Raw genomic sequence first — 56,635 nt, forward strand, 5'->3', positions numbered from 1 at the left:
AGAAGCCCTGATCATCGCCTCGATCGACGGCACCACGCTCACGAGCGTGCTGCAGGATGCCGCTGACGCGGACATCCCCGTCATCGCCTACGACCGCCTCATCCGCGACACCGAGAACGTCAACTACTACGCGTCGTTCGACAACTTCGTCGTCGGCCAGCAGCAGGCATGGTCAGTGCTCAACGGCCTCGGCCTCGCTGAGCTCGACGGCACCCCGATCGAGGGCGCGCCCGCAGGGCCGTTCAACATCGAGCTGTTCGCCGGCTCGCTCGACGACAACAACGCGTTCTTCTTCTTCGACGGTGCGATGGACGTGCTCCAGCCGCTCATCGACGACGGAACGCTCGTCGTGAAGTCGGGTCAGACCGACATCGAACAGGTCGCGACGCTCCGCTGGGACGGCGAGACCGCTCAGAGCCGCATGGAGGACATCCTCACGGCCGACTACTCCGACGGCTCGACCGTCAACGCGGTGCTCTCGCCGTACGACGGCATCTCGCGCGGCATCATCTCGGCCCTCACCGACGCCGGCTACACGGTCGGCGAAGGCTGGCCGGTCATCTCCGGCCAGGACGCCGAGCTCGACTCGGTCAAGGCGATCAACTCGGGCGAGCAGTTCGCGACCATCTTCAAGGACACTCGTGAACTCGCGTCCGTCGCGGTCGACATGGCTGCCGCCATCCTGAACGGCGAAGAGCCCGAGGTGAACAACACCGAGGACTACGACAACGGCGTGAAGGTCGTGCCGTCGTTCCTGCTCGAGTCGCAGATCGTCGTCAAGGACAACATCACCGAGGTTCTCGTCGACAGTGGCTACTGGACCGAAGAGGAAATCAAGGGTTAGTCAGCACCGGTACACGTCGACCGGATTCGGTTGCCCCGCGTGTCGGGGCCTGAGCGGGAGTACTCTCGCCTCAGGTCCCGACCGCGGCGGTATCCAAATCCGGTCGCCCCACCCGGCAATGAAGCAGGAGCAAGGATGACCACCAACATTCTCGAGATGCGCGGCATCACGAAGACGTTCCCGGGCGTGAAGGCCCTGTCGAACGTCACCCTCGGGGTCGAGCGCGGCGAAGTGCACGCCATCTGCGGCGAGAACGGCGCCGGCAAGTCGACCCTCATGAAGGTGCTGTCGGGCGTCTACCCGCACGGCACCTACGACGGCGACATCGTCTTCGAGAACGAGACGGTGGAATTCCGCGACCTCACCGACAGTGAGGCCAAGGGCATCGTCATCATCCACCAGGAACTGGCGCTCAGCCCGTACCTGTCGATCGCCGAGAACATCTTCCTCAACAACGAGTTGAAGGGCCGCGGCGGCCTCATCGACTGGAACAAGACGAACTTCGAGGCGTCGAAGCTGCTCGCCCGGGTCGGCCTGCGCGAGAACCCGACGACCAAGATCATGGACATCGGCGTCGGCAAGCAGCAGCTCGTCGAGATCGCGAAGGCGCTCTCGAAAGAGGTGAAGCTCCTCATCCTCGACGAGCCCACCGCGGCACTCAACGACGAAGACTCCGATCACCTGCTCGACCTGATCCTGCACCTCAAGGGGCAGGGCATCACGTCGATCATCATCAGCCACAAGCTCAACGAGATCAAGAAGGTCGCCGACTCGGTGACGATCATCCGCGACGGCAAGACGATCGAGACGATCGCGAAGCAGGATGTCACGGAAGACCGCATCATCAAGGACATGGTCGGCCGTGACCTCGAGCACCGCTACCCCGACCACACGCCGAACATCGGCGAAGAGCTGCTTCGGGTCGAAGACTGGACGGCGCACCACCCGCAAGACACCTCGCGCGTCGTCGTCGACAGCGTCAACATCAACGTGCGCGCCGGTGAGATCGTCGGCATCGCCGGCCTCATGGGCGCAGGGCGCACCGAGTTCGCGATGAGCCTCTTCGGGCAGTCGTACGGCTCGAGAATCAGCGGTCGCGTGTTCCTGCGCGGCAAGGAGATCAAGACGCGCACGGTCGCCGAGGCGATCGACCACGGCATCGCCTACGCCACCGAAGACCGCAAGACCTACGGCCTCAACCTCATCGAGGACATCAAGCGCAACATCTCGATGGCGTCGCTCAAGAAGCTCGAGAAGTACGGCCTCGTGCACGACAACGAGGAGTACAAGGTCGCCAACGAGTACCGCAAGTCGATGAACATCAAGGCGCCGAACGTGCTCGTGAAGACCGGCAAGCTCTCGGGCGGCAACCAGCAGAAGGTCGTGCTGTCGAAGTGGATCTACTCCGACCCCGACGTGCTCATCCTCGACGAGCCGACCCGCGGCATCGACGTCGGCGCGAAGTACGAGATCTACTCGATCATCAATCGCCTCGCCGCCGAGGGCAAGGGCATCATCGTGATCTCGTCGGAGCTGCCAGAGCTCCTCGGCATCTCCGATCGCGTCTACGCGCTCTCCGAGGGCCGCATCACGGGTGAGCTCCCGGTTGAAGAAGCCACCCCCGAGGCGATGCTCAAGCTCATGACCATGGAAAAGCCCCGCTAGGGCTCGGCGAACCCCGAGACACGACGAAGACACGGAGACACCATGTCGAACACCCCAACCCAGACCCCGCCCACCGGCGACACGCAGGCGGTCGGCGCGAACATCAACCCGGTCAGGAACTCGTTCACCGAGCGCCTGAGCCACGTGCTCGCCGACCTCGGCAAGAACGGCATCTTCATCGCGCTCATCGCGGTGGTCGTGCTGTTCTCGATCCTCACCAACGGCATCCTGCTGCGGCCGCAGAACATCTCGAACCTCGTGGTGCAGAACGGCTACATCCTCGTGCTCGCGATCGGCATGGTGATGGTCATCATCGCCGGCCACATCGACCTCTCGGTCGGTTCGGTGGCAGCCTTCGTCGGCGCCTGTTCCGGTGTCTTCGCCGTGCAGTGGGGCATGCCGTGGTGGCTCGCGGTCATCCTCTCGCTCGGCATCGGCGCGCTCGTGGGCGTCTGGCAGGGCTTCTGGATCGCCTACGTCGGCATACCGGCGTTCATCGTGACTCTGGCCGGCATGCTCATCTTCCGCGGCCTCGCACTCGTCGTGCTCGGCAACGCGAACATCGGCTCGTTCCCGGTCGAGTACCGCGCGCTCGGCAACGGCTTCCTCACCGACGTGTTCGGCGAGTTCGAGATCGATCCGCTCACGCTCGGCGTCGGTGCGATCGCCATCATCGCGCTCATCGTGCAGCAGGTGCGCACCCGCCGCGGCCGCCAGAAGTACGGCCAAGAGGTCGAGCCGATGACCTGGTTCATCATCAAGCTCGTGCTCGTCTCGGCCGCGATCGGCTTCTTCGCCTACTCGCTCGCCTCGTACAAAGGCATCCCGATCACGCTCATCATCCTCGCGGTGCTCGTGCTGGTCTACGGCATCGTCATGAACCGCACGGTCTTCGGCCGCCACATCTACGCGATCGGCGGCAACCGCCACGCGGCCGAGCTGTCGGGCATCAAGACGCGTCGCGTCGACTTCTGGCTCTTCGTGAACATGGGCGTGCTCGCGGCGCTCGCCGGTCTCATCTTCACCGCGCGATTGAACCTGGCAGGCCCGAAGGCCGGTGACGGCTTCGAGCTCGAGGCGATCTCGGCGGCCTTCATCGGCGGTGCGGCCGTACAGGGCGGTGTCGGCACCATCGGCGGTGCGATCATCGGTGGTCTCATCATCGGTGTGCTCAACAACGGCATGTCGATCATGGGCATCGGCATCGAGTGGCAGCAGGCCGTCAAGGGCATGGTGCTGCTGCTCGCGGTGGCGTTCGACGTCTACAACAAGCGCCGCTCGGGCGGTCAGTAGCAGCAATCATGAACGGGCGGATGTCGTGTGCAGGTCACGCGGCATCCGCCCCTTCGTCGTTTCAGGGCAGCGGATGCCGCGGCATCCGCTGCTGCAGATCTCGGGTTGAGGCGCTGGGTCGTGAGCGCTAACATGGGAATTCCGTTAGCGCTAACAAAGCTGGCGTGAGAACGCGTCCGACAGAGGAGTCACCATGCCCGATGCCACCGAGCAGCACGCCAGCGGCGTCGACGGCAGGCCCGAGTTCACCCCCGAGATCGAGGCGGCCATCGCGACCGTGCGCGCTGACGTGGCGCGGCTGCACGGCGAGCTGACCCGCAACGGGCTCGTCGTCTGGACGGGCGGCAACGTCTCGGGCCGAGTGCCCGGCGCCGACCTCTTCGTGATCAAGCCGAGCGGCGTGAGCTACGACGACCTCGCCCCCGAGAACATGATCCTCTGCGACCTCGACGGCAACGTGATCCCGGGCACGCCCGGCTCCGACCGCAGCCCGTCGAGCGACACCGCGGCGCACGCCTACGTCTACCGCAACATGCCCGAGGTCGGCGGTGTCGTGCACACGCACTCGACGTTCGCGGTCGCCTGGGCGGCACGCGGCGAGTCGATCCCGTGCGTGATCACCGCGATGGCCGACGAGTTCGGCGGCCCGATCCCCGTCGGCCCGTTCGCGATCATCGGCGACGACTCGATCGGCCGCGGCATCGTCGAGACGCTCAGCGGTCACCGTTCGCCGGCGGTGCTCATGCAGAACCACGGGCCGTTCACGATCGGTGCCGACGCGAAGGCCGCGGTCAAGGCCGCCGTCATGGTCGAAGACGTCGCGCGCAGCGTGCACTACGCCCGCGAGGCGGGCCCCCTGATCCCCATTCCGCAAGACGCGATCGACCGGCTCTACGACCGGTACCAGAACGTCTACGGGCAGAGCGAAGAGGCACGTTCATGACCGAGTCCACCGACCCGCAGGCGCGCGCGCTCGCCGACGCCAAGGCTGCGATTCTCGAGGGGCGCACCTCGCTCGGCATCGAGTTCGGCTCCACCCGCATCAAGGCCTGCCTCGTGGGCGACGACCCCACGGTCGTGCTCGCCGTCGGCAGCCACGAGTGGGAGAACCGCTTCGAGGGCCGCGTGTGGACCTACTCGCTCGACGACGTGTGGACGGGCCTGCAGGCGGCCTACGCCGACCTGGCTGCTGACCTGCGGCGCCGCTACGACGTCACGCCGTCGACCTTCGGCGCGATCGGCGTCTCGGCGATGATGCACGGCTACCTCGCCTTCGACGCGAACGACGAGCTGCTCGTGCCGTTCCGCACCTGGCGCAACACCTCGACCGGGCCGGCTGCGGCCGAGCTCAGCGAGCAGTTCGGCGTGAACATCCCGCTGCGCTGGTCGATCGCCCACCTGCACCAGGCCATCCTCGACGAAGAGCCGCACGTCGGGCAGCTCGACTTCGTCACCACGCTCGCCGGTTACGTGCACTGGCGGCTCACGGGTCGCAAGGTGCTCGGCGTGGGCGACGCCTCGGGCATGTTCCCGATCGATTCGACGACGAACGACTACGACAGCTCGCTGCTGGAGGTCTACGGCCGGCTCGTGGCGCAGCGCGCACCCGGCGTGCATCTCACCGAACTGCTTCCGGCAGTGCTGCCCGCCGGCCGGGCCGCCGGTGAACTCACCCCCGAGGGCGCTGCGCTGCTCGACCCGTCGGGCGCGCTGCAGCCCGGCGCGCCGCTGTGCCCGCCCGAGGGTGACGCCGGCACGGGCATGGTCGCGACCGGCTCGGTCGCCCCGCGCACCGGCAACGTCAGCGCCGGCACGAGCATCTTCGCGATGGTCGTGCTCGAGCGGCCACTCGAGCACGCGCACCACGAGCTCGACCTCGTGACCACGCCGGCGGGCGACCCCGTTGCGATGGTGCACTGCAACAACGGCGCGAGCGAGCTCGCGGCGTGGGCCGGCATGTTCGCCGAGTTCGCCGGTGCCGCCGGCCTCTCGGTCGACAACGACACCGTGTTCGAGGTGCTCCTGCGGCAGGCCCTCGACGGCGAGGCCGATGCCGGCGGGCTGCTCGCCTACAACCACCTCGCCGGCGAACCGATCGCGGGACTCACCGAGGGGCGGCCGCTCTTCGTGCGCACCCCCGACAGCCGCCTCACGCTCGCGAACTTCATGCGCGCCCAGGTCTACGGCGTCTACGGCACGCTCAGCCTCGGCATGCGCGTGCTCGCCTCCGAGGGCGTCGAGCTCGACCGCATGCTCGCCCACGGCGGCATCTTCCGCACCGCCGGTGTCGCCCAGGGGTTCCTGGCCGGGGCGCTCGACGCCCCGGTCGCCGTCGGCGAGACGGCGTCGGAGGGCGGGGCCTGGGGCATCGCCGTGCTCGCGTCGTACCTGTCGTCTGCCGCCGAGATCGACCTGGCGGGCTACCTCGACGAGCGCGTCTTCGCGAGCGCCGAATTCGACACCGTCGACCCCGAACCGGCGGATGTCGCCGGCTTCGCCGCCTTCCTCGACCGCTACCGGTCGGGGCTGGCCGTCGAAGCCGCCGCCGTCGACGCGCTGTGAACGCCGCACCGACCATGAACTTCCCACCACTCACGAACCTCGCACCAGGGAGAACCGCATGACCCGCACCCCGCTCACCACCTCGCTCGACAGCTACGAGGTCTGGTTCCTCACCGGCAGCCAGAACCTCTACGGCGAAGAGACGCTCCGCCAGGTCGCCGCGCAGTCGCAGCAGATCGCCGACACTCTCGGCGACGCCGCGGGCGTGCCCGTGAAGGTCGTCTGGCAGCCCGTGCTGAAGGACTCCGACTCGATCCGCCGCATGACCCTCGAGGCCAACGCCGCCGACAACGTCATCGGCCTCATCGCGTGGATGCACACCTTCAGCCCGGCCAAGATGTGGATCGCCGGCCTCGACGCCCTGCAGAAGCCGCTGCTGCACCTGCACACCCAGGCCAACGTCGAGCTGCCGTGGGGCGAGATCGACTTCGACTTCATGAACCTCAACCAGGCCGCGCACGGCGACCGCGAGTTCGGCTACATCCAGACCCGGCTCGGCGTCGCCCGCAAGACCGTCGTCGGCCACGTCACCGACCCGCGCGTGCAGGGCGAGATCGGCACCTGGCAGCGCGCAGCGGCCGGCCTCGCGGCATCCCGCAGCCTGAAGCTCGCTCGCTTCGGCGACAACATGCGCTACGTCGCCGTCACCGAGGGTGACAAGACCGAGGCCGAACTGCGGTTCGGCGTGCAGGTCAACACGTGGGGCGTCAACGAGCTCGCCGAGGCCGTGCACGCGGCATCCGATGCCGAGATCGACCTGCTCACCGCCGAGTACGAAGACCTCTACGACGTCGTGCCCGAGCTGCGCAAGACCGGCGAGCGGCACGAGAGCCTGCGCTACGGCGCGGCGATCGAGCTGGGACTCCGCTCCTTCCTCGAAGAGGGTGGGTTCGGCGCGTTCACGACGAGCTTCGAAGACCTCGGCGCGCTGCGGCAACTGCCGGGCCTCGCGGTGCAGCGACTCATGGCCGAGGGATACGGCTTCGGTGCAGAGGGCGACTGGAAGACGGCCGTGCTCGTGCGCATCGCGAGCGTCATGGGCGCGGGCCTGCCCGGTGGCGCCTCGCTCATGGAGGACTACACCTACGACATGACGCCCGGCGACGAGCTCATCCTCGGCGCGCACATGCTCGAGGTCTCGCCGTCGCTGACGACCGCGAAGCCGAGCCTCGAGGTGCACCCGCTCGGCATCGGCGGCAAGGAGGACCCCGTGCGTCTCGTCTTCACTGCCGACCCCGGCCCCGCCGTCGTCGTCGCGATGAGCGACATGCGCGACCGGTTCCGCCTCACGGCGAACGTGGTCGAGAACGTGGCGCCGCGGCATCCGCTGCCGAACCTGCCCGTCGGCCGCGCCGTGTGGAAGCCGGCCCCCGACTTCGCCACGAGCGCTGCAGCGTGGCTGACGGCCGGCGCGGCGCACCACACGGTGATGTCGACCGCGGTCGGCGTCGAGGTGTTCCGCGACTTCGCCGAGATGTCGAAGACCGAGCTGCTCGTCATCGACGAGGCGACCACGCTGCCCGGCTTCCAGCACGAAGTACGCTGGAACCAGGCTTACTACCGACTGGCACAGGGCCTCTGATCGGGGCGGTTCATGGCTGCGCGGGCATCGCGGGGGAGTGAGGCGGCGGCTGGTGCCGCCGGTGCTTCCGGTGCGCCGGGCGGGGTCGGCACGGCCGCCTCGGCCGGCGTGACCGCTACGGATGCCGCACCCACCGCGCCCACCGTGCCGACCGCCGAGGCGCCCGGCACCGGCGTGCCGACGATGTTCGACGTCGCGCGACTCGCCGGCGTCTCGCATCAGACGGTGTCGCGAGTGCTCAACGACCTCACGGGCGTCGCGGCGTCGACGAAGGTGCGGGTCGAGCAGGCGATCGCCGAGCTCAACTACACGCCGTCGCCGGCAGCGCGCGCGATGGCGAAGCGCCGCTCGGGCAACCTCGGGCTGATCCAGGCGGGGCGACCTGACTACGGTCCGTCGAACGCCGCGCTCGGCTTCAACGAGGCCGCGCACGAGGCCGGCTACACGGTGAGCCAGGCGAGCATGCGCTCGCTCGATGCCGACGTGCTGCGGCAGGCCGTGCACCGGCTCGCGCTGCAGCGGGTCGAGGCGATCGTGCTCATCTCGGGCGAACGCGAAGGCGTCGGCGTGCTCGGCGGCATCGACGCGGGGGTGCCGCTCGTCGTCGTCGCGTCGGAACCGGCGCCGGGCCTGCACCGCGTCGCGATGGACCAGTACGAGGGCGCGCGCCTCGCGACACGGCACCTCATCGAGCTCGGCCACCGGTCGATCCGACATGTCGCCGGGCCACGCGAATCGATGGATGCCGCGGAGCGCCGCCGCGGTTGGGTCGATGTCATGCGCGAGCACGGGCTCGCGGCGCACGAGCCGATCGAGGGCGACTGGCTCGCGGCATCCGGATACGAGGCCGGCCTTCGCCTCGCCGCCGACCGCGACGCGACCGCCGTCTTCAGCGCCAACGACCAGATGTCGCTCGGCCTGCTGCACGCCTACCGCGAGGCCGGCGTGCGGGTGCCCGACGACGTGAGTGTCATCGGGTTCGACGACATCCCCGAGGCGGCGCACTTCGCCCCGCCCCTCACGACCATGCGGCAGGACTTCGACGTGCTCGGCCGCGACGTCGTCGCCACCGTGCTCGACGTGCTGCGCGGCGAAGCGGAAGCCGCCGACCGCACGTCGCGCGTGCCCGAACTCGTCGTGCGCGCGAGCACGGCACCCCCCGCCCGGCGCTGACCCCGGCGCTGCCCCGGCGCTGACCGACGGGAGCCGCTGCGTGCCGCTCACAACTCCGGAGTGAGACGCCGACACGCCGATGGCACGGCGCGACACGCCGTGGTGAGGCCAGAATCTCCGGAGTTGTGCACGCCGACGCTTGTCGTGCGAGCGTCGGCGCCCGCCGTCGGCTCGCCCGCCTAGCCCTGCTGGCTGTAGTCGGGCAGTTGCTGCAGCGTCCAGCGGTTGCCGTCGGGGTCCTTCAGCGTGACGAAGCGGCCCCAGGCCTGCTCGTCGACGCCCTCGGCCTCGACGCCCTTCGCGCGAAGCTCGGCGAGCGCCGCGTCGGCATCGGCGACGACGACCTGGATCACGTCGAGCGTTCCCGGTTGCACCGCGCTGCCGAGCCCCTTGCCGATCGAGATCGAGCACGCCGATCCAGGTGGCGTGAGCTGCACGAAGCGCAGCTCTTCGTTGACCTGCTGGTCGTGGTCGGCGTTGAAGCCGAGCTTCTCGACGTAGAACTCCTTCGCGCGGTCGACGTCGGTGACGGGCACGAAGATGAGTTCGATCTTCCAGTCCATGGTGACTCCTCACAGTTCGGTACGTGGCGGTACGGTGCGGTTCGGATCGGTGCGATGCGTCTCATCGAATCGTCTGCTTCCACGATCGGCAACGAAGCGGACAGTTTCCGTCCGCATTCGGCGCTGGTCGACGACGAGCGGATGCCGCTGCGGCGCCGTGCTCGTACCGCCCGTGACCTCGGCGCGGCACGGTGAAAGGATGGGCGCATGGCATTGCACATCACCGGAGACCCGGCAGCAGACGAACTGCTCAGCGACGACGCGTTCGCGCTGCTCACGGGAATGCTCCTCGACCAGCAGGTGACCATGGAGTCCGCGTTCGCCGGGCCCGAGAAGATCCGCGCGCGCATCGGCTCGATCGATCCCGCGACGATCGCGGGGTACGAGCCCGAGGCGTTCGTCGAGGTGTTCAAGCAGACCCCCGCCGTGCACCGTTTTCCCGGATCGATGGCCGGTCGCGTGCAAGCGCTCGCCGAGGCCATCGTCGATGACTGGGGCGGCGAGGCATCCGCGATCTGGACGCAGGGCGACCCTTCGGGTGCCGAGGTGCTCGCTCGGCTGAAGAAACTGCCCGGCTTCGGCGACCAGAAGGCGCGCATCTTCCTCGCGCTGCTCGGCAAGCAGCGCGACCTCACCGCGCCCGGCTGGCGCGAGGCCGCCGGCGCCTACGGTGAAGAGGGAGCGTTTCGCTCGGTCGCCGACATCGTCGACGCCGAGTCGCTCACGAAGGTGCGCGCCACGAAGCAGGCGGCGAAAGCCGCGGCCAAGGCCGCGAAGGCCTGAGCCTGCCCGGTGCGGCTCGGTCGCACTCTTCGCCTGTCGCGCTCAGCCGACGAGGAACCCCGCGACCTTCAGCGCCATCGACTTCGGCTCCCAGGCGTGATCGGCGGCGGGCGCGGTGTCGAGCACGGCGTTCGTCAGGTTCTCGATGAGCGAGTCGGCGGCGGGGCGCATCATGTCGAGCGTCTGCTCGCCCACGAGCACGAGGGTCGGTTGCGTGACGCCGGCCCAGAGGGCGGCTCGCGGTGCGCTCTGGGTCCACGCGAGTGCCTCGGCGTCGGGCTCGAGGCTCGGCCCCATCGCCGTCATGATCGGCCAGTCCGGGCTCGCTTTCGCGCCCTCGAGCCACTCGGGCGGCATGTCCTTCATGAAGTACTCGATGGTCGCGTCGGGGTCGCCCGCCGCGAGGTGCTCGCGAAGCCCGGTGAGGAACAGCTCGCCGTTCGTGCCGAGCTCGTCGGTGAGCGGAACCTCCCACAGCACGAGCTTCGAGATGGGGAGCCCGAATGCCGCGGCGGCGAGTGCGATCGCCCCGCCCGAGGAGTTCGCGAACAGCGCGACGGCGTCATCGGCGCCCTCGGTGGCCTCGGCGATGAGCGCGGCCACGTCGTCGAGGGTCTGCGCGAGCGTGATGGGGGAGCTGGCAGGGCTCTCGCCGCGCCCGCGCCGATCGAAGCGCACGACCGAGAAGCCGTGGCTCGCGAGCTCGGTCGCCATCTCACCGCTCGCGGGGTCGAACGCACGAAACTGCATCGCCCCATCGACGAGGATGACGGGCGGGCCCGAGCCCACTCGCTCGTAGGCGATCTTCGTGCCGTCTGCTGAGGTCACGTACTCGGTCATCGTCGACTCCTCACTCCCGTGGGGTCAGGCTACCGAGCACCCGTGACAGCCGCATCCGTCGGCGTGACACCTTGCGCGCCCGTGGACCCGCTTGCCCGGTGGACCCGCGTGCCGCGCGTTCACGAAACGGCCAGCGCTCCTCAGCCGAGACGAGCGGATGCCGCGACCGCGAGCGACTCGGCCGCCGCCAGCGCGGTGTCGACCGACTCGTCGGGCGTCATCACGGCGAAGAGGTAGGCGCTCTCGCCCGTGATCTGCGCGACCGTGCCGCCGGTGGTGCCGACCCGCCCGATGCCGACGAAGTCGGGCAGCGCGGTGCCCTGCTCGAGCGCCGAGACGGGTTCGTGCGCGCCATTCAGGTAGTCGTCGGTGAACTCGCCGGCGGGCAGCACCGAGACGAGCACGGTCGTGCCGGCCGCCTCCCACTCGCACTCGGCGAAGCCCTCGCCGAGGTCGGAGCCCGAGGGCGCCGGCACGGCCGTGCCGAAGAGGGCGGCGAGCTCGTCGTCGGTCACGAGCGCGCAGGTCTCGTTCGCGCCGCCCGCAGCTGCCCCGGCCTCGCCGCCGCACTGCTCGCCGATCGCGGCCGCAATGGTGTCGAGGTGCGCGACCGATTCGGGGGTCGCCTGGGTGTCGAGCACACCGGCCAGGGCCTCCTCCTGTGCGGCACGGTCGTCGCCCGCGGCATCCGCTGCCGTGACCGCCGAGCCGAAGATGCTCGCGACCGCTGCCCATTCCGCGGCCACCGCAGGCGGCGGGTCGAGCGACTCGAGGCCCGCGTCGATCGCGCGCGCGGAGTCGAGCAGCGTGTTCGGATCGAAGTTCGCGTTGAGCTCGGTGAGGGTGCCGGCGAGCTCGGTGAGCTCGCCGCACGATGCATCGACGGATGCCTCGGGCGGCGTGGAGCTCGCGGGCGACTCGTTCTCCCCTGGCGTCGCGGCCGGCGAGCCGTTGCTGCACGCGGTGAGTGCGAGCACGGCGAGGCCGAGCAGTGCTGCGGTGGTGGTGCGCATCAGCGTTCCTCTGTTCGGGCGGCGGCATCGGTGACGGTGCCGACGAAGACACCTCGTCGCAACCGACGCGTGCCGACGAGCGCTGCCCCCGCGAGCAGCAGGGCGAGACCCGCGGATGCCGCGCCGAGGTCGGCACCGCTCTCGGCGAGCCGCTTGCCCGTGGCGGCCGGTACCGGCGCGGTGCCGGCGGGAGCCGCCCCCGGTGCCGGAGCAGGCGGCACCGACGGCTCGACGGGGTCGACCGGGTCGACCGGCTCGCCCGCGAACGTCAGCGTGCGGGTGATGTAGTCGGCGGGGTCTTCGACGGGCGCCCCCGATCCGCAACTCACCGCCATCACGATGACGTCGCCGGGCTCGCTCGCGATCGGGGTCGGCACGACGAACGAGAAGTTGCCGCTCGCGTCGGCCGTCGTGTCATCGAAGTGGGTCACCGGCGGCGGGCCTGGAAAATCGACCGCGATGAAGACGGCCTCGGCCGCGTCGCATCCGCTGCCGTTCACCGTGAACGACTCACCCGGCACGACCCCTGCGGCGGGAGTAAGCACGGCGGTGAGCGGCGCGCCTGCATAGGTCAGCGCGCCGAAGCCGATCACCGTCTGCGCGCCGTCGCACGTGACCGTCACGCCGAACTGGGCGATCGGCGGGGTGATCTCGGGCAGCTCGCCGGGCGCACCGTGCACGGCGACGGTGGCGGTGAAGGCGCCGGTGCCGTCGGCGGTGACGGTCGTCGACTTCGAGCTCGAGGCGCCGCCGATCGCGGGAATCCACGTGCCGACGATGACCTCGCCTCCGGCGGGGCATCCCGCGCCGGTCACGTCGATGGTGCCGCCGGGCACCACGACCGTCGGGGTGAACGATGCGGTCGGCGCCGCCATCGCGGCCTGCGCCGGAAGCAGCACCGCGGCGAGTGCGAGCGCCGAGGCGGCGCCGAGGGTGGCGAGTCGTAGGGGTCGCATGGGTTCCATTCCTCAGGTCGTCGGCGGGCACGGGTGCCCTACGCTTGATGCCACCAGCCCGGCGGGCGGCTGTCATCCGTAGCGACTACGGGAGTGTGAGCGAAGATGCACCTCAGATCGCTCGAGCTCGCCTCGCTCATCGAGACCGTCGGTTCGGTCGAGGCGCCGAGCGTGCTCGTCGCCGGCGAGGCCGGGGCGGGCAAGAGCTGGCTGCTCGCACGCCTGCGCGATCGGCTCAGCGCGGGCGCGGGCGCGGGCGAAGAGGCCGACGCGGCCGACGCAGGCACCGACGCAGCCGCTGCCGCTGCCGCTGCCGCCGCCCGCCCCGCACCTCTCCTGCTCGCCGCGAGCGGCCACGCCGCCGAGGAGCAGCTGCCGTTCGCGGCCCTGCACCAGCTGCTCGAGCCGCTCCTCGACCGGCTCGACACCCTCGTCGAACCGCAGCGACTCGCGCTCGCGGGGGCGCTCGCGCTCGAGGTCGCGACCCCGCACGAGCGGTTCGCCGTCGCCCTGGGCGTGAAGGCGCTGCTCGAGACCGCCGCGCGCGAACGGCCGGTGGCGCTCATCGTCGACGACCTGCACTGGGTCGACGAGTCGACTCGTCAGGTGCTGCTCTTCCTCGCGCGGCGGCTGCGCGGCACGGGGGTGTCGCTCGTGTGCGCCACGCGCCCGCCGGTCGACATCGACGTCGCCGACGCCTTCGACCGGCGCATGTCGCTCACCGCCCTCGACGACGCGCAGAGCCGCGAGCTGCTGCGGCAGCGCTACCCCGAGCTCGGCACGATCGCGGCCGGCCGGGTGCTCTCGCTCGCTCGCGGCCTGCCGCTCGCGCTCGTGCAGCTGCCCGCCGAGCTCGACCCGCCGCAGCGGCGCGACGAGCAGCCGCTGCCCGAGGTGCTGCCGACGGGCGACCGCCTCGCGCAGCTCTACGCCACCCGCCTCGCTGCGCTCGACGAACCGGCGACGGTGGCCGCGCTCGCCGTGTGCCTTGCGCCGCTCGACCGCGACGAGGCGAGCCGGGTGCTGGCGCAGCTCGGGCTCGACGCGACGGCGCTCGACGAGCCGCAGCGGCTCGGGCTCATCGAGGTTCGCGCGGCACGGTTCGAACCGAGTCATCCGACGCTCGCGCCCGTGCTCATCGCCGTCGCAACGCACGAGCAGCGGGCCGCGGCGCACCGCGCGCTCGCGACCGTCTTCGCCGACGACGTCGAGCGAGTGGCGCTGCACGTGTGGGCCGAGCCCGGTGCCGACCCGAGCCGGGTGGCGAGCGCGCTCGATGCAGCGGCGCAGAGCGCGGCTGCCCGGTTCGCCTACCCCGAGGCCGCCGAGTTCTGGGAACGGGCGATCGCCGCGGCATCCGACAGCCCCAAGGTGCCCGAGTGGCAGGCTGCCGCCTTCGCGGCCTATTCGCGCATCGGTGCGCGCGCCCCGGCGCTGCGCCTCGTCGAGGCGATGATGGCGTCGAGCGATGACGCGGTGCAGCTCGCCCGCTGGCAGATCGACAAGCTGCGGCTCGGCTTCTGGACCGACGCCGACCGGTCGCGCGACGACCGCAGCGTCGAGCTCGCGGCAGCGGCGGCCACCCGCGAGCCAGGGGTCGCGGCCGAGCTCGTCGTGACGCACGCGATCGAGCTCGCGGTGTTCGGCGAATTCGCCGCCGCCGCCGAGTTGCTCGAGCGAGCGCACGTCGCAGGGGTGATCGACCGCTCGCGCACCGACGCAGCGCCGAGCCTCGTCGACGAGTTCATTCGTGTGATGCTCGCCGATGACGCCGGCCTCGACCTCGGCAGCTGGCGCGAGCGGATGCTGCGCGCCGACCCCGGCACGGCGAGCGGGGCGTTCCCCTTCATCACCCTGCAGCTCGCGTGGCACGGACGCACCGACGACGCGCTCGCCCTCGTCGCCCACTTCGACGCGGTCGCCGCAGCCACGAACGTCGCCGGGCCGCGCACCACCGCGCTCGCCGTCGAGGCGGTCGTCGACGTCGTCACCGGGCGGTGGGATGCCGCGGCCGACCGGTTCGCGGAGTGCGAGCAGCTCTGCATCGACACCGGAATTCTCGGGCCGCTCAGCTACATCCGGTTGCGGCACGCGTGGCTCCTCGCGGCGCGCGGGGCCACCGACGAGGCGCTCGCGCTGTGCGAGCTCGCGGTGCCCGATGCCGAGCGCACGACGCCCCTCTTCCGGCACATGCTGTGGTGCGCCCAGGGGCTCGCGAAGCTCAGCGCCGGCGAGCTCACCGAGGCGATCGCCGTGCTCGACGCGGCGGCCGAGCTCGAAGAGCGCGTCGGCATCGTGCAGCCGGGCTACAGTTCGCGGTTCGGCGACTGGTTCGAGGCGCGGTGGCGATATCGCGATCCGGATGTCGCGGGCCAGCGCCGCGCGCTCGAGCGCTTCGAGTCGCGCATTCACGCCGTCGGCAACCCGGCGGCCGCGATCGCGCTGCGCTGCCGGGCACTGCTCGCGCCGGCGGCTGACGTCGACGCGGCGTTCGGGGCGGCGCTCGGCGCGCACGATCGAACCGGAGATCCGTATCAGGCGGCGCGCACCAAGCTGCTCTACGGTATGCGGCTGCGGCGGGCACGCCGCAAGGCCGACGCCCGCGCACCGCTGCGTGAGGCGGCCGACGCCTTCGACGCCCTGGGCGCATTCGGCTGGGCGGCGGGGGCGCGCTCAGAGCTCGCGGCGTGCGGTGAGCGCCGACCGGTGACCGCGCCGGGTGACCCGCTCGCCGAGCTGACGCTGCGCGAGAACGAGATCGCGCGCCTTATCGCGGCGGGCCTCTCGTCGGCGGCTGCGGCGGCACGGCTGAGCGTCTCGGTGCGCACGGTGGACTCGCACCTCGCGTCGATCTACCGCAAGCTCGACGTGCACGGGCGGGCCGAGCTCGTGGAGTTCGTCGGGCGTTGAGCTGCGGCATCCGCTGCAGTGTCGGTGGGTGGTGGCAACATGGGGGTCACAACACCATATGTAGGGGTCGGCACCGCGAATCGCCCCCAAGGGTTCCGATTCGCGACACGCCCGGCATCCGTCCACAGGCCAAGAGATTTCGAACTCACGGGGTGTGGATAACCTCAGCGGCTGCCGCAGAAATACGCCGATCGTCGCGACATCCGTTGTTCACAACCGGTGGAGAACCCGGTGGATAACTACACGAATGTAACTACCGCATGTTGTGGCAGTCGAGTTCCGCGACTACTAGATGTAGTATTGAGGTACCAAATAGCAACACCGGGGGACGGGCTCCTCCAGAGCCTGAGAACGAGGGGAAAACAATGACGGTTACGGTCTACACCAAGCCTTCTTGCGTCCAGTGCAACGCGACGTATCGTGCCCTCGACAGCAAAGGCATCGAGTACGAAGTGCTCGACCTGTCTGTCGACGAGAACGCCCTTGCACAGGTCAAAGAGCTGGGGTACCTGCAAGCTCCGGTCGTCATCACCGATGAGGGCCACTGGTCGGGCTTCCGCCCCGACAAGATCGACGAACTCGCCTCCCGTCTGGCCTGATCCCTTCGGCCTAGCAGCAGCCAGTGAGCTCGGGGGAGTGAACCGGTGGGGTTTCGAGATGGCGCTCAAGCGCCTCCTCAACCCGCAGAACGTCGCGAAGGAAGCACCATGACGAATCTGGTCTACTTCTCGAGCGTTTCAGGCAACACGAAGCGCTTCATCGAGAAGCTCGGCCGCCCTGCGGCCCGCATCCCGCTGCATGCCCGCGAGGGTGCATTGCACGCCGACGCGCCCTACGTGCTCGTCGTGCCGACCTACGGCGGTGGCGACGGCAAGGGCGCCGTTCCGAAGCAGGTCATCCGCTTCTTGAACGACCCCGACAACCGCTCGAACATCCGCGGCGTGATCAGCGCCGGCAACACCAACTTCGGGTCGGCCTTCGGTCTGGCCGGCGACATCATCGCCGCAAAGACCGGGGTGCCGCACCTCTACCGGTTTGAAGTATTCGGAACCCCTGACGACGTTCGCGCCGTCGACGATGGATTGGACGCATTTTGGCAAACGCAGCAGCAACTGACGGCGTAGCGCTCATGGACGCACCGCGCGCGGTGAGTGGCATGGATTACCACTCGCTCAACGCGATGCTGAACCTCTACGGCCCGAACGGTGAGATCCAGTTCGACAAAGACCGTGAAGCGGCGCGCGAGTACTTCCTGCAGCACGTCAACCAGAACACCGTCTTCTTCCACTCGCTGAAAGAGCGCCTCGACTACCTCGTCGAGAAGGAGTACTACGAGCAGGCCGTGCTCGACCAGTACTCGTTCGAGTTCATCACCAAGCTCAACGGCCTCGCGTACTCGAAGAAGTTCCGCTTCGAGACGTTCCTCGGCGCGTTCAAGTACTACACGAGCTACACGCTCAAGACGTTCGACGGCAAGCGCTACCTCGAGCGCTTCGAAGACCGCGTCGTCATGACCGCGCTCGGCCTGGCCCAGGGCGATGAGAAGCTCGCCGTGAACCTCGTCGAAGAGATCATCGGCGGCCGCTTCCAGCCGGCCACCCCCACCTTCCTCAACACGGGCAAGGCGCAGCGCGGCGAGCTCGTCTCCTGCTTCCTGCTGCGCATCGAAGACAACATGGAGTCGATCTCGCGCGGCATCAACTCCGCCTTGCAGCTCTCGAAGCGCGGCGGCGGCGTTGCGCTCTCGCTCAGCAACATCCGCGAGGCCGGCGCCCCGATCAAGCAGATCGAGAACCAGTCGTCGGGCATCATCCCGGTGATGAAGCTGCTCGAAGACAGCTTCAGCTACGCCAACCAGCTCGGTGCCCGCCAGGGCGCCGGCGCGGTGTACCTCAGCGCGCACCACCCCGACATCATGCGGTTCCTCGACACGAAGCGTGAGAACGCCGACGAGAAGATCCGCATCAAGACGCTCTCGCTCGGCGTCGTCGTGCCCGACATCACGTTCGAGCTCGCCAAGAACGGCGAAGACATGTACCTCTTCTCGCCGTACGACGTCGAGAAGGTCTACGGCAAGCCGTTCGGCGACATCTCGGTCACCGAGAAGTACCGCGAGATGGTCGACAACCCGCGCATCAAGAAGACGAAGATCAACGCGCGCGAGTTCTTCCAGACCCTCGCCGAGATCCAGTTCGAGAGCGGCTACCCCTACATCGTGTTCGAAGACACGGTGAACAAGGCGAACCCCATCAAGGGCCGCATCAACATGTCGAACCTCTGCAGCGAGATTCTGCAGGTCAACACGCCGACCACGTACAACGAAGACCTCTCATACAACGAGATCGGCAAAGACATCTCGTGCAACCTCGGTTCGCTGAACATCGCGCTCACGATGGACTCGCCCGACTTCGGCAAGACGGTCGACACCGCCATCCGCGGCCTCACCGCCGTGTCGAACATGAGCCACATCACCTCGGTGCGTTCGATCGAAGACGGCAACGACAAGTCGCACGCCATCGGCCTCGGCCAGATGAACCTGCACGGCTACCTCGCTCGTGAGCGCATCTTCTACGGCAGCGAAGAGGGCATCGACTTCACGAACATCTACTTCTACACGGTGCTGTTCCACGCCCTGCAGGCGTCGAACAACATCGCGAAAGAGCGCGGCGAGACCTTCGACGGCTTCGCCGACTCGAAGTACGCCTCGGGTGAGTTCTTCGACAAGTACACGGATGCCGCGTGGGTGCCCGCGACCGCCAAGGTCACGCAGCTCTTCGCCGACTCGAACGTGCACATTCCGACGCAGGAGGACTGGAAGACGCTGAAGGCCTCGATCCAGGAGCACGGCATCTACAACCAGAACCTGCAGGCCGTGCCGCCCACAGGTTCGATCTCGTACATCAACAACTCGACCGCGTCGATCCACCCGATCGCGTCGAAGATCGAGATCCGCAAAGAGGGCAAGCTCGGTCGCGTCTACTACCCGGCGGCGTTCATGACGAACGACAACCTGGAGTACTACCAGGACGCCTACGAGATCGGCTACGAGAAGGTCATCGACACCTACGCCGCGGCGACGCAGCACGTCGACCAGGGCCTCTCGCTCACCCTGTTCTTCAAAGACACGGCGACGACCCGCGACATCAACAAGGCGCAGATCTACGCATGGAAGAAGGGGATCAAGACGATCTACTACATCCGCCTGCGTCAGATGGCCCTCGAGGGAACTGAGCTGGAGATGTGCGTCAGCTGCGCGCTTTAATCTCATGATCGAGACAGTCCAGTGGTCGCCCGAGTTGGGGCAGGGTGCCCCAGTGGTGGGCATCGTCTATGGGTTCCGCGTGCGGTCCACGGGCGAGTATCGCTACATCGGGCTGACCACGAAGGGGCTGCAGCGTCGAGTGGGCGAGCATCGCAAGGTCGCGCGAGATGGGCGCAAGACCCCGTTCTACGACTGGTTGAGAAAGACAGCGGATGACGCGTACGAGGTTGTCGTGCTCGAGCGCGTCGTGACGTCTCGTGAAGATCTCGGTCAAGCAGAGATCAGTTGGATCAGTCTCTATCGAGCGACGGGCGATCGTCTGCTGAATCTCTCTGATGGCGGGCTGGGACCTACTGGTGTCGTCTGGACCGCTGAGCAGCGTGAAGCAGCGAGTCGGCGTTCCAAGGGGCGCCCAGGCATTTCCCGCCCTGGTGAGTTGAACCCGATGTGGGGTCACGCGCACAGCGATGAACAAAAAGCACGCTGGGCTGCCTCGCGCAAGGGCAGCAACGCGGGGCCGGAGAATCCGAACTTCGGGAAGTTCGGTTCGGATCATCCCGCATATGGTCGTGTGCTTTCCGCCGAGACGAAGAAGCGGCTGTCGGAGCAGAAGCAAGGCGAGCTCAACGCGAACTTCGGCAAGACCGCGAGTGAAGAGACACGCGCGAAGATGTCGGCGGTGCGAAAAGGCCGGCCGATGCCGTCGAGCGTACGCAACGCTCACACGCGCCACCACACCAACAAGGGCGTCTTCAAAGAGACGTGCCAGCACTGCATCGACGATCGCGATAACGAAAGAGACAGCTCATGACCCTCACCGATCCTGTGAACTCGGCTCAGAATGACCCCGCGCACACGGGCGGCAAGCTGAAGCTCGTCAGCCACGTCAACGCGATCAACTGGAACAAGATTCAAGACGAGAAGGACCTCGAGGTCTGGAACCGCCTGGTCAACAACTTCTGGCTGCCCGAGAAGGTGCCGCTGTCGAACGACATTCAGTCGTGGAACACACTGACGCCTGAGGAGCAGCAACTCACGATGCGCGTGTTCACGGGTCTGACCCTGCTCGACACGATTCAAGGCACGGTCGGTGCGGTCTCGCTCATTCCCGACGCGATCACGCCTCATGAAGAGGCGGTCTACACGAACATCGCGTTCATGGAGTCGGTGCACGCGAAGAGCTACTCGTCGATCTTCTCGACGCTGTGCTCGACGAAAGACATCGACGACGCGTTCCGCTGGTCGGTCGAGAACGAGAACCTTCAGAAGAAGGCCTCGATCGTCATGGAGTACTACCAGGGCGACTCGCCGCTGAAGCGCAAGGTCGCCTCGACCCTGCTCGAGAGCTTCTTGTTCTACTCGGGCTTCTACCTGCCGATGTACTGGTCGTCGCGGGCGAAGCTCACCAACACGGCCGACATGATTCGTCTCATCATTCGCGACGAGGCGGTGCACGGGTACTACATCGGCTACAAGTTCCAGAAGGGGCTCGAGCAGCTCTCGCAGGCCGAGCGCGACGACCTGAAGGACTACACGTTCTCGCTGCTCTACGAGCTCTACGACAACGAGGTGCAGTACACGCAAGACCTCTACGACGGCGTCGGCCTGACCGAAGACGTCAAGAAGTTCTTGCACTACAACGCCAACAAGGCCCTCATGAACCTCGGCTACGAGCCGATGTTCCCGAAGACGGTCACCGACGTGAACCCGGCCATCCTCTCGGCGCTCTCGCCGAACGCGGATGAGAACCACGACTTCTTCTCGGGAAGTGGCTCGTCCTACGTGATCGGCAAGGCCGTTGTCACCGAGGATGAGGACTGGGACTTCTAGTCGCTGGTTGACAGCAGACCCAAGCACCATTCCGCAGGTCCCGTGGAGCCCACCCCAGTACTGGGGGGACGGTTGCTGGGGATGTCCCTGCGATCATCAAGGGCCGGGCCTTACGGCCGGCAGCGCGCCGCCGAGAGCAGGCGCGAGGGGTGATCATGGCGCGAACGCGCTCGTCAGTGCGTAGTCGTTCAGAGATCAGCGCCACCGGGCTCGTGGTCGCGCTGGCGCTGGTGTTCTCGGGTTGCGCCGCGGGCTCCGAGCCTGCGGGGTCGCCGCCCTCAACGAACTCGCCCCCGGCGCAGGAAGTGACGCCGCTCACGCAAGCGGCGCTGGCTTCGATTCTTGCGACGTCGGTCGAAGAGCACCTCGTGCCGGGCGCCTTCGCCGTGGTGACCACGCCGGAAGGCACGGTCTCAGCCGGCTATGGCACGACTTCCCTCGGCGAGGACACGACACCGCAGGCGTCTGACGTGTTCCGCATCGGCTCGGTCACGAAGACGATGACGGCAGCGGTGATCCTGCAGCTGGTCGGCGAGCAGAAACTTGCCTTGACCGACCCGATCGAGCAATTCGTGCCGGGCGTGCCGAACGGGCAGGACATCACGATTGCAAACCTGTTGCAGATGCGCAGCGGCCTGCAGAACTACCTCGACACCGACGGGTTCGCTGCCGTCTTCGATCACGACATGACGACCGTGTGGACTCCGCAACAGCTCGTGGACTTCAGCTTCGCCTACCCGGCCGTCTCCGCTCCCGGCACCGCGTTCGACTACTCGAACACCAACACGACGTTGCTCGGGATGGTTGCCGAGCAGTTGGACGGCAAGCCGCTGCCCGACATCATGCACGACCGGCTCTTCGAACCGCTCGGCATGACCGACACCGAGCTTCCGAGCGCGACCACGACCACCCTGCCAAGCCCGTCGATTCAGGGGTACCAGTACGGCACCTTCCCCATCAATCACCGCCCGCTTCTCACCGCTGATCAACAGGCCGCCGCCGTGGCGGGCACCCTGCAACCCGACATCGTGACGGTGCAGAGTCCGTCATGGTCGTGGGCAGCCGGCGGTGTCGTCTCGACCGCGGACGACCTGATGAAGTGGGCGGAGGCGCTGTCGGGCAGCGATCTGCTCGGCGTCACCCTGCACACGACCTGGCTCGATGACGTCGAGCCGATGGACCCGTCGAATCCGGAGAACGGCCCTCAGTACGGCCTCGGCATCGAGCAGACGCGGTTCGGGTCGAATCGGCTCTACCTGCACGAAGGCGAGCTGCCGGGATTCAACACGTTCGTGGCCACCGACCCCGCGCATGGGGTGAGGTTCGCCATCTGGACGAACCTCGCCCTCTCGCCTGACGGACAGGCCACGGCGAAGGCCGTCGCGGGCGCGCTGATCGGCGAGCTCTACCGCACGAAACTCGGCACTCCGGCTGCGTCTCCGACCGGCGGATGACCTGAGCGCGGCGCTCCGCTCGATACTGAGCGGATGGAGTCCGCCACGGGCACGCGCCAGGAATGGTGTCGCCCGCACGCGATCCACTAGATTGAACTTCCTCGCCGGACCAAGGTCGGCGTCCCCTACGAATCGCACGGATCAGATAGGCCGAATGAGATCAAGCACGAGCGGTCACGCGAACGAATCCGAACCGGTCCCCGAGGCGCTCCCGTATTCTGCGCCTGAAGGTTGGCTGCCGGATTCGCAATATTTCCCGACCTCGGTCATCTGGGTCGTGGGTGGCGTCGCGATTGCGGTCGGCATTGGTTCAGCACTGCTCACCTTGGCGGGGTCGCTGGTGTGGGGCATCGAGCTTTCGGGCTGCTGGCACTGACCGCCACCGCGTTCGGCCTCTTCGCTGTGCGACGGAGTCCTCCAACGCTGATCAATGCCGTGACGCTCGGCCGAGCCACGGCGCGGCCGGTCGACGACTGGGTGCACTTCTGCCGTGAGCGCCCGGTGCGGATCTGGAGCGTGCTGTGGTTGATCTTGATGGGGCTCGGCACCGGTGTGCTGCTCTGGCTCGCGATGCCGGGCGTGCTGGGTGCACCCGGCGGCCTCTGGTGGCTGTTCCTGTTCGTTCCCTTGCTCGTGCTCTGCCTCGTGCCCATTGGGGCCGGGCTGCTCCAACTCATCCTCGACGGCAAGAACACCTCCTTCGGCAGGATCCCGGTGGGACTCACCCTCAGCCGTCATGGCGTGGGGCGGTATCTGGTCGCCGGCGGTGTGAGGTGGGTGCCGTGGGAGATGATCGCCGGCGTTGAGACGCAGCTACACTCTCGCGTCAGCATCAAGCGCATCGGCAAGGCCGAGCCATTGGATTTCACCGCGGGCGTCTTTGAGCAAGACGCGGTGCTGCTGTACTGCGCGGTGCGCTTCTACGCCGAGCACCCCGAACTGCGCAAGGAGCTCAGCACGATCGTCGCGCAGCGCCGCTTCGAAAGTTGGGATCGCGCGCTCAGCGTCCGCTGAGAGACCGAGGTCTCTCGGCGTTCTCGCCCAACGCCCACGAGAACCACCGCTTCCTCTCGAGGAGCGGCTCGTCGTGATCGGCATGATTGTGACTGACGGTGAGGACTGGGACTTCTCGGGTGTTGTGAGAGCTTTCTAGGGCCCGGCCAAGCGCCGGCATAGCGTGTTGGAGGCTGTAGCGGTTGAGGTAGGTTCACCGGGCGGTTTCGCGGGCGGATGTTGCGAGAATGGGTAACGAGTGGATTCATGGGCGGTGACCCATTTCCCCGGGCCGCTCACTACGTCTTGCGCTGGGGGCCGGCTTGCGAACTGCCGACAGCTGCGGTGCCGTTGCCTTCCGTCACCCAGTTTCATCGCGCTAGCGAGCGCCTCATCTTTGCACGCACTCCTCGGGCGGTACTCAGGCGTGGCGGCAGCACCTCGTCGCGTCGCTGTATCTGTCGGAGCCGCAGCGGCCCTGTCAGTGGTCGCACGGACAATGACGATGTGGCAGACCTCTACACCAAGAATGGCCGCCCGCTTCGGCGTTCGGGTGACAAGCTCTTTGCGCGCTCCGGAACGTACGTCGGCCGCATCAAGGGTGACTACGTTTTCGACCCCTCGGGCCGCTACGCCGGCACTATCGCCGGAGACCGCGTGGCGTATCGATCGACTCACACTGCGCGGACTACCGGTCCGTCTGTCTCTGCGAATCGCGCTGGCAGCGGTGCCGCCAATCGTGGCGCCTCGGGTATGTGGGGCGACGAGCCGTCGTTTCCTGACTGAGCCGGAGGGCTGGAATTGAACACTGGCCCTACAGTAAGTCTTGTGAGGGACCTTCCGCTTTCCGCCGGTGGCGACCTGGTCACCCGGCTGGCGCGCGAGCGTGACCCCGTGCGTGCCGTGGTCGAGCTCGTCTGGAATGCCATTGATGCTGAAGCCGACACCGTCCGTGTCCAGCTCGCTCGCTCGGACATGGATGCCATCGAGAGTGTGACTGTCGAGGACGATGGCCATGGCATCACCTCCGATGAGGTGCAGGCGACCTTCGGACGCATCGGTGGATCGTGGAAGGCGCTCGCGACGCGCTCGAAGAACGACAAGCGAGGACTGCACGGGAAGCTCGGCGAAGGTCGTCTGCGTGCCTTCGCTCTGGGGTCGCGGGTGACGTGGGAAAGCGAGGGCGTCAATACGGCGGGCGAGCGCGAGCGCGTCGTCATTGAAGGAGCCAAGGAGCGGGCAGAGCCGTTCGGCTGGGACGCGGTCCCATCGAGCGCCACCGAGACTGGCACTGTCGTGACTGCGCTCAACGAGCAGGACCGGAACCTGAACTCGCTGATCAGCGACACTACGCTGAACACGCTCACCTCCCACTTCGCACCGGTGCTGCTTAACGACGAGTCGCTAACGGTCATCTTCGACGGGGCCAAGCTGGATCCCGCCGACGAGATCCTCGACGACACGACGGTCGATGTTGAGCTTGACAGCGACCCGAGCGCCGTCGTCTTGGTCCGCATCATCGAGTGGCGAACGGGTAAGCACCGGGCGGTCTACTTCGGCGAGGATGCCGAGCGCTTCGTTGTGGAAGCCTCCGGCTCCGAGGTGGAGAGTCAGGCAGCGTTCTCGGCCTACGTCACGTGGGCTGGCTTCGATGTTGAGTCTCTCGCCGATCTCGGTCTCGGCGATATGGCCCCCGATCCGGCCGGAGCCGTCTGGCGCGCTACTCGCACTGCCGTCAAGGAGCACTTCGCGTCGCGCCGGCGCGCGCGTCGTCGGGATCAGATCGACGAGTGGAAGTCCAAGGGCATCTACCCGTACAAAGAGGCGCCCGCTACTGAGGCGGACAAGGCAGAGCGCGCAGTCTTCGACATCGTCTCAAGCGCACTCGTGCCGCAGATACCGAAGCGCAAGGACGGCGCGCAGCTGACGCTCAACTTGCTGCGGGACGCACTCAAGACTGATCCTGAGAACCTGGCGCTCCTGGTGAGCGAGTTCGTCGCGCTTAGCGAGCAGGACCGCCAGGCGCTAACGAAGCTGCTCAGCGAGACAACACTGGCCGGCATCATCCGTAGCGCCAATCTCGTCACGAGCCGAAGCAAGTTCCTCGCTGGCCTTGAGCACCTCCTCTTCGACCCCGACGACTCCAAGAAGGTCGGCGAGCGGGACCATCTCCACAAGATCCTCGAGCACGAACTTTGGATCTTTGGCGAGGAGTACCACTTCATGAACAGCGAGCGAGGGCTCACCCAGATGCTGCGGACGCACCTCAAGCTCGAGGGGCTGCCGACCGGCAATGTCGAGCCGGTTAAACGATGGGACGGGAAGAGCGGCCGTGTCGACCTCCACGTCGCCGCCAAGTCCCAGGAGCACGACCGCGTGCGGCACCTGGTCGTCGAGCTCAAGGCGCCGGGCATCACAGCTGGGCGCGGCGAGCGCGACCAGATCGAGGACTACGTCAACGTGGTCGTCAAGACGTCAGCGTTCGCCAGCGAGCGGGCCATCTGGGACTTCATCCTCGTCGTGACGGACTACGACGACGTGATCGAGAACTCCTTTAAGAGCGAGGGCCGCGAGCTTGGCCTCGTCCTCGAGCCAGACAAGAAGCCGGGCCGTCCGACGGTGCGCGCGTATGTTCGTCGCTGGCGGGACATCATTGACGAGAACAAGCGGCGTCTGGACTTCGTGTCGAGTTCGCTCGAGTTTGATCCGTCCCTCGCTGAGGGTCTCGCTTTCATCCGCAATGAGTACGCGGAGATGCTGCCGGACGACGTCGGGACTACCGAGGCGTCGAGCGGTGACGAGCAGCGAGCGGCCCTGCTCTGAGGTGAGTTCACGGATGATCTGCATGATGTTGTCGCGGTAGCGCGGCTGCACTCGGTGGACCCGCCGATAGTTAGCATTCCCGGAATGCTAAACATGATCATGCGCGCGTGGCTCGCTTGTGCGGAGTGGGGACGCGTAGCCATCCAAGCCAACGGTGACCCAGACGCGATGCGGGCCCTCGACGAGGCGTACAAGAACGCCCGATCAATCGATAAGGCAGGTGGCGCCGGGGCTAATCAGTGACCTTAGTTCAAGCAGTCCGGACCAGCCATCGGGCATAGGCGCGCAGGCAATCGAACGCGAGTGACTATGGCTGCCGAAGACCGCGCCTCTAGAACCCAAACAATGTGACGATCGCGTTTTCGATGGCTCCGAACACCTGCGCGATCAGGACGCCGAACCCGGTCCAGAAAGCACCCCAACCGACCGTCATCACCACAGCCACCAGCGCGACGAGCAAGGACAGAACGCTGATGCCGAATCCCCAACGCTGCGTTCGCATGCCCTCCACGGATGCCGTCAATGAGGCCACCACGCCCAAGATTTGTCGAGTATCTGCGTCCGCTTGAATCAAGAGGTCGGCCTGTTCTCTCTGGACGTTCGCGAGGTAGTCAAGTTGATTTTCCGGGGCTTTCGGCGCCTCCCCCGGCTGCCGGTATTTCGGATCCAATTCGGTCTCGAACTCCGGGACATTCCATTTGTACGTGTAAGCATCCGAAGTGAGCGCCTTGATGCCCGCTGCGATCGCGAGGGTATCGAGACTTCCCCTAAGGAATGACTCTCGCAGGCTCTTGATGCTCCTAATTGATCGCTTTCCGTGAAGCGCGTACGCCGCGTCACGCGACTTGGCAGACTGCCGGGCCTTGAGAGAGAGTAGGGAACTGATCGCCAACCGTGACATGTAGCGACCCACGTCTTCGCTCACCCGGGCCGTGATCGCGCGTATCGTCCGCGGGCGGCCGTTGAAGTATGGCTCGTCGTCGCTAAGAATGTCCGAGAGTCGTCCCGAAAGGTTGAACAGATCGGGCTCATCGATCGGCGAACGTCGATCCGGCTGGTACTCGCTAAATCGCAATCCCGGCAACTCCGGGGCGACAGTCTGATAAAACTGTTGTGCGATTCCCAAGGCAGGCAAGTAATTGCCTATGTCGCGCATGTTGCTTTCGAAAGGCGCGGCAATAGTGGTGACGAGTAGATCCATTACAGGGAGATGGCCTTGAGCCTCCAATGCGAATACGCCGGGAACTCGACGCGAAAGCCACCGACGAACACCGGCTCGCATGCGGGCGCGCTCCTGTTCGATCAGCTCCCCAGACATCTGAATTCGGCTGCGGATGCTATGACCACCGCCGCGTAGAGGCTTGATCTCAGGCTCAGGAACAACGTGAAGCAATCGGTCGAGCGCCAAGGATTCCGGCTCGCTCAGCTCGAATGCGGCGACGATCGCCGTCAGCGAGTTCTGGAGTTCGATCATGGTGATCTCAATCGAACGGTATTCCTTGGGTAGTCGGGTCGGCGTGTATCCCATGAGGTGTGCGGCTGGCTCGTCCGCAGACAGAAGCCGGGCAAGAGTCGTTGAGTTGACCGTCCCTGTTACCCGTGCTCGCCGCACCCGTTCCTGAACGTCGCCATGAGCGGATGGCCACGTCGCACGCCATCCGGCCTTTTGGATATTGCGAGCCATTGAGGCCGCGTAGCTCGGGGGGAACATCTCGACTGCCCAGATCAGCGGCAGGTGAACCTTCTCGTCCGCCGGAACGACGATGTTGTATAGCGGATGCGTCAGCGGCCGAGATCGTTCGTGCTGAAGGCTCTCCGACCTCAACAGCCAGTTGTGGAATCTGCTGAGGCAACGCCGAATCGGCTTCGGTGTGAACCTGTAGCCGCTCCAGCCCATGAACCGACGTAACTGGGAAGACGCAGCATCGGACCAATGACGCGGGCGGCTCGTCTCTCGTTCCTCGGTGGGCACATCAGGAACCCCGTCGGATGAGTTCGGCGGCCCAGCGGCCCTCTGGACCCGTCGAGAGTGCGTCATGCAAGGAGTGTGTCAGGTGCCGACGACGGCCAGGCAGACGACACGAAGCAGCGTTTTGACAGATTGCAGCGAATTGAGACGCGCCTTCAGGTGTGCGGTAAGCGATCCTCTGGGGAACATCCGCTGACGGACCAGTCGCGGGCGGGAGAGCACGAGGCTTGCCGACGCCAAATTTTTTTCCTTGGCCGCCGAGCTAGCACTAGGTCTCCGAGCGTGTGAGCAAGTCATGGCCCTCAATGCCGATCCCAAACTCAGCATTAGTCAGCAAGCAATCTGAGTAGTCGATCCGGCTAGCCATCTCCAACCCGGACGGTCGCCTGATCATCGGTGCCGTCCGTCGCGTCGGCGCGAAGGCTGGGGTCGAACGTCCAGACCGCCAGCGTGACCCCGTTTCGGGGGTCGCCGCCCTGAAGTTCAGTCCTCACGCGTGAGCTGATGTCGCTCAAGGCGTATGCCCTCGGGAAGCTCTCCCAGATGAGCGGGTCATACCTTGGGTGCGAGGACCACAACCCCCAGAAGAGATCCCCCTCGATCATCTGAACAGAACCGTCGTTGAACCGATAGAGCGGGAGGAGTTCGTCGTTGACAGCAGCCACGACGAGATTGACTGAACGCGTTAGCTCGGTGATCAGTACGCCGGCGACGGCACCGTCGACGCCGAACTGGGAGATTGCCTCCGTGTATCTCTGCTCGCCATCGCTGCCGCCGAACCAAGTCTCCTTGTGCCGCCGCCGGATCGAATGTTGATCACGCTCGAGAACGAACGAGTCCGTCAAATGCCTGATGAGCACATCAAGCACCGCTCGATGCGTTTCAAACGCAGCCGCAAGCTTCGGGTAGCGCGGAGGCCAATGCACTCCAGCGAGCCAGCTAGCCGTTTCCGTGAGTGACCGCCATTGAGCGCTGCTGACATACGGGTAGACGAAGTTGAGGCAACGGGTGAGCTCCTCCCATCCCGCAAGGTTAAGGGTGGCTTCCCAACGGTCGATCCGCGCCGCAAGCGCCACCTCCAGGCGGTTCCGGTCCTTATCGACATTGTCCATTGCGACATCGACTCGCGCCTCGTGCGCTGCCTTCATCTTCAGCACCTCAGCCACCGGCCACGCGCGACCGTTGTCCTTGTCGATAACTGTGTGATGGGTGGGGCAAAGAAGGACCAAGTTCTCGTAGTCGTTGAGTGTCTCAGTTGGGTATCGGGGTTCGTGGCGGGGCCCCGTTGGCTTCGATGACCGGATGTGTGCTTCCTCTCCGATCACTCCTCCGGTGCCACTGAATGCTTGGTCCGGTTTTTCGAGATCGCTGATGAGGCGCTGCGCGCACCCGGGAAATGCGCACCGGTTTCCGGCGTTCCCCCACAACGTCTTCCGCACCTCAACGCGCAGGTTGACCAATGTTCCCCCTTGAGATAGTTCTTCAGCCCTACCAGTCGGACAACGACGGTGCCCGCAGCTTCAGGGTAGCGAGGACGGCGTTCCGTGGCTGGTCGTGCCCGTTGGGGTTCCGCGAGCGAGCGCGTAATGCCGTGCGCCGATCGGCTTCCGGACGTCCGGAGCCATCACCCGTGCCGAGCTGATCGCCTCCACGGAGGCGGATCCCTGAGAAATGGGCGGCGAAAGCGTGAGGTGCAGCGTATGGGCGCAACGCGCAGCCAGAACGTCGTGCGGCCCGAAAGGTGCGAGGCTTTCCGAATGACTGATCCATTCCTTGAGGCTTTCGTTCCTCAGTTGCTCGCCACCATTGTCGGCGGCGTGATCGGTGTCTTCGCCGTATGGCTAGCTTTCGGATGGCAGCGGCGAGCGTCGGCCCAGGACGGGGTGGACCAGGCTGTCGAGTACCTGCTGCGTCGCATCGCTGAATACGTCTCGGACCTCGATGCCTATAAGCGGGACATCGGTCTAGTGAACTGGTCCGCCGGCCAACGACCGCAGCGTTACGTTCCGCACGCCGCTGGCGTGTCAATCGCAGTCGAGCTACTGCGGATGCGTACGAAGGGCAAAGAGCGGAAGGTTGCTGATGAGGTCGGCAAGGCATGGAGCCTCGCAGCCGCCGCGACTCTCGACAAACGAGGCACCGCATGTGGCTTCCTGGCTGGGGCAATCTCAGACTGGCGGTTGGGTGCTTCTCCCAGCGAAATCGCTGACGGTCTGGAAACAGTGCGACAGCTCGCACTCAAGGACGACGAATCCGAGATCGGCACAGTAGAGAACTGAGCGGGTCGAAGCTCAGTGCATCGTGGATGTCTTCTGCCCATAAAGGGATCGGCTTACGGGCTAGCACCGGGTGAGCGGCGAACAGTAGCCGTCGGCATACGACGTGGAGCCGGAGCAGTGTTCTGGATCGACGTTGGTGTTGAGCCCCACGTGGTTGCCGCAGGGGAGAATCGAGGTATGACGACGCCGGCCGAGTTTATCGACCGCACGCTTAAAGCCGAGGGATCCGAAGTGCGGGCGCGGGCGGAGGCCGACCGGATCGGCAACGGCCTCAAGTTCTACGGCGCATCGGTCGGCGCGGTGCGCGGCACGGTGCGGGACGCCGATCGGCGGTATCCCGGGATGTCGCACGACGAGTTCACCGCGCTCGCCGCAGAGCTGTGGGCGGAGCCCGTGTTCGAGCGCCGGCTCGCGGCGATCGTCCTCCTGCAGCGCTCGCTGCCCATGCTGCGGGGGAGTGACCTCACCCGCATCGAGCAGTTCGCGCGCGAGGCGCACGTCCCCGAGCTCATCGACCCGCTGGCCATCGACGTGGTTCGCCCGCTGCTCGAGCGGTTGCAGGAGCCGGATGCCACGCGCGCACGACGCATCATCGCTCGCTGGTCGGAGTCCAACGAGCCGAATTTGCGCCGCGCCGCCGGCATGCTCTGATTCGGCATGAAGGCGAGACTGTGCCGGTGACGAATATCGAGCTGGCGCGCGAGGTCGGCACGGTTACCCGCCACGACGCCCAGCGCATGGTGCGGTGGAGCGTCGACCTCGAGCCGTTCGACGCGACTCGGTCAGCGCGACGCGGATGCAGTCCTACGCCGCAACACCACCACGGCGGCGCCCGATGCGATGAGCGCGAGGGCAACGAGGCCGATCGTGCCGTCGAAGCCGGTCTCGGCGAGCTGCTGCTTCGGCGCTGCCGGAGCAGCAGCAGCCGCTGCAGCGGGGGCAACATCTGCGGGCGCTGGCGCAACAGGCACCGTCGGGACTTCGGTCTCTACCGGCGCGGTGATCGTCAGAGGCACCCAGTCGGACGTCAACCAGGTTCCATCCGACAGCTGCCGTGCCTGCACGGCGAACGCGGGCTGATCGGGGCTGTCTGCCGTTGCGGGTTCCCACGGGTCGACGTGAATCTCGAATGCCCCGTTGTCGTCGGTCTCGAACTCTTCGGCCGGAGAGAAAGAGGTGTCCGGCCCGATGCGGCCGTACACGATGTGCCCAGGCTCGTTCGGGATGAAACCGGAACCGGTGACCGTGAAGCCGTCTTCCCATCCGCCGGCGACGAACTCGGTGCGATCGATCACGATGACGGGACTGTCGTCGTCGGGAGTCTCGGGCATATCGTCGGCCACCGCCGAAGTTGCGGCGAGGCCGGCGAGCAGGATGCCCGCGGCCACGGCGATGGCGCCATTTCGGGCGGCCGTGACGTGTCTGATCACTTGTAGTTCTTTCGTTCGGGGAGTCCGGAGCCGAGCCGGGGATTCGCCCGATGAAGATCGAGCGTGGACACCATATCAATGTGGTGCGGCGTGTGATGAGCAAAGCACCTTCCGCCGACATTCCCGCACTTGCTCTGAGTCGGCATGAAGGGGAGACTGCATCGGTGACGGATATCGAGCTCGCCCGCATCGAGGCCGGCACGGTCGCCCTCCACGACGCCCGCCGAAAGGTGCGGTGGAGCGTGGACCTCGAGCCGTTCGAGATCGGGGTGTACCCGGTGACGCAGGAACAGCTCGCCGAGATGCTCGGTGAGACCGCGACGCATCCACGCCGGCCGGCCACGGGCGTGAGTTGGCTGCGTGCGATTCGGTTCTGCAATGCGGCATCCGAGTGGGAAGGGCTCGACTCCGTCTACACCTTCGATGGCGAGGATGTCACCTGGCATGTCGACGCCGACGGGTACCGTCTGCCGACCGAGGCCGAGTGGGAGTTCGCGTGCCGGGCCGGGTCGACGCGCCCGCACTACGGCCCGCTCGACGAGGTCGCCTGGACGAGCGCCGACGGCGTGACGGCACCGCAAGACGTCGGCGGCAAGCATCCGAATCTCAACGGGCTCTTCGACACCCTCGGCAACGTGTGGGAGTGGTGCTGGGACCTGCTCGACCCTGCCCGCTACGACGCCTACCGCGTGTTTCGCGGTGGCGGGTTCGCCGATGACGCTTGGAGCGTGCGGGCCTCGGTGCGCCGGGGCGGCGCCCCGCGCATGCACCACCCCGACGTCGGGTTCCGCGTCGCGCGCGGCGGGTTCGATGCGACGGATGCCGCGCAGGGATGGTCCGCGGAGGCAGACGAAGAGCGCGCGGCGATCGACGGCGCGCTGCCATCCGGATGGACGCCGCGCCGCTAACCGATCTGCCGCTGCCGCGAGCGACGTGTGTCAGCCGGCCGTGTCGCCGACGTGGCGCAGACCTGCGAGCACATGGGCGATGCGGGTGCGGAGTTCGTCGGCGTCGGGCATGCCGAGGTGGAAAGCCAGGCGGTGGTAGATGGGGCCGTACAGCAGGTCGAGGGCGACGCCGAGGTCAGCATCCTCAGGAATCTCGCCTGCACGCTGTGCCGACCGCAAGCGATCTTCGAAGAGCACGATGTTCGGCCGGATGATCTGCTCGCGGAGCTGGGTCGCGAGCGCCGGATCGCGCTGCGCCGCGGCGATGATCGCGGCGACCGGCGACGTGTCCTGCGGGATGTAGAGCGCCACGACCGCGGTCAATTGAGTGTGCAGGTCGCTCGCGACATCACCGGTGTCGGCGTGGCTCGCCGTGCTCGTGGTCAGGTCGGAGACCGCCTCGAGCAGGATCGCGCCCTTCGAGGGCCACCATCGGTAGATGGTCTTCTTGCTGACCCCGGCGCGCTTCGCGATCGCCTCGATCGTCAACTGGGCGAATCCGGTCTCCCGGCAGAGTGCCATCGCGGCTTCGAGGACCGCGACGCGAGCACGCTCGCTGCGTCTGCTGGGATCGGGCGGCGTGGTCACCGAATTCTGCGGCGTGGTCACTCTTTGCAGAGTACACGCTACGTGTCGTGTTGTCTTCCCACTCGGCTATCTGCTACGTTCTGCACACAACACAACACGACACGTAGCGTGTCGTTAGGAAACCAGTGATGACGCCCGGCGGCGTCGCGCGGAGCAGAGGAGCATCATGAGCGTGGCAACTGGATGGCCCGGTGGGATGGCCGATGCAACTGCCGACACGGCGAATATTGAACGGTCCGGCGCCCGTGGGCGTCAGCTGGCGGCTCAGTACCGCGCAGCCATCGATGCCGTAGAGCGGTACCTGGTGCGCCGGGGCGACCTCATCAGCGGCGACATTCTCGAACGCCTGCTCGATGACCTGGCCGACCTGTTTGAGCAGAGCGCCGCCGAAGGCGTCGCGGTGCGGTTGATCGTGGGGGAGGACCCGGTGGAGTTCGCCGACCTGTTCCTCGGCAACTACGCCGAGGGTGAGGCGATCGACGCCGAGCGGAGCCGACTGCGCGAGACGATCGATGCGATCGTCAGCGGTCTGGACGACCCTCTTACGCGTAGGCGAGAGAGGTCGCTCCCATGACGATGAAGAGTGCGCCGGAGACGGCACCGGCGACGCCTCCGAGCGTCAAGAAGAGCCCGCCCCGCACGTGAAACCACGCCACATCCAGCGGCGGGACGTTATCGGCGAGCCAATCGGCGATCTGGTGTCGGCCAACGATCAAAACCGGCGCGATGCACACCTGGATGATCCCTGCGATGAGCAATGCGGTTGGTGTCACGACGCGGGAGTCAGGCCACGAGCCCGTAGGCGCTGGCGGTCGCGAAGAGGTTCCACGCGGCGTGGGCGACGATCGATGGTGCCGTGCGCCGGGTTGCCATTGCGAGTGCGCCGTAGACGATGCCCGCGAACAAGGTGGCTGCGGCGAGGCTGACGCCGTTGACGCCGCCGAGCACCTGCGGCAGGTGCAGTGAGGCGAAGATCGCCGCGGTGACGAGCACGGCGGCGTTCGTCGCCCGGAAGCTGCGGTCTTGGTCCGGCGCGTATCCATCGAACCAGCTCTTCAGCGATGGCTGCAGCATCCCGCGAAAGACGACCTCTTCGATGAACGGCGCGCTGACGACGGAGAGCACGAGCATCGGTACCCAGATCGTCGGGTCGGGCGTGACGATCACGTTCGTGTCGAGCCCGCCGGGGTCGCCGAAGATCATCAGCGCGAAGGCGATGAAGATCGGCCCTCCGAACCACATCACTGCAAGTGCCGCCGGGATCGCGACCAGGTCGACCCACCGGAACGACAGGCCGTAGTCGCGGATGAGACTGCCGGTGCCCCACCTTCGCGAGACGAACACGATCCAGGCGATGACGAGCACCGGCATGGCGAAACTCAGTGCCAGCCAGACCGGGTATGTCACCCACTCGACCGGAATGATCGATGGCCCGATGATGCAGACGACGAAGATGGCGACCCCGCCGAGGGCATGAAGAAGACCCCATCGATGGGCCGACGGGGTCGTGGGCGCGGGGGCGGTGATGACGTCTACGTCGATGACGGTACCGGATGGATCGCCGTCGGCAGAACCGTTCTTCGTCGACGTCATCGGAGAAGTTCAGTCAGCGGCCGCTGCAGCCTCCCGCGGCGGGTTGAACATGAACTCGAAGCGGATGCCGTTGTCGTCTTCGACGAACGACGCGTAGTAGCGCGGGTTGAACCGCGTGAACACCTTCGGTTCGCGTACGGCCGTCCAGCCGGCAGCGACCGCGATGGCGTGCAAGCGGTCGACCTCTTCGCGTGAGTCGATGGGGAAGGCGAGGTGCTGCCAGCCGACCCTTCCGTGCTGATGCGGGCCGGTGTCCGTCTCGCGCGCGGGGAAGAGGATCAGCTCCTCCTCGCCCAAGGACCAGGAGACGCTGCCGTCGGCATCCTGCCGTGTGCAGCCGAGCGCCTGCATCACCGGATCGAACTGGGCGATTGAGCGAGGCAGGTCGTCGACGGTGATGCCGAGGTGATCGAAGAGAGGCATTCGGACATCTTATGAGAGCGCTACAGCTCGAGCGAGTAGGAGAACGCGCGCTCGCCGGTGTCGGGGTTCACGCCGCTGAACCCGTGGCGCTCGTAGAAGCGCTGCGCATCGACGTCTTCGGAGTCGACGTTGATCTCGATCGCCGAGACGCCGAGCGCTTCGGCGTCAGCGAAGAGCAGGTTGATCATCGCCGTGCCGAGCCCATGGCCACGTTGATCGGGTGCGACGTAGAGTTCGTCGAGCAGCGCCACCGGCCCGTCGTACCAGACGTTGCTTCGCAGCGTCACGAGCGCGACTCCCACCGCCGGTTCACCGGCGAGGTAGGCGATCGTGTCGGACTCGGCGAGCAGCGAGTGCAGCCGTTCGGTCAGCACTGCTGTGCCGGGCGTGGGGGTGTCGAACTCGGTGTTGAAGTCGTGCAGTAACTGCGCCACGACCTCGGCATCGTCTGGTGTGGCACGTCGAGCATCGGGACTCGCGGGAAGGTCCGACATGAAGGCCAGAATAATCACGCCGGGCTCGACGCGCCACGTCGCTATGCGGCGGCTCTCAGGGGCTCGAGGGCGGCGAGGATGAGGTCGAGGCCGAAGGTGAACTCATCGGCTGGGTCATAGCCGCCAGCGACGAGCGCCGCGGCGGACTCGTTGAGGTAGGGGAACTCCTCAGGAGGAAGCTGGGGCAGGTAGACGCCCTCGCCCATGTCCGCGAACTCATCGGCGGTGTCGAACGGCAGACCGGCTTCCTGCAGGGCGAAACCGTAGACATAGCTGTCGAGCAACCAGTTGGCGTGCGTCGCCATCACGACCGTGAAGCCAGCCCTCCGCAGGCAGGCGGTGACCGCCTCGTGGTGGCGGAGGTTCGCGGGCCCCGGCGACGTGCGCGACTCCAACAGGCCGATCGCCCACGGGTGGCCTGCGAGAACCTGTCGAGTGGATACTGCCCGCCGTCGCATCGCCGACTGCCAGCCGGTCTCTTCGAGCGGGAGCTCGATCTCCTCGAACACGAGGTCGACCATGGCGTCCAGCAGCTCGTCTTTGCTCGCCACGTAGCGGTAGAGCGACATCGCGCCCGCGCCGAGCTCGCCAGCGAGGCGGCGCATGCTCAGCCCGTCGACCCCCTCGCGGTCGGCGAGCCGGACCGCCTCGACCACCATGCGCTGCTTGCTCAGCCCCGCGTCCGACGCGACCTGGCGTTGTTCTCTCGCAGACACGGTTCTCCTCACACTCTCGACCGGCTTGACAAGCGTACAGCGTACGCGTCATAGTACGGTGTACGCGTACAGTGTACGCAACGGCTGCCACGCCGGCGGCCGGACCGCTTCTCTCGAAAGAAGAACCGATGACCATTCGAACGAAAACGTCGAACCTGCTCGGCAGCCCGCCGATCCCCGTGCGGGCCAAGCTCGCCGCCGCATGGACCAGCTTCATGTTCCTGTACGTCTACGTCGACGTCCTCAACTTCTACAAGCCCGGCGTCGTCGACGGCATCCTGAACGGCCTCGTCTGGAGGTTCGAGGTCAGTTCGACGTTGTTGACCGTCATGCTCGCGTCGGTGGCGATCCCGGCCCTGATGGTGATGCTCTCCATGACGCTGCCCGCCCGGCTCAACCGCGTCACGAACCTCGTCGTCGCATCGCTCTACATCCCCTACTCGGTGTTCAACGCGGCGGGAGCGACCTGGGAGTGGGCCTTCTTCTACGGCCTCTCCATCGGAATCGAGGTGCTGCTCCTGGCCTTCATCCTGCGCTCCGCGTGGACCTGGCCTCGAACTCCCGCCGTTCCAGCCGGTCCCGCGACGACCGACCTTCGGCAGCAGGCATCCGTGTAAACGCGCCTCGTAAGCCCGACGGCGTGAAGCCCGCCGTCGCGGCCACCGGGCGGATCATGACCAGCTCCGTCGTGCAGCAACGTGCTACAGATCGAGGTCGTCGAACTCGCGCCGTAGGTACTTCGGCGCCTGCACCCGCCAGGCCTCGGTCACGAGCTCGGCGAGATGGTCATTGTCGATGCCGGCCATGCGAAACGCAACCTTCGGCTCGCCCCAGCTCGTCGTGGTGCCGAGAAATACCTCGGGCGCCATCTCGCGAAGGGCCAGCGCCTCGACAGGGTCGGCCACCTTGACACCGACCACGAGCTCGGCGGCGATGATCTCGCGCACGTCTGCCGGGATGCTCGGCCACGGGTGGCACTCCCACGCGTAGAGCCTGCCGCGCACGAACCACGCGGCACCGCCGGTGGTCGCACGCTCTTCACTTCCTGGGAGCGCATCGGCGGTACGCCGCAGGTCATCAAGGGTCGCCACGGTGCGAGCCTATGGCGTGCAACCGACACCTGAGCGCCGCCCGGTTGGCGGGCGGGCGCAGTCGGCTCAGAGCCCCCAGTAGTGGGAGGCGGCTGACCCGTTCGCGTTGCTCGCAACAGCCTTGACGCTGACGTACGACATCGGCCCTGCCCCGACTGGGCATGTCACTGGGATGCTGACGGTGCCTGATGACCCACCCGACGTGAGGTGACTGAAACCGCCGGTCGCCAGGTAGTCGCCGTCGGTCAGGGCGTAGTAGATATCGACGGTGTTGCCCTCGCGGGCTTGCCAACCGAAGCTGAGCGTGACGACTTGGCCCGAGGGGTTCTCGCCGCAACTCGCGCGCTCGCCGGGCCACATCCCCGTGATCGCAGGATCATTCGGATGACCCGAACCGCCCGCGCTCGAAGGGGCGTCTCCAGATTCGCCTCCGCTCGAACCATCCGCTTGCGCGTTCGCTTCTGCAGCCTGCTTCGCGGCGGCGGCAGCGGCGTCCGCCGCGGCCTGGCCGGCCTGCTGAGCGACGACGACGGCGTCGGAGGCGACCTTCACGTGGGCGAGTGCTGCCGCGACGTCATCGGCGGTCGCGAGGTCGGCGACCGCTCGGGCGAGCGATTCGCTGGATGCGCCAGCGAGTGGGCTCGCAGCGATGAGCGCTTGAGCCTGCACTTCGGCACTGGCGACGAGGGCCTTCAAGGCGTCGTCGACGGCATCGACAGCAGCCGACACCGCCTCGAGGTCGTCGCCCGCGAGGGCGAACGCGAGCTTCACGCGCGCTGCTTCGAACGCCGCCGCGGCGTTGGGTTGCACTGCCGCACCGAGCGAGGCGGTGAGCCCGTCGAGCCCTGCGTTGAGTCGGGACCCGGAGCCCTTCGCGTCGGCGAGCGCCTCCGCAGCGGCCTGCTGCTCGGCCGCCGCCTCCGTCGCGGCGATCTCGAGGGAGAGCTGCCGATTGTGCGCGTCGACGGCCACCGCGGCGACCGGAATCGAGACGGCGCCGAGCACGATGACGGCGCCGGCCGCTGCGGTCGAGACCTTCGCCCACGCCGGAAACGCAATGAACCGACTCACGAGCTTCACAGCGGGTGTCTTCTTCAGATCGCGGCGGTGACCGCGAACTCCACGAAGAAGTCGGGGGTGGCGAGCTTCGCCTCGACGGTCGCTCGGGCGGGCGGGTTGGCGCCGTCGACCCAGGAGTCCCACACGGAGTTCATCTCGGCGAAGGTCGCGATGTCGGCCAGGTAGATGGTGACGCTGAGGAGCTTGGACTTGTCGCTGCCGACGCCCGCGAGCAGTTCGTCGACGCGCTGCAGGGCGGCACGGCTCTGCTCGCCGGTCGAGGCGCCCTCGGCGACCTGGCCGGCGAGGTACACGGTGTTGCCGTGAACGACCGCCTGGCTCATGCGGGGGCCGGGCTCGACGCGTTGAATGCTCACAGAATCTCCTCGAGTGGTGGGGCGAACGAAGCACAGACTATCGAGTGGCGGGCGCGGCGCGGGGCGGCGCCGACCACACGAGACTCCGGATGTCGCGGCAGCCGTCACCCGTCACCCGGCGGCCGTCGTCGGTCAGCCATCGCTCACGCGCATGCCCGCCGAGCCCAGCACGCGCTCGACCGTGAGTTCGAGCACGACCCGATGCGGGTTGACGCGCGGCTGACGGTAGCGGGCGGCGTAGAGCTCGACGGCGAGAGCGACCGAATCGGGGTCGGAACTCACGCGAACCGGGCCCTCGAAGCTGATCCAGCGCCGCCCGTCGAGGGTGTTGACGCTGGCTCGGCCGCTGCGCTCGGCGTTGACGAACTTCTGCGAGCCGCCGCTGCCGATGATGCGCACGACCCCGTCGAGGTAGGTGATGCCGACCGGCACCGAATGGATGCGCCCATGCCGATCGAGGGTCGAGAGCGTGGCGAGGTGGTACTCCGAGAGGAACTCCCGGGCGAGGTCGGTCAGCATGCCGTGCCGTCAGCCCATCTCGGGCGGCGGCAGCTCGCCCGTGTACATGCCGTAGGTGCGGTCGGCGGCGGCCTTCGCAGCATCCTGCGCAGTGCCGTCGAGTTGCTGCGCCGCAGCCCAGGCGTCGGCCGAGAGTCGCATGAACGACGTGCCCTCGTCGGTCATGACCCACGCCGCAGCCTCGTCGGGGGCGATGCCGCCCGCGCCGCCGACGAAGTGCAGCGCGAGGCCGAGCAGGCCTTGGTCCCAGCCGATGCCGGTGGCCGACGGCCCGAACTGCTCCCACATGCCCTCGGGCAGGCTCGCAGCCGAGGCGACGTTCTCGAGCTCGAGGCGAGTCGACGAGGCATCCACCTCGACGAGCCGGATGTTCACGATCGCGGGCTCGCCCATGCCCATGCCCCACGTGATGGTGTAGCCGGCAATGCCATCGTTCGGCGGATCGCAGCGTTTGATCTCGCCGCCGGCATTGCCCTCGAACTGGTAGCTGCCGCCGAGCCTCAGGTCGCCGCTGATCGGCAGGAACCAGCGCGGAATGCGCTCGGCCGAGGTCACGGCGTCCCACACGTCATCGATCGGAGACGGGTAGGTCTGGGCGAGCGTCTGCACATAGGCGAGCGCGTCGTCGACCTCTTTCGTCTCGATGCTGCGCGTGACGGCGTCGATCTGTGCGTTCACGTCAACCACTTCAGTGCTCCTTCGGTGTCAGGGTCGCGGATGGATGGTCGCGCCCGCGCTCGCCGACGGCAGCTTTGCGTTGCGCCAGCCGGCCGCGCGCGAGCTCGGTGCCGAGCGCGTCGAGCTTCGGTTGCCAGAAGCGCCGGAAGGTGTCGAACCAGGCGTCGGCCTGGGCGAGCGGTTCGGGGTCGACGGCGTAGAGGCGCCGCGCCCCATCGGGTCGCACGGTGACGAAGCCCGACTCCCGCAGCACTCGGAGGTGCTGCGAGACCGCGGGCTGCGAGATGCCGAACTCGGCCTGGATGACGCGGCCGACGTCGCCGGCCGGCGCCTCTCCGTCGGCGATCAGCTCGAGGATGCGGCGTCGCACCGGATCTCCGAGAACATCGAGCGCGTGCATGCTGCCATGATTGCACGCGTGCTTATATAAGTCAAACATTATCTACGCCGTGAGGGGAGTGCTCTCCATTCGCACCGCACCACGTCGCGTGGTGAGATCGGTGTGCGCGACATGGGCGCGCTCGGGGCGCTTGCTTCGGTTGCGTCGGGGCCAGCCCCGATGCATCCGAAGACCGCGTGCCCTAGGGTCGCTGCATGGGTTCGATGGCGACGGCGTATCTCACGGGCTTCGGCGCCTACCTTCCGGGTGACCCGGTCGACAACGACGGCATCGCGGCGCGGCTCGGCGGCGACGACGCGGTCACCGAGCGCATCCGGCGCCGGGTGCTCGACGCGAACGGAATCCGGCAGCGCCACTACGCGCTCGACGAGCACGGCGAACCGACCGAGCTGAACGAAGAGCTCGCCGTCAAGGCGCTGCAGGCGGCGCTCGACGACCGCGGCATTCGAGCCGAAGACCTGCGCATGCTCGCCTGCGCCACCACGATGGGCGACGTGCTCGTGCCGGGCTTCGCGTCGATGGTGCACGGGCGCCTCGGCGGCGGGCCGATGCAGCTGCTGAGCGCGTCGGGCGTGTGCGCCTCGAGCCTCGCGGCGCTGGATGCCGCGGTGAGCAAGATCCGGCTCGGAGACCACCCGCGTGCGGCGGTCGTCGGCTCGGAGCTCTCGAGTCGCAGCCTGCGGCAGCGCCGCTTCGACGGCATCCGCGCCGGCATGGACTCCCACTTCCTGCGCTGGATGCTCTCCGACGGCGCTGGCGCGGCGATCGTCGAGTTCCAGCCGCATCCGACCAAACCGTCGCTGCGGGTCGACTGGGTGCGCCAGGTCTCTCTCGCGCACGAGCACGACGTGTGCATGCGCTCCGGCATGAGCGGCGCCGAGCCGAGCGTCGGCCGCACCTGGCAGGACGTCGACATCGCGGATGCCGACGCGGCCGGCATGTTCGTGCTGCGCCAAGACGTGAGCATGCTCGACGACCTCGCCGAGGCAGGCTTCCGCCAGTTCGAAGAGCTCGTCGACATCGGGCTCGTCGACGTCTCGCACCTCGACCACGTCGTCTGCCACTACAGCACCAACGCGTTCCGCGACCTCGCGTTCGACGCGCTGAGCCGCCGCATCCCGAACCTGAACACCGACCGCTGGTACTCGAACCTCGAGACGCGCGGCAACACCGGGTCGGCGAGCATCTTCATCGCCCTCGAAGAGGCCTGGCGCACCGGCCGCTTCGCGCCAGGCGAGACGGTGCTGCTCGCGGTGCCCGAGTCGGGGCGCTTCTCATTCGCCTTCGCGCATCTCACCGTCGTGGCCCCGCCCGGGCACGCCTCATGACCGCAGCCCGCGCCACATCGGCCCGCACCACCTCACCCAGACGCACCACGCAAGGAGCAGCAGCATGACGATCGACAGCAGCACCGCGACATCCGACACCATCAGCACAGCGGATGCCTCGGCGCCCGCCGGCGTCGACATCCTCGCCGAGCGGCTCGCCGACGTCTGGGTCGAGCTCGAAGAGCGTCTCGACCGGGTGCCCGTGCTCAGCCGACTCGCGGCCGGCACGGTGACCCTGCACGACTACCAGCGGCTGCTCTTCAACCTGCGCCAGCAGGTCGTCGACGGCTCGCCGTGGATCTCGCGCGCCGCCTCGAACTTCGACATCGACCACTTCGAGCTGCGCACGGCGGCCATTCGCCACGCCGAAGAGGAGCACCGCGACTACCTCATGCTCGAGCGCGACTACGTGGCGATCGGCGGCTCGCTCGCCGAGCTGCGCGCCGGCCGCAAGAACCTCGGCTCCGAGGCGCTGTCGGGCTACATGTTCCACTACGCCGACCAGCCGAATCCCGTCGGGCTGCTCGGGGCCATGTTCATCATCGAGGGGCTCGGCGCCAAGCGCGCCGCAGGGTGGGCCGCACGATTCCAGGAGGTGCTCGGACTCGCCGACAGCCAGGTGCACTTCATGCGCTACCACCAGGATGCCGACAGCGCGCACACCGGCGACCTCGAGGCGATTCTCACCTCGGGCATCATCGACGACGGTGCCGCCGACGAGATCGTGCGCTGCGCGCAGGTCGTCGCCCGCCTCTACGCCCTGCAGCTGGAAGAGCTGGACCACTGACGTGGCGGAGTTCGTTCGCTCCGATCCCAGCATGTGGGAGGCGATCTACGCCGACCCCTCGGTGCCGCTCGACCGCGCTCTGGTGCGACTGATCATCGACGATCAGCGCCGTCTCTCGCGGCGCTGGGTCTACCCGATCGCCCGCGTGCTCTCGCGGGTGCTCGTGGCGCTCATCTCGATCGTCAAGCGAGTGCTGCCTTTCCGGTGGATGCCGCTGCGCGTGATGGACGCATTGTGCGTCTGGTTCCTGCGGCGGTTCGTGTCGCCCGACGCCGTCGAGCTGCTCATTCGGCATTTCGTCGTCGAGACCAACCTCGTCAACTTCATCATCCGCAACACGCCCGTTGCGATCGCGCCCGTCACGCTCCGACCCGAGAAGCTCGCCGGGCTCGGCGACCATGCCGTCGTCGAGCACGACGTCAACGTCTACGACCTGCTCATCGCCCTCGACGAGGTGCAGCTGACGCGACCCGAGACGCTCGACTTCACGCAACTCGACATCCCGCCGCTCGACGCCGAACGGGGGCGCCGCCGGTTGCTGCGCCTCGACATCCAGACGGCCCTCTGCTTCATGAACATCCCGTTCTCGATGGCGCTCACGGTCGAGGAGTACCGCCGTGCGGTGCACTCCATCCGGTTCGATGACTCGTTCCTCGAGATCCTCGCCCTCGTCACCGATGACGACACGTTCCGCCACTGGAAGCTCGCGGGCATGAGCCTCTGGATGGACTCGAACGTCGACGTGCCCCGCATGGTCTACCGACACGCGCTCGTGTGCGAGTACGCCCACGCCCGCCTGGTGAAGCTCGCCGGCGGAGCCTATCCGCGCCAGACGAGCGTCGAGTTCGACTGACCGCTACTCGACGAGCTTGCCCGCGGTCGACACCTCGCGCATGAGGGTCGCGATCTCGGCCGGGATGGGCGGGATCTGTTCGCGGGTCACGCCCGCCGACGGCGACCAGACGAGGTTCACCTGCAGCGCGGCATCCGTCTCGGGGTAGTCGCTGCGGTTGTGGCAGCCGCGGGTCTCGCGTCGCTCGAGCGCCGCCTCGAGCGTGGCGCGCGCGGCGAGCGATGCCGACTTGAGGTCGAAGGCGTGCGCGAGATCCTGGTAGCCGGCGATGTCGGGATGCACGCCGACATCCGTCATGCGCGCCTCGATGGCGTCGAGTTCCGCGAGCCCGGCGGTGAGACCGGCCTCGTCGCGCACGACGCCGGCGTGCTCGGTCATGGTGTCGCGGATGGCACGCTGCAGGGCGCGCACGTTTTCAGTGCCATCGGATGCCAGCAGTGTCGCGATCTCGTCGCGCGCGGTCTGCACGGCAGACGCCGAGCGCTGCTGCGCGGTGAGCGAGCGTGAGTACGACGCCGCGGCCTGACCCACGATGCGCCCGAAGACGAGCAGTTCGATGAGCGAGTTGCCGCCCAGCCGGTTGGCGCCATGCAGACCACTGGATGCCTCGCCGATGGCGTAGAGCCCCGGGACATCGGTGCCGTGGTCGTCGGGCCGAACCCACACGCCGCCCATCGAGTAGTGCGCGGTGGGCGCGATCTCTATCGGCTGCTTCGTGATGTCGAGCATCTGCAGCTCGAGCATGGTCTGGTAGACGCGGGGCAGGCGCTGCATGATCGTCTCGCGGGGCAGGTGCGAGACATCCAGCCAGACGCCGCCGTTGGGGGTGCCGCGCCCTTCTTTGATCTCGGTGTAGCAGGCGAGGGCCACCCGGTCGCGGGTCGAGAGCTCGAGCCGCTCGGGATCGTACTTGTGCATGAAGCGCTCGCCGAGGCCGTTGGTGAGGATGCCGCCTTCGCCGCGGGCCGCCTCGCTGATGAGGGTGCCGGCCGCGTTCTCGGGCTCGATGATGCCCGACGGGTGGAACTGCACGAGCTCGGGGTCGCGCACCCGGCCGCCCGCCTCGACGGCGAGGCGCCACGAGTCGCCCGTGTTTTCGTCGCGACGCGATGACGTGCGCCGCCAGATGCGGTTGTGGCCGCCGGCTGCCAGAATCACGGCATCGGCGTGGATGAGGTAGCGCGTGCCGTCGTCGACGTCGAAGCCGTACGCGCCGAAGACCGCGCCGTCGTCGTTCACGAGGATCCGCGTGATGTAGACCGTGTCGAGAATGGGCACGTTCAGCTGTGCTGCGCGGTTGATGAGCGTGCGCTGGATCTCGAGCCCCGTGTAGTCGCCGGCGAACGCCGTGCGGCGGTAGGTGTGGGCGCCGAAGAAGCGCTGCGAGATCCGGCCGTCGTCTTCGCGGGCGAACGGCATGCCGTAGCGCTCGAGGTCGTCGATGCCGCGGGCAGCGCCCTTCGTCACGATCTCGACCGTGTGCGGGTTCGCGAGCAGGTAGCTCTCTTTGAGCGTGTCGGCGGCGTGCTGCTGCCAGCTGTCGTCGGCGTCCATCGTGGCGAGGGCGGCGTTGATGCCGCCGGCGGCGAGGGAGGTGTGGGCGTCGGACTTCGGGCGCTTGCCCAGGGCGAGCACGTCGACGCCCGCCTCGGCGAGCTCGATGGCGGCGCGCAGGCCCGAGCCGCCGGTGCCGATGACGAGCACGGTGGTAGAGATCTGGCGCTCGGGGGTGGTGCCGGGGGTGCTTGGCGCGGTGCTTCTGCTGCTCATGCTTCAACGGTAGGTTCGAGCGTTCGATTACTCCAATGCATATGCGTGGTCGTGACGATGCAAGTACGCTATCGATGTGAACCTCGAACAACTGCGCAGCTTCGTCGAGGTGGCCCGGTTCGGCAACTTCACCCGGGCGGCCGAAGAGCTCTACCTCGCCCAGCCCTCGCTGAGCCGCCAGATCGCCGCGCTCGAGCACGATCTCGGTGCCGAGCTGTTCCACCGCGCGCGCGGCGGCAGCACCCTGACCGTCGCGGGGGAGTCGCTGCTGCCGCTCGCCCGGCGCATGCTCGCCGACGCCGAATCGGTACGCCGCGAGCTCGCCGAGCTCGCAGGCCTGCAGCGCGGCCGGGTGCGCCTCGGCGCGACGCCGACGCTCTGCATCAGCCTCGTCGCCGAGGTGCTCAGCGCCTTCCACGCCGCGTATCCCGCGATCGAACTGCACCTGTCTGAACAGGGTTCGCGCCGATTGCTCGACGAACTCGCCGGTGGCGAGCTCGATCTCGCCCTGATCACCACGTCGGATGCGACATCCGCTGACCGCTTCACCGTGACGCCGCTGCTCGTCGAAGAGCTCGTGGTCGTGTCGTCGGCCGGGGCGCCGCCCCTCACCACTCGCGCCACCATCGAACTCGCGGATGTCGCGGCGTTGCCGCAGATCGTCTTGAGTCCGAGTTACGACCTGCGGGCCACGACGGATGCCGCCTTCCGAGCCGCCGATCTCACGCCCGAGGTGCTGCTCGAGGGAGTGGAGATGGATGCCGCGCTGCGGTTCGTGGAACGCGGGCTCGGCGTCGCGATCGTGCCGGCGATGGTGCTCATCGATCGGCCGGGGTTGCGGTCGGTGCGGCTCGGCGCGCCCACACTCGACCGTACGATCAGCGTCGCCCGCCCTGCCGATGTCGCGCCGACTGCGGCCGTCGAGGTCATGGGGCAGACGATCACGGCGAGTGCGACGGCGTTCGCGGCACGCGCCGGGAAGACGATGCGCGTGGCCGGTGGGGGCGGGCGCTGATGCCCGCGTGACACGACGACCAGTTCGTCGGCAGCCCGTTCGCGGTCTTCCCTCGTGCCGAGTGTGCACTCCCAGCCCAGAGTGGGGCGACGAGTGCACTCTCGCTCTCGCGGAGCGTTTCGACGGCCTCCCGAGGCCGCGCACGGCCGGCGCTGGGCGCGCGTTGAGCGGACCCGAGTGGGGGCGGGCCGATACAGAGGGAGGGCGAGGGCGCTGTTGCCGTCAACCCGTTTCGCCCGAACCTCGCCCTCGCTACGCTGAGCGGGCAGGCAAGGGAGAGGAACGCGCATGACGATCAACGATGACGACATCACCCTCGAGCCGGGTGCCGAGGGCGAAGGCATCGCCGACGGCGGCGCCAACCCGCAGGGACACGATGGCGGAGCCGACGGGTCCGCGTCCGAGGGTGGCGAGGGCACTGCCGACGGGGGAGCGAACCCCGGGGGCCACGACGGTGGAGCCGATGGTTCGGCGGCTGCGGGGGAGGGCACTGCCGATGGCGGCGCGAATCCCGGTGGCCACGACGGCGGCGCCGACGGTTCGGCGTAGTGACGGGCTCGGAGCGCGGGTCGACCAATCGGCCCGCGCTTTCGCGCTGCATCCGCGTCTCGGCTGACGAGTTCGCCGAGCGGCACTGGGGCCGAGAGCCATTGCTCTCGCCGGCGAGCGAGCTCGACGGCGAGCACGGCTTCGACGACCTGTTCTCGGCGGGTGCCGTCGATGAGCTCGTGACCCGCCGCGGCGTGCGCACCCCGTTCATCCGCATGGCGCACGAGGGCTCGGTGCTCGCGGCATCCGCCTACACCGGCTCGGGTGGTTTCGGCGCCGAGGTCGTCGACCAGGTCTCGAGCGACAAGGTGCTCGCCGAGTTCGCGGGCGGCGCGACCATCGTGCTGCAGGGGCCGCACCGGCTGTGGCCGCCGATCATCGATTTCACGCGCGAGCTCGTCGACGACCTCGGCCACCCCGCGCAGGTCAACGCCTACGTCACCCCGCCCTCGTCGCAGGGCTTCGACCCGCACTACGACACCCACGACGTCTTCGTGCTGCAGATCTCGGGCGAGAAGTACTGGCGCATCCACGCGCCCGTGCACGTCGACCCGCTGCGCACGCAGCCGTGGGAGCAGCACCGGGCCGCCGTCGCCCGGGCGGCCACGCACGAACCCGTGATCGACGCGGTGCTGCGACCCGGGGAGGCGCTCTACCTGCCGCGCGGCTGGATCCATTCGGCCACCGCGCTCGGCGCGACATCCGTGCACCTGACCGTCGGCCTGGCCGCCTTCACGCGCGCCGACCTCGTCGACGCGCTCCTCCGCCGGGTCGGCGAGAACCCCGCGCTGCGCACGTCGCTGCCGCTCGGTGTCGACCTGCGCGACCCCGCGGCGCTCGCGCCGATCGTCGAGCAGACGGTGCAGGCGCTCATCGAGACACTGCAGCAGACGGATGCCTCGCGGCCGGCCGCCGTGCTCAGTGCGCGCTTCGATGCTGACACCCGCGCCGAGCCCGTCGCCCCGCTCGCGACGCTCGACGCGCTCGCGACGCTCGACGCATCGACGCGGGTGCGGTGGCGCGGCTCGCTGCCGGTGCGCATGACGACCGCCGACGACCGGGTGCGCATCGTCGGGCGCATGAAGACGCTGTCGCTGCCCGCCGAGGCCGAGCCGGCCGTGCGCCGGTTGGCGACGGGCGACCCCGTCACGGCCGGCGAGTTGCCCGGCCTCGACGCCGAGAGCGCGGTCGTCGTCGTGCGTCGGCTCGTGCGCGAGGGCTTCGTGGTGGCGCCCGCGTGACCCTCGCCGTCGAGCACTGGGCGCCGTGCAGCGATCGCGCCCGGGAGCGCAACGATCCGCTGGCCGGCACCGGCCCGCGGGGCCTGCGCTGGTTCCTCATCGAGGTGCCGGGCAGCTGGGGGCAGAACGCGCTGCTCGACGCGCCGTTCGACCGCGAGCTCGGTCGCGCCCTCGTGCGGCGCATCGAGGGCGCGGGCATGCGGCCGCTCGCGATCCGGCGCACCGGCCGCAGGGTCGCTTCGGCCACGCAGCGGTGGGCGATCGTCGACTCGAGGCCAGGTTACGAGGGCGTGGTGTGGGGCGAGGCAGCGGATGCCGCGGGGCTGCTCACCGTGCCGCTCGACGGGTCCACCGGCATCCCCTCGTCTCGGCCGGTCTATTGCATCTGCACGCACGCCCGGCACGACCAGTGCTGCGCCGTGCGCGGGCGTCGGGTGGTGACCGCGCTCGCCGGGGCGCGCCCCGACGAGACATGGGAGTGCTCGCACCTCGGCGGCGACCGGTTCGCCGGCACGATGGTGGTCTTCCCGCACGGGCTCTACTACGGGTACGCCGACGACGGTGACCCCGTGCGCATCGCCGACGCCTTCGACGCCGGGCGACTCGTGCCCGAGCGCTATCGGGGGCGCAGTTCGCTGACGCATCCGGTGCAGGCGGCCCAGCACTTCGCTCGCGAGGCGTTCGGCGATGACGGCATCGATGCCTTCGCCCCGATCGCCGAGGAGTCGACCGAGACGGGGTGGCGGGTGCGCCTCGCCGGCGATGGCGACCGGGCCGGAGGCGGCGGCCGAGATGGCGGCGGCAGCATCGTCATCGAGGTCGACGAGACGCAGTCGGAGCCACTGCTGTCGACGTGCGCGGCCACTCGCTTCGTTCGCGTGCGGCAGTATGCGCTCCGTTCGATCGGCGCCGAGGGCTGAGTTCGCACGAGGGCTCGCGGGCTTCGAGTGTTCGGTCGGCGAAATGCTGGTGCGGAGTCGCCGGAGCGCGGGTACTGTGAAGGGGCGGGCACCTGAACCAACGCCCGAACGGAGCGAGCACCGATGTCGTGGCATGACGATTCTGACGCCGATGAGTACGGCGAGCAGCGTCCAGCCCGCGAGCGCAAGACTCCTGCGCAGCTCGCTCGGCGCGCGGCGGGCGCGGCCGGTCTCGTCGCCGGAATCGTGGTGCTCGTGGTCGGCGCGATCTTCGCGGTGAACGTCATCGGCATGGCCGCCAACCCCGGTGGATTCGCGGCGCCGCCCGCCTACGGGTCGAACATGGCGCTGCCGCCGATGGCCGGGCAGTCTGAGCAACAGGATCTGAACGCGCCCGCCGACGGCGACACCACGACGTTGGACGACTCGTCGGGCCTCTCCGGTTCGGAGTTGGCGCCGGCGCCGATGGCGTCGATCGATCCCGAGTGGATCGCGAGCATCGCCTCGGCCACCGACATCCCGGGCCGCGCGTTGTCGGCGTACGCGCTCGCCCACGTCATGATCACCGAGTCCGACGCCGAGTGCGGCCTCGACTGGGCGACGATCGCCGCCATCGGCGCGATCGAGTCGGATCACGGCAGTCACGGCGACACCGTGCTCGACGAGCAGGGCAACACCCGGCCGGCGATCATCGGCCCGGCGCTCGACGGCAACGGGGTCGCCAGCATCGAAGACACCGACGGCGGCCTGCTCGACGCAGACACCAACTGGGATCGCGCGGTCGGGCCGATGCAGTTCATCCCCTCGACCTGGGCCGAGTGGGCGAGTGACGCGAACGGCGACGACGTCTCCGATCCGCACCAGATCGACGACGCCGCGCTCGCGACAGCCCGGTACCTCTGCGCTTCGGGGCCGATGATCAGCGCAGAGACCTGGCGTGCTGCCGTGTTCTCGTACAACCACGACAACGACTACGTCGATCACGTGGCCCGGGTCGCGAACGAGTTCGCTCAGGCGGCCGCGGGCTAGCCTCGGCCGGTCATCATCAACTCCACCACGCTGGAGAAACTCTCACCGGAGTAACCGGCATCCATGCCGCGCCGGAAGAACTCGAGCACCGTGCCCGGAAGCGTGCCATCGACTCCCGCGTCGGTGTTCGTGTGCAGCACATGCTCGGCACTCGCCATTCCCATGGCGATGCGGTCGACGTCGCCCGTGTGCTGGCCGTCATCGATGCGCTCGGCGTAGAAGGTGAAGAACCCGGGCAGCGAGTTCGCCGTGTCGACGGCATGCGGCAGGATGTCGGCTGCCGACAGGCCGTTGGCCTGCGCGAGGGCGATGGCCTGCCAGTAGCTCAGCATCGACGTCCAGAACATGACCATGCCGATCTGGTACATGAGCGCCGCCTGCCCGGGGTCTTCTCCGCGATAGTCGGTGCGCCCCGTGATCACTTCGAGCGCGGAACGGTGGCGGTCGAACGCGTGCTGCGGCCCGCTGTAGAAGGTCGACGATTCCGCCCGGCCGATGCCTGACGGCGGTACCGTGACGCCGCCGGTGAGCTGCACGGCGCCTCGCTCGGCCGCCCAGAGGGCCGCGGCGCGTGCCTTCTCGGGCGTGTCGGAACTGAGGTTCACAATGGTGCGGCCGGCAAGAGCGTCGATTGCCGTCTCGAGCGTCGCGTACATGGCCGCGTAGTCGGTGAGGCTGAGGATCACCAGTTCGTTGGCGGCGAGAGCCTCCTCGACGTTCGACGCGAGCACGGCGCCGCGCTCGACCAGGGCATCTGCGCGGGACGCGGTGCGGTTCCAGACGGTGACCTCGTAGCCGCGGTCGAGGAAGGCACCGGCCATGGCTCGCCCCATGGGGCCGAGTCCGATGACGGTGACGGAATGGCGGGTGTTCATGCGTGCTCCTCGTCTAGAACGAACGCTCTATTCAGTGCGTGATGCGAATGTAGCACAGTCCTAAAACGAACGCTCTATATATTTGCGATAGGGTGGCTGCATGCAGACCAACACGCGCGATCGGGTCGTCGTCGCCGCGTCGCGCCTGCTGCAGCGGCAGGGCTACGTCGGCACGGGAATCAAGCAGATCGCCCAAGACGCGCAAGCGACCCTGGGCTCGGTCTATCACTTCTTCCCCGGTGGCAAGGCGGCGGTCGCCGTCGCAGCGATCGAGCACAGCACCGAGGAATTCGCGACGATCCTGCGAACGGCTCTGAACAGCGAGGAGGCTGCGGTGTCGGCGGTGATGGCCTGCGCCACGCAACTCGCCCATGAACTCGCCGAGTCCGGCTGGATCGACGGCTGCCCGGTCACGGCGACCGCCCTCGAGACGCTCGGCACCGACCCCGAGATCCAGCAGGCGTGCGCCGACGCGATACGCAGCTGGGAGCAGCTCGTCAACGACAAGCTGCTGAGGTGCGGCTTTCCCTCGGACACCGCTGCAGAATTGGCGACGACCGTGATCTCGGCGCTGGAAGGCGCCGAAGTCACCGCACAGGTGAACCGCACCGCGGAACCGCTCCTGGTGACGGGTCGGCAGCTCGCCCGACTCGTCGGGTCGTACGACGCCGGCAGGGCTTAGCCGAGGCTGCCTCCGGATGCGGCGCCGCGAGCCTCGGCCGCCGCGGCCGCGGCCCGTTCGGCCCACTTCGGCGTCTCGCCGTAACGCTGGAACGCCACGAGCCGCCCCGCAGCGCTGTCGTCGATGAGCTGCCCGAGTCGCCGTTCGCGTGTGGCCTCCTGCTTCGCGGAGAGCACCCAATGGGTGACCTGGCGACGATAGGTCGGTGTCGCGGCCTGCCAGAAGGCGGAGGCCGCGGCATCCGCTTCGAGTCGTGCCGCCGCCTCTGGAGGCAGCTCGCTGTTCGGGTTCTCGTGCGAGTAGACACCCGACCGGTCGTCGCGTCGCCGCTCGAACGCGGCGATGCCCGCCGGGCGCATGCGGCCCTCGGTGGTGAGCTTCTCGACGAGGGCGATGTTGACGCTCGACCAGATGCTGGCGGTCTTGCGCGGGGTCCACCGTTGACGACGGGCGTCATCGTCGATGCGCTGGGAGACCGAGTCGATCCATCCGAAGCACAGCGCCTCGGGCACCGCCTGCTCCCAGGTGAGGCCGCGATCGGGTACGTGCTTCTTGTAGAGCCCCATCCAGAGCTCGGTCGCCGTCTCGTGATTGGCCTCGAGCCAGGCACGGAACTCGTCGGGGCCCGAGAAGAAGACGGCGGGCCGCTCTGCGCTGCCGCCTGGAGTGCCGATGCTCGTGGTCATGGCACGAGTCTGCCAGTCGGCGCCGTCACCGCGCCGGTGTGATGTCATTCAGGGGCACTGGGTACCAGCACTCTCGAACGCAAGCGCCGAGTGCCTTGTTTCCGGAGCCCCTCGGTGTAGTAGTATTATCCTACTAATTGATTCCTGCTCGTTCTGCTTGGATATCGATCACCGACGAGCAACGTAGCTGAGAACGGCCAGGCCACCAACGGAGGTGCCTGTGCGGAGAGAGGACTGACCCATGTACTCATTCAAGGCCAGCACCGGGCGACGACGCGCGTCCATCGCGGGAGTCGCGCTTGCCACGGCGGCACTGCTCTCTGGATGCGCCGTCTTCCAGGGTGATTCCGGAGCGTCGACGGACGGCGACGGCCTCGTCTTCTGGTCGATGTGGGAGCGGGGCGAACCGCAGAGCGAGGTGCTCCAGGGTGCCATCGACGAATTCGAGGAAGAAGAAGGAATCACCGTCAAGGTGCAGTGGGCCGGTCGGGACGTCGGCACTCGCGTGCAGACGGCCACGAACACCGGTGACGTTCCCGACTTGGTCGACGACGCCGTCGAGGTGCTGCTCGCCGGCGCCGAGGCGGGCGTGTACCAGGGCCTTGCGTCGGTCTACGAGCGCGAGATTCCGGGGGAGGACCAGACGGTTGCCGACGTGATTCCCGCGGAATACGTCGAGCCGTACATCAACGATGACGGCGAACCGATCGTCGTTCCGCACAGCGTCACCACCACGTCGATCTGGTACGACGGCAACAAGCTGCCGGGGGTGGCGGAGGCCCCACCCGCGACGTGGGACGAGTTCCTCGCACTCGTCGCCGAGGCGAAGGCGGCCGGGCAGACGCCGTTCGCGGCGGACGGCACCATTCCCGACTACAACGCCTACTGGCTCGGGCAGATGGTGCTGCGCCAGATGGGTCCGGGCTGGCTCAACGACGCCGCGCACGACGAGACCGGAGAGGCGTTCAAGGATCCCGAGTTCCTCGCCGCCGCGGAACGACTGCAGCAGCTGGTCGATGCCGGCTACTTCATGGAGGGCTATCAGGGAAGCAAACTGCCTGCGCAGGAGCAGGCCTGGGCAGCGGGCGATGCCGACTACCTGATGATGGGGTCGTGGGCGCCGCTCGGCAAGGAAGAGGTGGCACGAGAAGGCGCGAGCTGGCGAACGTTCCCGCTTCCGCTGGCCGACGGCGGAGTGAACTCGGTCGAGGCGAACCTGCTCGGGTTCGGAATTCCCACCGACGCGAAGAACAGCGAGAACGCCGAGAAGTTCATCGCCTTCTTCATGGAGAAAGACCGCATCGGCGGGATTTCGTCGGAAGCCAACCAGCTCACGCCCCGGGCGGACGTCGAGCCGCCGGCCGACCTCGTCGACGTGGCAGCGATGCTCGAGAGCGCGGAGTCGGCCCACCGATACCTCGATGGTCTCCCGTCGGAGCTGCCTGACTGGTGGACCGGCGTGTTCCTCCCCGCCGACGACAAGCTGTTCTTCGGTGAGATCACGGCCGAGCAGTTCGTGGATCAACTGTCCCAGGAGTCCGCCGAGTTCTGGAAGAACAACGGATGACGGATCTCAAGCACAGCTCCGCCTCGTCGGCGACATCCGGCGCTGGCGGCGCCACGAGTCCGCTCGATGCGCAGCGTCGTCGACTGCGACTGCCGTTCATCCTGCCGGCCGTCATCTTCTATACCGTGTTCTTCGTCGCCCCGTCGCTCGCCTCATTCGTCATCAGCCTCTACCGGTGGCGAGGGGCGGGGGACGAGCCCGAGTGGCTGGGCCTCGGCAACTTCCTCCGGCTGTTCAACGACGACATCTTCCGTGGTGCTTTCGTCAACACGCTGATCGTGCTGCTGGTCGTGGGCGCGATCATCTTCGCGCTCGGGTTCTTCTTCACGGCGTTCGTCGCGGAGATGCGAGGAAAGCACCTGCTGAGGGCGCTGATCTTCTTCCCCTCGCTGGTCAACCCGGTGGTGTTGGCGATCGCCTGGGGGTTCATCCTCGACCCCACCAGAGGCGCGCTCAACACCACGTTGGAGGCGATCGGTCTCGGTAACCTGAAGCAGGTCTGGCTCGGTCCCCAGCTCATCTTCCCCATGATCCTGCTGACCATGGCTTGGATGACGGTCGGTCTCTTCACCGTGATCCTCATGGCCGGCGCCGACCGGATCCCGGTCTCGTTGTACGAGGACTGCGACCTCGCAGGAGCGTCGATCGGGCAGCGATTCCGGATGGTGACGTTGCCGCTGCTGTGGGAAGTCGCTGCGGTCGCTGCGGTCCTCTGGGTGATCACGGCAGTGAAGGCGTTCGAGTTCATCTACGCCTTCGCCGGGGTCGGGACAGCGCCACCGCGATCGACCTGGACCGCCTCGGTCTACGTCTACATGCAAGGATTCGGCAGCCAGGGGCTTCCTGAGCTCGGACGCGCGAGCGCGATGTCGGTCGTGATGCTCATCGTCGTCGGCGTTCTCGTGGTCGTGCTGCGAAGGCTGATGAGCCGACAGAAAGTGGAGTTCTGATGGCCGTGCAGTTCGCTGACCAACGCACGTCGGAGCCGAGGCCGCGCCCGCGAGGCGGCACCGGACGTCTGCGGCGCGGTACCCCCGCCCCACTCGCTCGCCGTCGCACGCCACTGCGCATGCTGGGGATGGCCGCGGTGTGGCTGTGGGTGCTGTTCAACCTCGCGATCTTCGTCTGGATGCTGTTGTCGTCGCTGAAGAGCGACGGAGAGGTCTTCGCCGATCCCTGGGGTCTGCCCAACGTCTGGCGCTTCGACAACTACGTGCGCGCCTGGGAGGGGTCGGATCTCGGGACGGCGACGCTCAACTCGGTATTCCTGGTTGCTGCGGCATCCGTCTTCACGGTCGCGATCGGCGCGCTCGCCGCCTATCCGCTGTCGCGGCTGCAGTCGCGCAGCAGCAATGTGACGCTGATGTACTTCGTGTTGGGCATGGGAGTGCCGCTGCAGAGCATCGTGGTTCCCGCCTACATCGCGATGGCGGGGCTCAACATGACGAACACCCTCGGCGGACTGTTCCTGCTCTACGTCGGGTTCTCCCTGCCGTTCACGGTCTTCCTGCTCACGGGGTTCTTCCGTACCCTTCCCACGAGACTCGAGGAAGCGGCCGCGCTCGACGGGTGCTCCGCGTTCCGAACGTTCCGAAGTGTGATGCTTCCGCTCGCGAGACCGGGAATCGTGACGGCGCTTCTGCTCAATGTCGTCAGTCTGTGGAACGAGACGCTGCTCGCGCTCATCTTCATCATCGACGACGGCAGACAGACTCTGGCACTGGCGATCCTCGGTTTCTACGGGACCATGCTCTACAACAGCGCGTGGGGAGCGCTCTTCGCGGGAGTCTGCATCGTGGTGCTGCCGATGCTGCTCCTGTACCTCTGGCTGGGCAAGAACATCATGGACGGCATGACACTGGGAGCGACGAAATGAGCATTGACAACATGACGGATGAAGTTGCGGCTCTGATCGAGCCCACCGGCGTCGACGCCGTGTCCTTCAGGGGCGCCACGCGCTACTACCCGAAGTCGGATGTCGCCGCGCTCGACGGGTTCGACCTCGAGGTAAGCGCCGGCGAGTTCATGGTGCTCGTCGGGCCCTCGGGCTCGGGAAAGTCGACGGCGCTGCGCATGCTCGCGGGCCTCGAGGGCGTCGACGCCGGCAGCATCCACATCGGTGACGTCGATGTCACTCATCTGCCGCCGATCCAGCGGGACATCGCGATGGTGTTCCAGGACTACGCGCTCTACCCGCACATGACGGTCGCCGAGAACATCGGCT

58 protein-coding genes (2 of these 58 cut by a window edge) are annotated in these 56,635 nt (G+C 67.5%); 37 read left to right on the forward strand and 21 right to left on the reverse strand.

Going from position 1 to position 56,635, the window contains the following annotated elements; all coding sequences use genetic code 11:
• From chvE to H521_RS0103145, 7 genes are all read left to right on the forward strand, one after another.
• Window positions 1-844, forward strand: partial view of a multiple monosaccharide ABC transporter substrate-binding protein gene (gene chvE, locus H521_RS0103115; protein WP_051159170.1) — the 3' portion only. 236 nt of this gene lie to the left of the window's left edge; the window shows 844 of its 1,080 coding nt (coding positions 237-1,080); its start codon lies off the left edge, out of view; its stop codon occupies window positions 842-844.
• 135 nt (window positions 845-979) lie between these two features.
• Window positions 980-2,509 carry a multiple monosaccharide ABC transporter ATP-binding protein gene (gene mmsA, locus H521_RS0103120; RefSeq protein ID WP_022891577.1) on the forward strand — a complete coding sequence of 510 codons (1,530 nt, stop codon included), beginning with the start codon at window positions 980-982 and terminating at the stop codon, window positions 2,507-2,509.
• Between the two features lie 42 nt (window positions 2,510-2,551).
• Window positions 2,552-3,802, forward strand: a complete 1,251-nt coding sequence (mmsB, locus tag H521_RS0103125) for a multiple monosaccharide ABC transporter permease (protein WP_022891578.1) — start codon at window positions 2,552-2,554, stop codon at window positions 3,800-3,802.
• 193 nt (window positions 3,803-3,995) lie between these two features.
• A complete protein-coding gene (locus tag H521_RS0103130; protein ID WP_022891579.1) occupies window positions 3,996-4,745 on the forward strand; it encodes an L-ribulose-5-phosphate 4-epimerase in 750 nt (249 codons plus the stop codon).
• Window positions 4,742-6,364, forward strand: a complete 1,623-nt coding sequence (locus H521_RS0103135; RefSeq protein WP_022891580.1) for a xylulokinase — start codon at window positions 4,742-4,744, stop codon at window positions 6,362-6,364. Before H521_RS0103130 ends, H521_RS0103135 begins: the two co-directional genes overlap by 4 nt.
• Before the next feature lie 58 nt (window positions 6,365-6,422).
• Window positions 6,423-7,946, forward strand: coding sequence for an L-arabinose isomerase (gene araA / locus H521_RS0103140; protein ID WP_022891581.1), 1,524 nt, complete (start codon window positions 6,423-6,425; stop codon window positions 7,944-7,946).
• A 12-nt stretch (window positions 7,947-7,958) separates the two neighbouring features.
• Complete coding sequence (locus H521_RS0103145; RefSeq protein WP_022891582.1) at window positions 7,959-9,119, forward strand: LacI family DNA-binding transcriptional regulator; 1,161 nt, start codon at window positions 7,959-7,961, stop codon at window positions 9,117-9,119.
• A gap of 179 nt (window positions 9,120-9,298) precedes the next feature.
• Here the strand turns inward: H521_RS0103145 and H521_RS0103150 are convergent, their stop codons facing one another.
• Complete coding sequence (locus tag H521_RS0103150) at window positions 9,299-9,682, reverse strand: glyoxalase superfamily protein (RefSeq protein ID WP_022891583.1); 384 nt, start codon at window positions 9,680-9,682, stop codon at window positions 9,299-9,301.
• Window positions 9,683-9,736: 54 nt separating this feature from the next.
• Here H521_RS0103150 and H521_RS25720 point away from each other — a divergent pair, with 54 nt between their 5' ends.
• Window positions 9,737-9,877: a hypothetical protein gene (locus tag H521_RS25720; RefSeq protein WP_022891584.1), complete on the forward strand. Its 141-nt coding sequence runs from the start codon at window positions 9,737-9,739 to the stop codon at window positions 9,875-9,877.
• A 12-nt stretch (window positions 9,878-9,889) separates the two neighbouring features.
• Window positions 9,890-10,465 carry an HhH-GPD-type base excision DNA repair protein gene (locus H521_RS0103160; RefSeq protein WP_022891585.1) on the forward strand — a complete coding sequence of 192 codons (576 nt, stop codon included), beginning with the start codon at window positions 9,890-9,892 and terminating at the stop codon, window positions 10,463-10,465.
• Window positions 10,466-10,507: 42 nt separating this feature from the next.
• On the opposite strand, the gene H521_RS0103165 is transcribed toward H521_RS0103160, so the two are convergent.
• The 3 genes from H521_RS0103165 to H521_RS0103175 form a co-directional block, all read right to left on the reverse strand.
• Window positions 10,508-11,305 (reverse strand): alpha/beta fold hydrolase, encoded by a 798-nt coding sequence (locus H521_RS0103165; protein ID WP_022891586.1) that lies wholly within the window; start codon window positions 11,303-11,305, stop codon window positions 10,508-10,510.
• Window positions 11,306-11,445: 140 nt separating this feature from the next.
• Entirely contained in the window at window positions 11,446-12,318 is an 873-nt protein-coding gene (locus H521_RS0103170) for a hypothetical protein (protein WP_022891587.1), read from the reverse strand.
• Window positions 12,318-13,274, reverse strand: coding sequence for a hypothetical protein (locus H521_RS0103175; RefSeq protein WP_022891588.1), 957 nt, complete (start codon window positions 13,272-13,274; stop codon window positions 12,318-12,320). The genes H521_RS0103170 and H521_RS0103175 overlap by 1 nt, the downstream gene beginning before the upstream one ends.
• A 105-nt stretch (window positions 13,275-13,379) precedes the next feature.
• On the opposite strand from H521_RS0103175, the gene H521_RS0103180 reads away from it, so the two are divergent.
• From H521_RS0103180 to H521_RS21275, 10 genes are all read left to right on the forward strand, one after another.
• Entirely contained in the window at window positions 13,380-16,184 is a 2,805-nt protein-coding gene (locus tag H521_RS0103180) for an AAA family ATPase (RefSeq protein ID WP_022891589.1), read from the forward strand.
• 365 nt (window positions 16,185-16,549) lie between these two features.
• Window positions 16,550-16,783, forward strand: a complete 234-nt coding sequence (nrdH, locus tag H521_RS0103185) for a glutaredoxin-like protein NrdH (protein WP_026481845.1) — start codon at window positions 16,550-16,552, stop codon at window positions 16,781-16,783.
• A gap of 108 nt (window positions 16,784-16,891) precedes the next feature.
• On the forward strand, window positions 16,892-17,308 hold the full coding sequence (gene nrdI, locus H521_RS0103190) for a class Ib ribonucleoside-diphosphate reductase assembly flavoprotein NrdI (RefSeq protein ID WP_026481846.1): 417 nt from the start codon (window positions 16,892-16,894) through the stop codon (window positions 17,306-17,308).
• A 32-nt stretch (window positions 17,309-17,340) separates the two neighbouring features.
• A complete protein-coding gene (gene nrdE, locus H521_RS0103195; protein ID WP_022891591.1) occupies window positions 17,341-19,446 on the forward strand; it encodes a class 1b ribonucleoside-diphosphate reductase subunit alpha in 2,106 nt (701 codons plus the stop codon).
• Between the two features lie 52 nt (window positions 19,447-19,498).
• Window positions 19,499-20,257: an NUMOD3 domain-containing DNA-binding protein gene (locus H521_RS21265; protein WP_245560920.1), complete on the forward strand. Its 759-nt coding sequence runs from the start codon at window positions 19,499-19,501 to the stop codon at window positions 20,255-20,257.
• Complete coding sequence (gene nrdF / locus H521_RS0103205; RefSeq protein ID WP_022891593.1) at window positions 20,254-21,276, forward strand: class 1b ribonucleoside-diphosphate reductase subunit beta; 1,023 nt, start codon at window positions 20,254-20,256, stop codon at window positions 21,274-21,276. Before H521_RS21265 ends, nrdF begins: the two co-directional genes overlap by 4 nt.
• A gap of 176 nt (window positions 21,277-21,452) precedes the next feature.
• The gene (locus H521_RS21270; protein ID WP_156891255.1) at window positions 21,453-22,730 is read left to right on the forward strand and encodes a serine hydrolase domain-containing protein; all 1,278 of its coding nucleotides are present in this window, start codon (window positions 21,453-21,455) and stop codon (window positions 22,728-22,730) included.
• A gap of 154 nt (window positions 22,731-22,884) precedes the next feature.
• Window positions 22,885-23,106, forward strand: a complete 222-nt coding sequence (locus tag H521_RS26210) for a hypothetical protein (RefSeq protein ID WP_156891256.1) — start codon at window positions 22,885-22,887, stop codon at window positions 23,104-23,106.
• A 59-nt stretch (window positions 23,107-23,165) separates the two neighbouring features.
• On the forward strand, window positions 23,166-23,744 hold the full coding sequence (locus tag H521_RS0103215; RefSeq protein WP_156891257.1) for a hypothetical protein: 579 nt from the start codon (window positions 23,166-23,168) through the stop codon (window positions 23,742-23,744).
• Between the two features lie 807 nt (window positions 23,745-24,551).
• Window positions 24,552-26,546 carry an ATP-binding protein gene (locus H521_RS21275; protein WP_022891596.1) on the forward strand — a complete coding sequence of 665 codons (1,995 nt, stop codon included), beginning with the start codon at window positions 24,552-24,554 and terminating at the stop codon, window positions 26,544-26,546.
• Between the two features lie 331 nt (window positions 26,547-26,877).
• Here H521_RS21275 and H521_RS0103225 read toward each other — a convergent pair whose 3' ends face one another.
• Entirely contained in the window at window positions 26,878-28,443 is a 1,566-nt protein-coding gene (locus H521_RS0103225) for a hypothetical protein (protein WP_156891258.1), read from the reverse strand.
• Window positions 28,444-28,874: 431 nt separating this feature from the next.
• A complete protein-coding gene (locus H521_RS0103230) occupies window positions 28,875-29,975 on the reverse strand; it encodes an HNH endonuclease (RefSeq protein ID WP_156891259.1) in 1,101 nt (366 codons plus the stop codon).
• 297 nt (window positions 29,976-30,272) lie between these two features.
• Between H521_RS0103230 and H521_RS0103235 the strand changes: the two genes are divergently transcribed.
• Complete coding sequence (locus tag H521_RS0103235; RefSeq protein WP_022891599.1) at window positions 30,273-30,794, forward strand: hypothetical protein; 522 nt, start codon at window positions 30,273-30,275, stop codon at window positions 30,792-30,794.
• A gap of 177 nt (window positions 30,795-30,971) precedes the next feature.
• Window positions 30,972-31,445, forward strand: a complete 474-nt coding sequence (locus tag H521_RS0103240) for a DNA alkylation repair protein (RefSeq protein ID WP_022891600.1) — start codon at window positions 30,972-30,974, stop codon at window positions 31,443-31,445.
• A 131-nt stretch (window positions 31,446-31,576) separates the two neighbouring features.
• Here the strand turns inward: H521_RS0103240 and H521_RS0103245 are convergent, their stop codons facing one another.
• Complete coding sequence (locus H521_RS0103245) at window positions 31,577-32,224, reverse strand: hypothetical protein (RefSeq protein ID WP_022891601.1); 648 nt, start codon at window positions 32,222-32,224, stop codon at window positions 31,577-31,579.
• A 164-nt stretch (window positions 32,225-32,388) separates the two neighbouring features.
• Between H521_RS0103245 and H521_RS0103250 the strand changes: the two genes are divergently transcribed.
• The gene (locus tag H521_RS0103250; protein WP_026481849.1) at window positions 32,389-33,132 is read left to right on the forward strand and encodes a formylglycine-generating enzyme family protein; all 744 of its coding nucleotides are present in this window, start codon (window positions 32,389-32,391) and stop codon (window positions 33,130-33,132) included.
• Between the two features lie 30 nt (window positions 33,133-33,162).
• Here H521_RS0103250 and H521_RS0103255 read toward each other — a convergent pair whose 3' ends face one another.
• The gene (locus H521_RS0103255; RefSeq protein WP_022891602.1) at window positions 33,163-33,780 is read right to left on the reverse strand and encodes a TetR/AcrR family transcriptional regulator; all 618 of its coding nucleotides are present in this window, start codon (window positions 33,778-33,780) and stop codon (window positions 33,163-33,165) included.
• 145 nt (window positions 33,781-33,925) lie between these two features.
• Between H521_RS0103255 and H521_RS21280 the strand changes: the two genes are divergently transcribed.
• Window positions 33,926-34,333 carry a DUF1048 domain-containing protein gene (locus H521_RS21280; RefSeq protein WP_211215459.1) on the forward strand — a complete coding sequence of 136 codons (408 nt, stop codon included), beginning with the start codon at window positions 33,926-33,928 and terminating at the stop codon, window positions 34,331-34,333.
• A 209-nt stretch (window positions 34,334-34,542) separates the two neighbouring features.
• On the opposite strand, the gene H521_RS0103265 is transcribed toward H521_RS21280, so the two are convergent.
• The 4 genes from H521_RS0103265 to H521_RS0103280 are packed head-to-tail and all read right to left on the reverse strand — an operon-like array spanning window position 34,543 to window position 36,985.
• Window positions 34,543-35,352, reverse strand: a complete 810-nt coding sequence (locus tag H521_RS0103265; RefSeq protein WP_022891604.1) for a CPBP family intramembrane glutamic endopeptidase — start codon at window positions 35,350-35,352, stop codon at window positions 34,543-34,545.
• 9 nt (window positions 35,353-35,361) lie between these two features.
• Window positions 35,362-35,775, reverse strand: coding sequence for a VOC family protein (locus tag H521_RS0103270; RefSeq protein ID WP_022891605.1), 414 nt, complete (start codon window positions 35,773-35,775; stop codon window positions 35,362-35,364).
• Window positions 35,776-35,795: 20 nt separating this feature from the next.
• A complete protein-coding gene (locus H521_RS0103275) occupies window positions 35,796-36,269 on the reverse strand; it encodes a GNAT family N-acetyltransferase (protein WP_022891606.1) in 474 nt (157 codons plus the stop codon).
• Window positions 36,270-36,310: 41 nt separating this feature from the next.
• Entirely contained in the window at window positions 36,311-36,985 is a 675-nt protein-coding gene (locus tag H521_RS0103280; RefSeq protein ID WP_022891607.1) for a TetR/AcrR family transcriptional regulator, read from the reverse strand.
• Between the two features lie 128 nt (window positions 36,986-37,113).
• Between H521_RS0103280 and H521_RS0103285 the strand changes: the two genes are divergently transcribed.
• Window positions 37,114-37,602 carry a DUF6326 family protein gene (locus H521_RS0103285; RefSeq protein WP_022891608.1) on the forward strand — a complete coding sequence of 163 codons (489 nt, stop codon included), beginning with the start codon at window positions 37,114-37,116 and terminating at the stop codon, window positions 37,600-37,602.
• 84 nt (window positions 37,603-37,686) lie between these two features.
• Here the strand turns inward: H521_RS0103285 and H521_RS0103290 are convergent, their stop codons facing one another.
• The 6 genes from H521_RS0103290 to H521_RS0103315 all read right to left on the reverse strand — a co-directional run bounded on the left by H521_RS0103290 (window position 37,687) and on the right by H521_RS0103315 (window position 41,109).
• Window positions 37,687-38,076 carry an MmcQ/YjbR family DNA-binding protein gene (locus H521_RS0103290; RefSeq protein WP_022891609.1) on the reverse strand — a complete coding sequence of 130 codons (390 nt, stop codon included), beginning with the start codon at window positions 38,074-38,076 and terminating at the stop codon, window positions 37,687-37,689.
• Window positions 38,077-38,142: 66 nt separating this feature from the next.
• A complete protein-coding gene (locus H521_RS0103295) occupies window positions 38,143-39,156 on the reverse strand; it encodes a hypothetical protein (protein WP_022891610.1) in 1,014 nt (337 codons plus the stop codon).
• A 14-nt stretch (window positions 39,157-39,170) separates the two neighbouring features.
• On the reverse strand, window positions 39,171-39,512 hold the full coding sequence (locus H521_RS0103300) for a RidA family protein (RefSeq protein WP_022891611.1): 342 nt from the start codon (window positions 39,510-39,512) through the stop codon (window positions 39,171-39,173).
• Window positions 39,513-39,644: 132 nt separating this feature from the next.
• Complete coding sequence (locus H521_RS0103305; RefSeq protein ID WP_022891612.1) at window positions 39,645-40,031, reverse strand: PPOX class F420-dependent oxidoreductase; 387 nt, start codon at window positions 40,029-40,031, stop codon at window positions 39,645-39,647.
• Window positions 40,032-40,040: 9 nt separating this feature from the next.
• On the reverse strand, window positions 40,041-40,718 hold the full coding sequence (locus H521_RS0103310) for an SRPBCC domain-containing protein (RefSeq protein ID WP_022891613.1): 678 nt from the start codon (window positions 40,716-40,718) through the stop codon (window positions 40,041-40,043).
• 1 nt (window position 40,719) lies between these two features.
• Complete coding sequence (locus tag H521_RS0103315; RefSeq protein WP_022891614.1) at window positions 40,720-41,109, reverse strand: ArsR/SmtB family transcription factor; 390 nt, start codon at window positions 41,107-41,109, stop codon at window positions 40,720-40,722.
• A gap of 194 nt (window positions 41,110-41,303) precedes the next feature.
• Here H521_RS0103315 and H521_RS0103320 point away from each other — a divergent pair, with 194 nt between their 5' ends.
• From H521_RS0103320 to H521_RS0103330, 3 genes are all read left to right on the forward strand, one after another.
• Window positions 41,304-42,437, forward strand: coding sequence for a 3-oxoacyl-[acyl-carrier-protein] synthase III C-terminal domain-containing protein (locus H521_RS0103320; RefSeq protein ID WP_051159133.1), 1,134 nt, complete (start codon window positions 41,304-41,306; stop codon window positions 42,435-42,437).
• Window positions 42,438-42,501: 64 nt separating this feature from the next.
• On the forward strand, window positions 42,502-43,224 hold the full coding sequence (locus tag H521_RS0103325) for an iron-containing redox enzyme family protein (RefSeq protein ID WP_084511845.1): 723 nt from the start codon (window positions 42,502-42,504) through the stop codon (window positions 43,222-43,224).
• 1 nt (window position 43,225) lies between these two features.
• Complete coding sequence (locus tag H521_RS0103330; RefSeq protein WP_022891615.1) at window positions 43,226-44,077, forward strand: DUF6999 family protein; 852 nt, start codon at window positions 43,226-43,228, stop codon at window positions 44,075-44,077.
• Between the two features lie 3 nt (window positions 44,078-44,080).
• On the opposite strand, the gene H521_RS0103335 is transcribed toward H521_RS0103330, so the two are convergent.
• Window positions 44,081-45,847 (reverse strand): L-aspartate oxidase, encoded by a 1,767-nt coding sequence (locus tag H521_RS0103335; RefSeq protein WP_156891260.1) that lies wholly within the window; start codon window positions 45,845-45,847, stop codon window positions 44,081-44,083.
• 76 nt (window positions 45,848-45,923) lie between these two features.
• Between H521_RS0103335 and H521_RS0103345 the strand changes: the two genes are divergently transcribed.
• The 5 genes from H521_RS0103345 to H521_RS21290 all read left to right on the forward strand — a co-directional run bounded on the left by H521_RS0103345 (window position 45,924) and on the right by H521_RS21290 (window position 50,601).
• Entirely contained in the window at window positions 45,924-46,862 is a 939-nt protein-coding gene (locus tag H521_RS0103345; RefSeq protein WP_022891618.1) for a LysR family transcriptional regulator, read from the forward strand.
• 288 nt (window positions 46,863-47,150) lie between these two features.
• Window positions 47,151-47,411 carry a hypothetical protein gene (locus H521_RS0103350; RefSeq protein WP_022891619.1) on the forward strand — a complete coding sequence of 87 codons (261 nt, stop codon included), beginning with the start codon at window positions 47,151-47,153 and terminating at the stop codon, window positions 47,409-47,411.
• Window positions 47,411-48,652, forward strand: coding sequence for a cupin domain-containing protein (locus H521_RS0103355; protein ID WP_022891620.1), 1,242 nt, complete (start codon window positions 47,411-47,413; stop codon window positions 48,650-48,652). The genes H521_RS0103350 and H521_RS0103355 overlap by 1 nt, the downstream gene beginning before the upstream one ends.
• Window positions 48,649-49,572, forward strand: coding sequence for a ferredoxin family protein (locus tag H521_RS0103360; RefSeq protein WP_022891621.1), 924 nt, complete (start codon window positions 48,649-48,651; stop codon window positions 49,570-49,572). Before H521_RS0103355 ends, H521_RS0103360 begins: the two co-directional genes overlap by 4 nt.
• A gap of 123 nt (window positions 49,573-49,695) precedes the next feature.
• A complete protein-coding gene (locus tag H521_RS21290; RefSeq protein WP_022891622.1) occupies window positions 49,696-50,601 on the forward strand; it encodes a lytic transglycosylase domain-containing protein in 906 nt (301 codons plus the stop codon).
• Here the strand turns inward: H521_RS21290 and H521_RS0103370 are convergent.
• Window positions 50,598-51,476 (reverse strand): NAD(P)-dependent oxidoreductase, encoded by an 879-nt coding sequence (locus H521_RS0103370; RefSeq protein WP_022891623.1) that lies wholly within the window; start codon window positions 51,474-51,476, stop codon window positions 50,598-50,600. The genes H521_RS21290 and H521_RS0103370 overlap by 4 nt on opposite strands.
• Before the next feature lie 100 nt (window positions 51,477-51,576).
• On the opposite strand from H521_RS0103370, the gene H521_RS0103375 reads away from it, so the two are divergent.
• A complete protein-coding gene (locus H521_RS0103375; RefSeq protein ID WP_022891624.1) occupies window positions 51,577-52,158 on the forward strand; it encodes a TetR/AcrR family transcriptional regulator in 582 nt (193 codons plus the stop codon).
• On the opposite strand, the gene H521_RS0103380 is transcribed toward H521_RS0103375, so the two are convergent.
• Entirely contained in the window at window positions 52,155-52,844 is a 690-nt protein-coding gene (locus tag H521_RS0103380) for a YdeI/OmpD-associated family protein (RefSeq protein WP_051159171.1), read from the reverse strand. The two genes, H521_RS0103375 and H521_RS0103380, sit on opposite strands and share 4 nt — an antisense overlap.
• 241 nt (window positions 52,845-53,085) lie before the next feature.
• On the opposite strand from H521_RS0103380, the gene H521_RS0103385 reads away from it, so the two are divergent.
• From H521_RS0103385 to H521_RS0103400, 4 genes are all read left to right on the forward strand, one after another.
• Window positions 53,086-54,411 carry an ABC transporter substrate-binding protein gene (locus H521_RS0103385; protein WP_022891626.1) on the forward strand — a complete coding sequence of 442 codons (1,326 nt, stop codon included), beginning with the start codon at window positions 53,086-53,088 and terminating at the stop codon, window positions 54,409-54,411.
• Entirely contained in the window at window positions 54,408-55,361 is a 954-nt protein-coding gene (locus tag H521_RS0103390) for a carbohydrate ABC transporter permease (RefSeq protein ID WP_022891627.1), read from the forward strand. The genes H521_RS0103385 and H521_RS0103390 overlap by 4 nt, the downstream gene beginning before the upstream one ends.
• A 128-nt stretch (window positions 55,362-55,489) precedes the next feature.
• The gene (locus tag H521_RS0103395) at window positions 55,490-56,287 is read left to right on the forward strand and encodes a carbohydrate ABC transporter permease (protein ID WP_211215460.1); all 798 of its coding nucleotides are present in this window, start codon (window positions 55,490-55,492) and stop codon (window positions 56,285-56,287) included.
• 11 nt (window positions 56,288-56,298) lie between these two features.
• A protein-coding gene (locus H521_RS0103400; RefSeq protein ID WP_051159173.1) for an ABC transporter ATP-binding protein crosses the window boundary here: on the forward strand, window positions 56,299-56,635 show its beginning. 791 nt of this gene lie beyond the right edge of the window; only the first 337 of its 1,128 coding nucleotides appear in the window; the start codon lies at window positions 56,299-56,301; its stop codon lies beyond the right edge, outside the window.

Origin of the sequence: Agromyces subbeticus DSM 16689, from assembly GCF_000421565.1 — a bacterium.
GTDB classification, from domain to species: Bacteria; Actinomycetota; Actinomycetes; order Actinomycetales; family Microbacteriaceae; genus Agromyces; species Agromyces subbeticus.

Coding starts and splice junctions, on each gene's coding strand:
- H521_RS0103145 (WP_022891582.1), top strand. CDS start 7,959: ATGGCTGCGCGGGCATCGCGGGGGAGTGAGGCGGCGGCTGGTGCCGCC.
- H521_RS0103235 (WP_022891599.1), top strand. CDS start 30,273: ATGACTGATCCATTCCTTGAGGCTTTCGTTCCTCAGTTGCTCGCCACC.
- nrdI (WP_026481846.1), top strand. CDS start 16,892: ATGACGAATCTGGTCTACTTCTCGAGCGTTTCAGGCAACACGAAGCGC.
- H521_RS0103385 (WP_022891626.1), top strand. CDS start 53,086: ATGTACTCATTCAAGGCCAGCACCGGGCGACGACGCGCGTCCATCGCG.
- H521_RS0103150 (WP_022891583.1), bottom strand. CDS start 9,682: ATGGACTGGAAGATCGAACTCATCTTCGTGCCCGTCACCGACGTCGAC.
- H521_RS0103275 (WP_022891606.1), bottom strand. CDS start 36,269: ATGTCGGACCTTCCCGCGAGTCCCGATGCTCGACGTGCCACACCAGAC.
- H521_RS0103305 (WP_022891612.1), bottom strand. CDS start 40,031: ATGCTGACCGACCTCGCCCGGGAGTTCCTCTCGGAGTACCACCTCGCC.
- H521_RS0103285 (WP_022891608.1), top strand. CDS start 37,114: ATGACCATTCGAACGAAAACGTCGAACCTGCTCGGCAGCCCGCCGATC.
- H521_RS0103130 (WP_022891579.1), top strand. CDS start 3,996: ATGCCCGATGCCACCGAGCAGCACGCCAGCGGCGTCGACGGCAGGCCC.
- H521_RS25720 (WP_022891584.1), top strand. CDS start 9,737: ATGCGTCTCATCGAATCGTCTGCTTCCACGATCGGCAACGAAGCGGAC.
- H521_RS26210 (WP_156891256.1), top strand. CDS start 22,885: ATGAGATCAAGCACGAGCGGTCACGCGAACGAATCCGAACCGGTCCCC.
- H521_RS0103135 (WP_022891580.1), top strand. CDS start 4,742: ATGACCGAGTCCACCGACCCGCAGGCGCGCGCGCTCGCCGACGCCAAG.
- H521_RS0103390 (WP_022891627.1), top strand. CDS start 54,408: ATGACGGATCTCAAGCACAGCTCCGCCTCGTCGGCGACATCCGGCGCT.
- H521_RS0103315 (WP_022891614.1), bottom strand. CDS start 41,109: ATGCACGCGCTCGATGTTCTCGGAGATCCGGTGCGACGCCGCATCCTC.
- H521_RS0103375 (WP_022891624.1), top strand. CDS start 51,577: ATGCAGACCAACACGCGCGATCGGGTCGTCGTCGCCGCGTCGCGCCTG.
- H521_RS0103320 (WP_051159133.1), top strand. CDS start 41,304: ATGGGTTCGATGGCGACGGCGTATCTCACGGGCTTCGGCGCCTACCTT.
- araA (WP_022891581.1), top strand. CDS start 6,423: ATGACCCGCACCCCGCTCACCACCTCGCTCGACAGCTACGAGGTCTGG.
- H521_RS21290 (WP_022891622.1), top strand. CDS start 49,696: ATGTCGTGGCATGACGATTCTGACGCCGATGAGTACGGCGAGCAGCGT.
- H521_RS0103180 (WP_022891589.1), top strand. CDS start 13,380: ATGCACCTCAGATCGCTCGAGCTCGCCTCGCTCATCGAGACCGTCGGT.
- H521_RS0103175 (WP_022891588.1), bottom strand. CDS start 13,274: ATGCGACCCCTACGACTCGCCACCCTCGGCGCCGCCTCGGCGCTCGCA.
- H521_RS0103335 (WP_156891260.1), bottom strand. CDS start 45,847: ATGAGCAGCAGAAGCACCGCGCCAAGCACCCCCGGCACCACCCCCGAG.
- H521_RS0103370 (WP_022891623.1), bottom strand. CDS start 51,476: ATGAACACCCGCCATTCCGTCACCGTCATCGGACTCGGCCCCATGGGG.
- nrdE (WP_022891591.1), top strand. CDS start 17,341: ATGGATTACCACTCGCTCAACGCGATGCTGAACCTCTACGGCCCGAAC.
- H521_RS0103165 (WP_022891586.1), bottom strand. CDS start 11,305: ATGACCGAGTACGTGACCTCAGCAGACGGCACGAAGATCGCCTACGAG.
- H521_RS21280 (WP_211215459.1), top strand. CDS start 33,926: ATGAGCGTGGCAACTGGATGGCCCGGTGGGATGGCCGATGCAACTGCC.
- mmsB (WP_022891578.1), top strand. CDS start 2,552: ATGTCGAACACCCCAACCCAGACCCCGCCCACCGGCGACACGCAGGCG.
- H521_RS0103225 (WP_156891258.1), bottom strand. CDS start 28,443: ATGGGCTGGAGCGGCTACAGGTTCACACCGAAGCCGATTCGGCGTTGC.
- H521_RS0103270 (WP_022891605.1), bottom strand. CDS start 35,775: ATGCCTCTCTTCGATCACCTCGGCATCACCGTCGACGACCTGCCTCGC.
- H521_RS0103160 (WP_022891585.1), top strand. CDS start 9,890: ATGGCATTGCACATCACCGGAGACCCGGCAGCAGACGAACTGCTCAGC.
- H521_RS0103325 (WP_084511845.1), top strand. CDS start 42,502: ATGACGATCGACAGCAGCACCGCGACATCCGACACCATCAGCACAGCG.
- mmsA (WP_022891577.1), top strand. CDS start 980: ATGACCACCAACATTCTCGAGATGCGCGGCATCACGAAGACGTTCCCG.
- H521_RS0103240 (WP_022891600.1), top strand. CDS start 30,972: ATGACGACGCCGGCCGAGTTTATCGACCGCACGCTTAAAGCCGAGGGA.
- H521_RS0103170 (WP_022891587.1), bottom strand. CDS start 12,318: ATGCGCACCACCACCGCAGCACTGCTCGGCCTCGCCGTGCTCGCACTC.
- H521_RS0103380 (WP_051159171.1), bottom strand. CDS start 52,844: ATGACCACGAGCATCGGCACTCCAGGCGGCAGCGCAGAGCGGCCCGCC.
- nrdF (WP_022891593.1), top strand. CDS start 20,254: ATGACCCTCACCGATCCTGTGAACTCGGCTCAGAATGACCCCGCGCAC.
- nrdH (WP_026481845.1), top strand. CDS start 16,550: ATGACGGTTACGGTCTACACCAAGCCTTCTTGCGTCCAGTGCAACGCG.
- H521_RS0103350 (WP_022891619.1), top strand. CDS start 47,151: ATGACGATCAACGATGACGACATCACCCTCGAGCCGGGTGCCGAGGGC.
- H521_RS0103395 (WP_211215460.1), top strand. CDS start 55,490: ATGGCCGCGGTGTGGCTGTGGGTGCTGTTCAACCTCGCGATCTTCGTC.
- H521_RS0103265 (WP_022891604.1), bottom strand. CDS start 35,352: ATGACGTCGACGAAGAACGGTTCTGCCGACGGCGATCCATCCGGTACC.